Genomic DNA, 51,869 nt, shown 5'->3' with positions numbered 1-51,869 from the left:
CCCGCTCCCTGCCGTCCTCCCTTCTCTTTTCGCTCTCTCCGCTCCGTGCGCGCCGCTCCGCCTTCCTCTCGTCCTTTTTTTTCTTTGTTGCCGCCGCGCCCCCCGTGCTCTCCCCACGGGGTATCGTCGGCAGCGTCGGATGTGTCTAAGAGACAGGCTGGAGTGTGGCGAGGGGGAGCTCAGTCGAGCACAGGGTGCGAGCGCCGCAGGCATCGCTGAGTGATATCGCTGAGTGATGGGGATGCTGCGTCGGTGGATTGTCCTCGCTGATGGCGCAGCTGCGAGGGTCGTCACCTCTACGCAGGGTTCTGCCGTGAAAGCTGTCACGGATCCGCCAGCTACTGGCAAGTCAGCTGTCGTGGGTCCCGTACGCTCACAGGACAACGGCATAGGGCGAGCAGAGACGGAACTTCACGTGGCTGAACACAGGCAGGACGACGATCACCGAGCCCCGCGCGAGCGGGAGCATCGGGCTGCTCGCCGCCCCGCCGGGAAGTCCCCACGCACGGGCTCGCACTCCGGACGCCAGGATCACCGGGCAGGCCGTAACCCGTCGCGTCGCGAAGACAGTTCCTCGCGGTCTGATGGCGGCGGCGAACGTCGGGACGGTTTTGGCCCACGACGCGATGAAGGCAAGCCGCGTCGAGAGGGCTACCAGGACCGCACCACGCGCCGTGACGAGCAAGGTGGGCGGTGGGAGAACTCCGGCCGTCCCCGCGAGGACCGAAGTGGTCGCTGGGAAAAGCCCGGCCGCTCCCGTGACGACCGCGGCGGTCGCTGGGAAGGCGCACGACGCAGCCGCGACGACCGCGGGGGGCGGAGGGAGAATTCCGGCCGTCCCCGCGAGGACCGGGGCGGGCGCTGGGGCGATCGCGACCGCAACCGGGGTGAGCGGGGTACGCAGCTCGACAATCGCGGACCCCACCGTGAAGACCGTGCGCCTCACCGTGATGACCGTGGTCGCCGCCGCGAGGATCGCGCGCCGCGTCGCGATGACCGCGGATACCGCGGTGACGACCGGCGGGCCCACCGCTCGCGCGAACGCTACAACGACCGGAGCACCAGCCGGCCCGGACAGGACGCACGCGCGGATCGTCCCTTGGAACCGCGCACCCTCGATGGCGTGACCGGTCGGGAGCTTGCCGCCGAGACCTACGACGAACTGCGCGGACTCAGCAAGGAGACTGCGGAACGCGTCGCCCGGCATATGGTCTCCGCATACCTGCTCGAAGCCGAGGATCAGGAGACCGCTCAGGCTCACGCCCGCTTCGCCGCGCGCCTCGGCGGACGCGTCGGTGTCGTCCGAGAGTGCTTCGGCATCATCGCTTACAACGCCGGTGACTACCGCACAGCAGTGCGGGAGCTGCGCACCGCGATGCGGATCACGGGCCGCGTGGATCTGCTGCCCCTGCTCGCCGATGCCGAACGTGGACTGGGCCGACCAGAACGCGCCCTGGACATCGCCGCCTCCGACGACGCCGCGGCCCTGTCCGTCAGCGAATCGATCGAGCTGATGATCGTCGTGGCCGGCGCCTATGCCGACACCGGCGATATCGAGACTGCGCTGCGCACCCTCGAGACGCCCGCTCTGCGTCACAAGGTCGACGGGAAATGGCAGGTCCGTCTGTGGGTCGCCTACTCCGACCTGCTCGACCGGGCCGGACGCAGCGAAGAGGCACGCCGCTGGCTGACTCTCGCCGCCGACGCCGACACCGACGGCATCACGGACGCCGGCGAGCGCCTGGGGCGCCCCGCCTCGGTCGTCCCTGCGGATCCCACCTGGGAAGACGACGAGCAGGTCAGCGTCCTGGACACCTACGATCCGGATGCCGATGCGGCCGACGCCGAGGTGGCAGAGCCGGACGCAGGGGAGTCGGTGACAGCCGACACCGACTCGCCGGAAACTAACAGCGAGTCCACAGAAACTGACAGCGAGCCCACGGGAACTGACACCGAATCGACGGAAACCGGCGCCGAGACGACAGAGACGGACCCGCGGGCAGATGAGACATCCGGCGCCTCGCCGACCGTCTCCGAGCCGACTGCCGCTGAGCAGACTGCCCCCGATACAGCTGCCCCCGAGACCGCCGATGCCGAGACTCCGGCCGTCGAGCCTGGTGAGGAGCGCGTGTGATCCGCCGTCCCGACCCCTCGTTGCTGGACCTGTACGACACCCTGCTGCTGGACCTCGACGGCACCCTCATGCATGGCGGCAGTCCCATCCCGCACGCCGCCGAGGCCGTTCAGCGCGCCCGTGAGGCCGACCGCACCATCGTCTTCGCTACCAACAACGCGTCCCGCACCCCGCAGCAGGCCGCCGAGCACCTCGCGCACGTCGGCGTCACAGCGCATCCGGCAGAGTTCGCGACCTCCCCGCAGATCGCTGCCCGCCTCCTGGCCGAGCAGCTCGAGCAGGGACAGCACGTCCTCGTCGTCGGGGGGCCGGCCCTCGCCAGCGAGGTGCGCGCAGCCGGCCTCACCCCCGTGGAACGCGATGACGAGGACGTCGCCGCCGTGATCCAGGGCTGGTCCCCGGAGCTCGGCTGGTCGCATCTGGCGGAAGGGGCCTACGCGATCGCCCGCGGCGCCCTGTGGATGGCCACCAACATCGACGCCACCCTCCCCACCGAACGCGGCATGGCCCCCGGCAACGGCTCCCTCGTCGCTGCCCTGCGCCACGCCACCGGCCAGGAGCCGATGGTCGCCGGCAAGCCCGAGCCCGGGATGTTCCGCCTCGCAGCCGAAAGCCACAGTGCCCGGCGTCCCCTGGTGATCGGCGACCGGCTCGACACCGACATCGAAGGTGCCGTCCGCGCCGAGATGGACTCCCTGCTGGTCCTCACCGGCGTCGACACAATCGAGACTGCCCTGCGCGCCGACGCGATCCGTCGGCCCATCTATGTGCTGCCGGACCTCTCGGGCCTGCATGCCCCCTTCGCGCTGCCCGTCGTGGACGGCACCGCCGCCCGCTGCGGCGCCACCGGCGCGGACCTCGCGGGCGATGACCTGCACCTGCGCGGTGAGCTCAGCGATCCGCGGGTGGTCAATGCGGCCCTGGCGCTGCTGCGTCGGCACTATCCCGAAAGCGCCTTCACCGGCCGCATCCTGGGGCCCGACGGCACCGAGACGGTGCCGCTGCCGCGGTGAGCACCCAGCGGCTGGACGTCGCGCTGCTCGCAGCGGGCCTCGCCCGCTCCCGCACCCACGCCCGGCGCATCATCGAGGAGGGCCGCGCCCGCCTCAACGGCACCGCCCCCACCCGGGCTGCCACTCCCGTCCCGGACGGAGCCCGCCTCGAGGTCGTCGACGTCCCCGACGGTATCGAATACGCCTCCCGCGCCGCCCACAAGCTGCTCGGCGCTCTGGAGGCCCTCGGCCTGGACCCGGCCGGGTTGAGTTGCCTGGACGCCGGTGCCTCCACCGGCGGGTTCACCGATGTTCTGCTGCGCCGTGGCGCAGCGCATGTCCTCGCCGTCGACATCGGCCACGACCAGCTCGCCGAGCATGTGCGATCCGATGCGCGGGTCAGCGTCCACGACGGCACAAGCGTGCGCGACCTCACCCCCGACCTGCTGGGGCAGCGCGTCGACCTCATCGTCGCGGATCTGTCCTTCATCTCCCTGCGCACTGTGCTACCCGCCCTCGCCACCGTGCTGCGACCCCGCGGCGAGCTGCTGCTCATGGTCAAACCCCAGTTCGAGGTGGGCCGACAGGCCCTGCCGAAGTCCGGTGTGGTCACCGACCCGGCGGCGCGCCTCCGCGCCGTCGAGGGGGTCGTGGAAGCCGCCGCGCACGAAGGGCTCGAGCTGCTGGCCGTCGGCCCCAGCACCCTGCCCGGACAGGACGGGAACCACGAGTACTTTGTGCATCTGGCCCCTGGCGGCGCGCGGTCCGCTCCCGCGGCCCAGGCCTGTGACATGATCAGGACTGCCGTGCATGACCAGCGCCCGATTCGCCGCGCCGACCTGCCCGGCCAGCAGCGCATGCGCGACCGCGCGACCATGACCAGCACCGACCAGCAGCACAGCGATGAGGGGGACTGAGCGATGCGACGCTTCCTCCTGTACGTCCACACCGGACGCGCCGCCGCCCTGCAGGCCGCCCTCAGCGTCCTCGAGGAGCTGCGGCTGCGGGGCGTGCGCGGCGTGATCATGCAGCAGCAGTCCCAGGAGATCCTCGCCCTGGGCCCAGACCTCGCGCCCCCACGCCTGCAGAGCTTCCTCACCAGCGGCGCAGTGGACATCATCGATGCGGATGCGGCCCCGGGCGACATCGAGCTCGGCATCGTCCTGGGCGGCGACGGGACCATCCTGCGCGCCCTGGAGGCCGTCCGCGACGTCGACGTCCCCGTGCACGGGGTGAACCTCGGGCACGTCGGCTTCCTCGCCGAGAGCGAGGTCGAAGATCTCTCCATCACCGTGGCCCGGCTGCTGGATGGCGACTACGAGATCGAAGAGCGCAGCACGCTGGAGATCACCGTGCTGGATGCCGACGATGAGCCCGTCTCCCATCACTGGGCCCTCAACGAGGCCTCCCTCGAGAAGGCCGACCGCCAGCGCATGATCAACGTCGCTATCGAGATCGATGGCCGCCCCGTCTCCTCCTTCGGCTGTGACGGTGTGCTGATGTCCACCCCCACCGGCTCCACCGCTTACGCCTTCAGCGCCGGTGGGCCGGTGGTGTGGCCCGAGGTCGATGCGATCGTGCTCGTGCCCCTGGCAGCCCACGCCCTGTTCGCCCGCCCCCTCGTGCTGGGTCGCTCCTCTGTTGTCGCCGTGGAGATGACTCTGGACAATCGCGAGGAAGGCGAGCTGACCCTCGACGGTCGCCGCACAGAGTCCATTCGCGCCGGCATGCGGATCGAGGCGCGGCTGTCCCCCAACTCCGTCACGCTCGCCCGCCTGGCCCCGACCCCCTTCGCCGACCGCCTGGTGGAGAAGTTCCAGCTGCCCGTGGTGGGCTGGCGGGGCCGCGGTCCCCGCACCCGCTGAGGCCGGCCCAGCATGCTGTCCACGCTGCGCATCCGCAACATCGGCGTCATCGACGACGCCCTGCTCGAGTTCGGACCCGGCTTCACCGCCCTGACCGGCGAGACCGGCGCCGGCAAGACCATGATCGTCACGGGCCTGACCATGCTGCTGGGCGCCCGCCTGGACCGCGGCCGCACCCGCGAGGCCTCCACCGTGGATGGCACCCTGTCCCTGACCGGCCACACCGACCTCGCCGCGGCCCTCGACGAGCTGGGCGCCGAGGAGGAGGACGGGGAGGTGCTCGTGGTCCGACGGGTCACCCGTGACGGCCGCTCCCGCGCCCAGCTCGGCGGGGTGCCCATCCCCATCGGCACCCTCTCCCGCCTGGTGGGCACCGCCGTCACCGTCCACGGCCAGTCCGACCAGCAGCGCCTGCGCGACCCCGATGCGCAGCGCGAGGCCCTGGACCGCTTCGCCGGAAACGACGTCGCAGAACCGCTCGAGCGTCATCAGCGACTGTGGCGCGAACGCGGCAGCCTCGCCGCACGGGTCCAGGAGCTGCAGGAGCTGCTGGCTGAGCGGGACCGCCGCGGCACCGCCCTGCGCGAGGCCCTCGAACGCCTCGAACAGGCCGACCCCCAGGCGGGTGAGGACGCGGCCCTGCGCACCGAGATCGAACGGCTCGGCAATGCTGAGGAGCTGCGCGGTGCCGCCGCCCAGGCGGCCCTCGCCCTGGTGGGGGAGGACGACGGGCCCGCCGCCGGTGCACTGGTGGACATCGCCTCCCAGGCCGTGGGCCGCGCCGCCCGCACCGATCAGACCCTTGCCCCGCTCGGCGAGCGACTGGATGCCCTGCGCATCGAGATCAGCGATCTGGCCGCCGAGCTGTCACGCTACGCCGAGGACATCGACACCTCTCCGGGCCGTATCGCCGCAGCGAATGAGCGCCTCCACGAACTGACCGTCCTGGTGCGGGAGCTCGGGCCATTGCTGCCCGGTCCCGATGGGCCCGCCGAGAGCATCAGCGAGCTGCTGGAGACCTCCCGCGGCGCCGCCGCCGACCTCGAGAGCTACGACGGGGCTGAGACCGAGCTCGCGAGCGCCCGCGAGCGCCTCGAGGAGCTGAACACCGAGCTGGAGGAGACTGCCGCCGCGCTCACCGCCGCTCGCACTCGCGCCGCCGAGGCCCTCTCCCAGGCGGTGCAGGAGGAGCTGCGGCACCTGGAGATGCCCGATGCGCGTTTGCAGGTCGAGGTCGCTGAACACGCGCCCCGCTCCCACGGCCGCGATGCGGTGGCGATCCTGCTGGCTCCCCACCCCGGGGCGGAGCACCTGCCGGTCGCGCAGGCCGCCTCCGGCGGTGAGCTCTCCCGCGTCATGCTCGCCCTCGAGGTGGCGCTGGCCTCCTCCCGCCGCGACCGCAGTGCCGCCCCCGTGTTCGTGTTCGACGAGATCGACGCCGGGATCGGCGGGCGCGCCGCCCTCGCCGTCGGCCAGCGCCTGGCCCGTCTGGCCCGCCACGCGCAGGTCATCGTCGTCACCCATCTGCCGCAGGTCGCCGCGCACGCCGGCACTCACCTGCAGATCGTGAAGACGACCGACGGCACCGCGACCAGCTCCACCGTTGTCACCCTGGATCGAGCCGCACGGATCCGGGAGCTCGCCCGCATGCTCGCCGGCGATGACGCCTCCGATGTTGCCCTCGCCCACGCTGAGGAGCTGCTGGATGAGGCCGGGCCGCGGGGGCGCGCATGAACCGCACCGACCTCCCACAGAGCGTCACCGGCACCGCCCGGCTCGGCAAACGCACCAAGGACCTCACCAAACGCCTGCAGCCCGGCGACATCGCCGTCATCGACCATGAGGACATCGACCGCGTAGCCGCCGAAGCGCTCGTGGATCGTCGCCCCGCGGCGGTGCTGAACGTCGCCGCCTCCACCTCTGGGCGCTACCCCAACGCCGGCCCGCAGATCCTCGTGGACGCCGGGGTGCTGCTCGTCGATAACCTCGGCGCCGCCGTGTTCGAGGACCTCCACGACGGGGAGCACATCACCGTCGACGGCGCGAGCGTCCATCACGAGGACGGCGAGGTGGCCCGCGGCACCCGCCAGGACCCCGAGACGATCGCCGCCGCGCTCGAGGCCGCCCGCGAGGGTCTGTCCGAGCAGCTTGAGCTGTTCGCCCAGAACACCATGGAGTACATGCTGCGCGAGCGGGACCTGCTGCTGGACGGCATCGGAGCCCCGGATGTGCGCACCCGCCTGGAGGGGCGCCCCGTGCTGATCGTGGTGCGCGGCTACCACTACAAGGAGGACCTGGCGACCCTGCGCCCCTTCCTGCGGGAGAACCGCCCGGTGATCATCGGGGTGGACGGCGGGGCCGATGCGGTCATCGAGGCCGGATTCCATCCCGACATGATCATCGGCGATATGGACTCCGTCTCGGATCGAGCCCTGCGCAGCGGCAGCGAACTGGTGGTCCACGCCTATCGCGACGGGCGCGCCCCCGGCATGGAACGCCTCGAGGCCCTGGGTCTGGCGAAGAATGCGATCGCCTTCCCTGCTTCCGGCACCAGCGAGGACATCGCCATGCTGCTGGCTGATGAGAAGGGCGCGAGCGTCATCGTGGCCGTCGGCACCCACGGCACCCTCGAGGAGTTCCTGGACAAAGGCCGTGCCGGTATGAGCTCCACCTTCCTCACCCGGCTGCGGATCGGCTCGAAGCTCGTGGACGCCAAGGGCGTCTCCCGCCTGTACCGTCAGAGGATCTCCACCTTCCAGCTGGTGCTGCTGGCCCTGGCCGGGCTGGCGGCCCTCGCGGTCGCGCTGTGGGCCACCCCGGGCGGGCAGGCGCTCGTCCAGATCCTCGGGGCCCGCATCGATTCCGTGCTGTCCTGGTTCACCCTGCTGTTCTCACCCCGGCCCCCCGGGTCCTAGGAGGCCCCGATCCCGTGATCGACTTCCGCTATCACCTCGTCTCCCTGATCTCGGTGTTCCTCGCGCTCGCCGTGGGCATCGTGCTGGGCGCCGGCCCGCTGCGCGAGAACCTCGGCGACCAGCTCGCCGGGCAGGTCGAGCAGCTGCGCACCGAGGCCGAGCAGCTGCGCAACGACAAGGAGGACCTGGCCGCACGCAACGATCAGCTGACCACCTTCATCGCGGAGGCGGGGCCCCAGCTGGTGGACACCACCCTCGAGGGGCGGCACATCGTGGTTCTCACCGACGGGGACGCCACCCGCACCGCTGTGGAGCGGATGAACGGCCTGCTCGATGAGGCTGATGTCGCCTCCCGCGCCGAGGTGCGCCTGCGCAGCAGCCTGTGGGATCCCGCCGAGGCGCAGACGCGGGCCGAAGCACTCGAGCAGATCCGGGCGATCGCCCCCGCCGTGCTGCCCAGCTCCGATGCCGGAGCGCTGACCGACCCGGCGCTGCTGGCCGGGACCATCCCCACTCTGCTGGACCCGGAGCCGGCTGAGCCGCTTCCCTCCGAGCTGCGCTCCCAGGTGTGGCAGGTGCTGATCGACCTGCAGCTCGTCTCGATCGTCGGCGATCTGCCCGAGCGGGTGGACGGCATCGTCGTGGCCGCCGCTTCCCCCGAGGAGCTTGCCACCGGGCAGGACGAGCAGGCGGCCGCCGAGCAGTCCCAGAACCTCCTGGGCGCCCAGACCGCCCTGGTCGATGCCCTGGCCGGTGCGCAGCTGCCCACGGTGGTTTCCGCCGTCACCCCCGATAACGACGGCTCCACCGGCATTCTGCGCACCGTGCGCGGCAATGACGCCGGGCAGGTGCTGTCCACGACGGACCGACTGCAGGAGCCCGATGGGCCGCTGCTGAGCATCCTCGCGCTGGTGGAGCAGACCCGCGGCGGGAACGGCGCCTACGGCACCACGGTCGATGCCGACGCCCGGATGCCCGAGCTGCCCGAGACCGTAGCCGTGAGCGGGCAGGACGCCCAGAATGCGCAGGACGGTTCCGCACCCTCCGACGGCGGGGGAGAGGGCGGCGCCGATCGTGACGACACGGCCGACGGGGGCGAGGGATGATCCGCACCCTCGCGCGCGAGCTGCGCCGCACCAACTATGCCGGGCGTGAGGTGACCCTGCTCGAAGGGGCCCTGGTGATCGCCTCGACCAGCGCTCTGGCCTGCCGCGGACCCCAGCGCCGGGACGCCGTAGTGCTGCTCGGAATCGGCGCCCTGGGGCTCGCCGATGACCTTCTGGAGCCGCATCAGCGCCGCGCCGGACGGGCCACCGCCAAGGGGCTGCGGGGGCATCTGGGCCAGCTGCGCCGCGGACACCTCACCACCGGCGGGGCGAAAGCCCTGGGCATCCCGGTGCTGGCCCTGCTCGGGGCGGTTGGCGCTCCGGCCCCGCGCAGCGGCGGGATGATCCTCGCCGATGCCGCGCTCGCCGCAGGCTGCGCGAACCTCGTGAACCTCCTGGATCTGCGGCCTGGCCGCGCCCTGAAGGCGACGCTGCCCGCGGCGGCGCTGCTGGCAGCCCCCGCCAGCCGACCCGGCGCCGATACGGACCGCAGCGCCTCCGGCCGCATCCTCGCCACCGCCGCGCTGCTGCCGGGACTTGCCGCCCTGCCTGCTGATCTGGCTGAGCGCGGCATGCTCGGCGATGCGGGCGCGAACGTGCTCGGCGCTGCTGTCGGCACCGCTGCCGCGCGTCGGCTGCCCGTCCCCGCTCGTCTGCTCGCCCTCACGACCGTTCTTACCCTCACCCTGATCAGCGAACGCGTGTCCTTCAGCGCCGTGATCGACCGGACCCCGGCACTGCACGCCCTGGATCAGCTGGGCCGGCGCCGAGGGCCCGCCGCGACGGAGGAGACCTCGTGAGCGCCCCCGCGACCCCGGATCCGGCCGACCCGGCAGCGGTGGCATCCGGCCGCCGGATCGGCCGGGCGGTGCTGCGCGGCGCCGGGGTGATCCTCGTGGTCACCATCCTTGCGCGCATCGCCGGATTCGCCCGCTACCTCGTGTTCGGGGCGAGCGTCGGCGCGGGGGACGTCGGCACCGCCTATGCGACCGTGAACCTGCTGCCCAATGTGCTGTTCGAGATCGCCGCAGGTGGGGCGCTCGCCGCGGTGGTGGTGCCGCTCGTGGCAGGACTGATGCCCGAGCGGGACGGCACGGAGCAGGTCACCGGCGCAGCACCTGATGCTGCCGCTCCCCGCGATGGCCGCGCCCTGGCGGATCGCATCATCTCCGCGCTTCTGACCTGGACGTTGCTGGGAACGGGAGTGCTCACAGCCGCGCTCGTGCTGCTGGCCGATCAGCTTGCGACCCTCCTGCTGGCCTCCGATGGGACCGTGGGCGTCGCCCTCGGGGCGACGCTGCTGCGGATCTTCGCTCTCCAGCTGCCGCTGTACGGCATCTCCGTGGTCCTCGGCGCCTACCTCCAGGCCCGCAAACGCTTCCTGTGGCCGGCGATGATGCCGCTGCTGAGCTCCCTGACCGTCATGATCGCCTACCGCGCCTACGCCCACCTCGTGCCGCCCGTGGCGACCACCGCGACGATCGACCCTGCGGCGGTGGCCTGGCTCGGCTGGGGCACCACCGCCGGGGTCGCCGCAATGGCGCTGCCCGTCCTGATCGTCTCGCTGCGTGTCGGACTGCGCCTGCGCCCCACCCTGCGCATGCCCGGCGGGTATGGCCGACGCGCCCTGGCCCTGGGAGGTGCCGGCGTCGGAGCCGTCGGTGCCCAGCAGCTCGTGCTGGCCCTGGTGATGCTGCTGGCCATGCGCGCCGGCGGTGTCGGCACCCTCCCGGTGTTCCAGTACGCCCAGGCGCTGTACCTGCTGCCCTTCGCGGTGCTCGTGGTTCCGCTGGTCACCGCGGTCTTCTCGCACCTGTCGGAGATGCGTCTGGTCAGCGACCGCACCGGCTTCTCCCGTATCGCGGCGATCTCCGTGCGCACCGTCATCATGGTCAGCGTCATCGGGGCGGCGATGCTCATCGCCGGTGGCCCCGCCCTCGAGCAGTTCTTCCGCATCGTGGACCGCGCCGGCGCCGCCGGGGTGGGGGCCGCGACCGCCGGGATGGGGCTGGGCCTGATCGGCTATGCGACCACCCACCAGTGCACCCGCATCCTCTCCGCCGCGCTGCGGGCGAAGGATGCGCTGCTGGTCGGCTCGGTGGGATGGGCCGTCGCCGCCGGGCTGATCGTTGTGCTGGTGCTGGTCAGCCCTACCCGCTCCGCGGCGGAGGCCGCGACGGTCTTCGCGCTGTGCATCGGCGTGGGGATGGGCGTGGGCGGGCTCGTGGGGCTCATGCGCATCGCCGACATCCTCGAGCTCGGCGGGCACCTCGCCCAGGTGCGCCGCTGCGCCCTCGTGGTCCCCATCGCGCTGGCCGCCGGGGCGGTGCCCGGACTGCTGCTGGGCCGCGCCCTCATCACCACCGACACAGGGGAGATCGGTGCGGTCCTCAGCGGTATCGCCGCCGGACTGCTCGCCGCGCTCCTCAGCGCCGCGGTGATGGTCCTCGCGGACCCGTCGCTGATCCGTCAGGTCCGTGGCCGCCTGCGCCGCCGCCACGAGCAGGACCCCGCCACCGCCGAGGTGCCGGACCCAGGCGAGGCCGCATGAGCATCCTGGTGGTGCGACCGCGCGCGAGCGGGGGACTGGCCGCCCACGTGGACCAGGAGCTCGCCGTGCTGCGCCGCGCCGGCGTGGATGTGCGCGAAGCGGCCGTGACCATGCGCGAACGCCCCCACCTGCGCGAAGACGCCCGTACCATCCAGGCGCTGCGCCGCCAGGTCGCACAGACCCCCGGGCCCGTGACCGTCCACGCCCATGGATTGCGGGCCGGGGCTCTCGCGGCCCTGGCCCTGCCCAGACGGCGCCACCGCCTCGTCGTCACGCTGCATAACCTCCCTATCGGCTCCCGCGCCACCCGCCTGATCGGCACCGCCCTGCTGCGCATCCTCGCCCGCCGGGCCGATGCTGTGCTCGCCGTCTCCCCGGACCTCGCCGCGGCCGCGCGCGCAGCCGGTGCGCGGGAGGTCCACCACGCCGTGATCCCCGCCCCCGCGCGAGAGCACCGCAGCGACGCGCAGAGCGCTGCCCTACCGGTCTCTCCCACGGACGACGCCCCCTCGGTGGACAGGGGGCACGGGGAGCCCGGACACCCCGCTGGTCCGGCGCCGACGGAGGCGCTGCGCGCCCTGGTCATCGCCCGCCTGGCCCCCCAGAAAGGCCTGGACACCCTCCTGGACGCCGCCGCGCTGCTGCACCAGCCGCCGCACCGCCACGAGCCCGACGCCCCGCCGCGTGTGCACATCGACATCGCCGGGGACGGTCCGCTGCACGATCAGCTCGCCGCTCGCATCGCCCGCGAGGACCTCCCCGTGCGGCTCCTGGGCCGCCGCGAGGACATCCCCGCGCTGCTGGCCTCGAGCGACCTCGTGATCTCCGCCGCCCGCTGGGAAGGGCAGCCCGTCTCCCTGCAGGAAGCGCTGCAGGCCGGACGGGCCATTGTCGCCACCGACGCGGGCGGCACCCGCTGGGTCACGGGCGGCGCCGCCGCCCTGGTCCCGGTGGGGGATGCTCCCGCGCTCGCCGCTGCGATCCGCGCGCTTGCCGACCCCGACGTGCGCCGACACGCCGAAGCCGCCGCCCGCCGCCGCGCCCGCGACCTGCCCGATGCGGAGGATCTGCTCGGCCAGCTGCGGACGGTGCTCACGCCGTCCGGGGCTGAGCTGGTAGGTTGACAGTCCGTGGCAGATACCAGCGCGAACACCCCCACGCCCACCACCGGCCCTCTCCCGCGGATCAGCGCCGCCCCCACCAAGCCGTTCCGAAATCCCGGCGCGACCAAGCACATCTTCGTCACCGGCGGGGTGGTCTCGAGCCTCGGCAAGGGCCTGACCGCCTCGTCCCTTGGGATGCTGCTGAAGAACCGTGGACTGCGCGTGCGGATGCAGAAGCTGGACCCGTACCTCAACGTGGACCCCGGCACGATGAATCCGTTCCAGCACGGCGAGGTGTTCGTCACCGACGACGGCGCCGAGACGGACCTGGACATCGGGCATTACGAACGGTTCCTCGACGAGAACCTCACCGCCGATGCGAACGTCACCACCGGCCAGGTGTACTCCACCGTCATCGCCAAGGAGCGGCGCGGTGAATACCTCGGCGACACCGTCCAGGTCATCCCCCATATCACCGGGGCGATCAAGGACCGCATGCGCGCCCAGGCCGGGGAAGACGTCGACGTGATCATCACCGAGATCGGCGGGACCGTCGGCGACATCGAATCCCAGCCCTTCCTCGAAGCCGCCCGCCAGGTCCGCCAGGACGTCGGCCGGGATGACGTGTTCTTCATCCACGTCTCCCTGGTGCCGTTCATCGGCCCCTCCCAGGAGCTCAAGACCAAGCCCACCCAGCATTCCGTGGCGGCGCTGCGCTCGATCGGCATCCAGCCCGATGCGATCGTGCTGCGCAGCGACCGGGAGCTGCCCGCCTCCGTCAAAGCGAAGATCTCCTCGATGTGCGACGTGGACCTCGATGCCGTCGTCACCTGCCCGGACGCCCCCTCGATCTACGACATCCCGCGGGTGCTGCACGCCGAAGGGCTGGACGCCTACGCGATCCGCCGCCTGAACCTGCTCAGCCGCGATGTGGACTGGACCGCCTGGGAAGACCTGCTGCAGCGCGTCCATCACCCCGCCTACGAACTGACCGTTGCGCTGGTGGGCAAGTACATCGACCTGCCCGACGCCTACCTCTCCGTGACCGAAGCGCTGCGCGCCGGAGGGTTCCACCACGGCGCCCGCATCCACCTGCGCTGGGTGCAGGCCGATGACTGCACCACCCCCGAGGGCGCCCGCGAGCAGCTGAAGGACGTCGATGCGATCGTCGTGCCCGGCGGCTTCGGGATCCGCGGCGTCGACGGGAAGATCGGCGCCCTCCACCACGCCCGCACCCACCGCATCCCCACCCTCGGCCTGTGCCTGGGCATGCAGTCCATGGTGATCGAGCACGCCCGGCACCAGCTGGGCCTGCTCGGCGCGAACTCCACCGAGTTCGACCCGGAGACCACCGACCCGGTGATCGCCACCATGGCCGAGCAGCGGGACATCATCGCCGGGGATGGGGACTTGGGCGGCACCATGCGCCTGGGCACCTACGCGCATCACCTGGCCGAGGGATCGCTCGCCGCCGACACCTACGGCAGCACCGAGGTGTCCGAGCGCCACCGCCACCGCTACGAGGTCAACGATGCCTACCGCGCCCGGCTCGAGGAGACGGGCCTGAAGATCTCCGGCACCTCCACTCTCGAGGACGGTCACGAGCTGGTGGAGTTCGTCGAGCTCGACCGCAGCGAGCACCCCTACTACATCGGCACCCAGGCCCATCCGGAGCTGCGCAGCCGCCCCACCCGCGCGCATCCCCTGTTCGCCGGGCTGATCGGCGCGGCCCTGCAGGCGCAGATGGACACGCGACTGCTCGAAGTCGACCCCGAGCCCGCCGAGCCCCTGCGCTTCAAGGAGTGAGACGATGACCGACCAGACCAGTCCCGAGCCCGCCCTGGAGACGGGCGCTGCGCTGCGCGACGAGGTCGGGCGGCGTTCCGTCGCCGCCCGACGCACCCTCCACGAGGGCATGATCTTCGACCTCGTGCGCGACACCGTCGACTTCACCGCCGAGGTCCGTTTCGACCGCGAGTACCTGTGCCACACCGGGGCCGTCGCCGTCCTCGCCCTGGACGAACAGGACCGCGTGCTGCTGATCCGGCAGTACCGCCATGCCGTCGGCGCGACGCTGTGGGAGATCCCCGCCGGGCTGCTGGACCGGGACGGAGAGGCACCGCACCGCGCTGCCCTGCGCGAGCTCGCCGAGGAGGCGGGGGTCAGTGCCACCGCCCTGCGCACTCTGGTGGATCTGCGTCCCTCACCCGGCGGCAGCGACGAGGTGATCCGCGTCTACCTCGCCACCGGCCTCACTGCGGCCACGCTGGACTTCGAGCGCACCGACGAGGAGGCGGAGCTCATCACCGCCTGGGTGCCGCTGCAGGAGGCCATCACCGCGGCGCTCGATGGCCGGATCACGAACGCCACCACTGTCAGCGCCTTGCTGGCGCTGGCTGCGGTGCGTTCCGGGGAGGGCATCGCCGCCCTCCGCCCGGCCGATGCACCCTTCCTCGAGCGGCCCGGGCGCGACTGACCGCCCCGCTCAGGGGGCGTTCGTCGCGGGAGGAGTGACGTCCTCGAGCATCGCCCGATGGATGACGGGGGCGGACTGCTCCACCTGCCAGGGGCGCGCCCCCAGCTGCTGCAGCGCCGCGGCGACCTCCTCTTCCGCGCCGGCGCCCTCGTGCTCCCACACCCAGTGCCGCAGCAGTCCCGGCTGCAGCAGGTTCTCGCTGGGCAGCTCGAGGTCCTCGGCCCGCTGCGCGACGGCCGCGCGCACCGCCCGGTAGCGCTCGGCCACCTCCGGATACTTCTTCGACCACAGCTTGTGCGGCGGGGGATAGGACCGCTCGGACCGTGCGGGCAGATGCGCCTCCGGCAGCTCCACCCCGCTGCGGGCCGTCTTCCACCACTGGTCCTTGGCCCGCATCGCCTTCGGCAGCGCCCGCTCAAAAGCCTCCCGCCCCCGCGGAGCCTCCTTCGCCGCAGCCACCAGATCCCGGTCCCGGATCACCCGATGCGGGGACAGATCCTCGCGCGCAGCGATCTCATCGCGCCGCGTCCACATCGCGCGCGCTGCCGCGAGCTGCCTCGGTGACTTCAGCGCCCCCAGACCGTGCAGCCCCCGCCAGCTCGCCGAGCGCGTGGGCCCCGGCTCATGGGTGCGCTCATGCTCGAACTCCTGCTGCGCCCACGCGGTCTTGCCCGCCTGTGCGAGACGCTGGGCGAGCACATCCTTGACCTCGATCAGCACCTCCACATCCAGCGCCGCGTACACCAGCCAGCTCTCCGGCAGCGGACGCTGCGACCAGTCCGCGGCAGAATGCTCCTTCGCCAGGCGCAGCCCCAGGGTGTCGGCGACCACGGCGCCCAGCCCCACCTTCTCCATCCCCAGCAGGCGCGCCGCCAGCTCGGTGTCGAACAGCGATGCGGGCACAAGCCCCAGCTCCGCCAGGCTCGGCAGATCCGCCCCGGCCGCATGCAGCACCCATTCACGCTGCCCGAGCAGAGTCTTCAGGCCCTGGGGGATCGTGAAGGCCAGCGGGTCGATCAGCGCGGTGCCCGCGCTGGCGGTGCGCAGCTGGATGAGGTAGGCGCGGGCGCTGTAGCGGTAGCTCGAGGCACGCTCAGCATCCACCGCCACCGGTTCCTGCGGCGCACGCGCGGCGGCCTCGCACCACGCGCGCAGCGGCTGGATCCGGTCGATCACCGGCACGAGTCCATCGCGCGGCGCCGTGAGGTCCCGCAGCATCGGGGAGTCCGGGGAGCCCGGGGAGTCAGGGGAGTTCTTGGGGATGCTCTGCTCTGCGCTCACGCGAGCCCCTCATCGGCAGCGGCATGCGGGGCGCGCGCCCGGTGCGTCGGCGCGATCGGCGCGATCCGCGGGGGCGCTGGCGGCAGACCACCGGCGGCCGCGAGCATCGCCGTCCAGGCCGCGAAGTGCGGGCCCAGCTCCACGGTCCCGGCCGCATCCGGCTCCGGGGTCCAGGAGATCCGCATCTCCACATCTACCGTGGAGGGGCGCCCTGCAAGCGCCCCATAGGACTGGGAGACAACCCGCGTGGCGGTGCAGCCCAGCTCCCGGGCGTCAGCATCATGCAGCTCGAGCGACTCGGTCACCCACGACCACGCCACATCCCCCAGCATCGATTCGATCGCGAACTCGGGCTCCAGCTGTGCCTGCACCAGCGCCACCATCCGGAACGTCCCGTCCCAGGACTCCTGCCCGGCCGGGTCGTGGAGGATCACGAGGCGTCCCGAGGAGAGCTCCTCGTCATGGACCGTGATCTCGCCTGTGCACGCCCACGTCGAGGGCGCCATCCGGGACGGCGCAGGAATGGTGCGCCAGACCATCTCGGGGCGCAGCGGCGCCGCGATCATCGCATCGATCGCGGCGGTGAAGGCGTCATCACCGGAGCGGATTCTATGGACGGACACCCTGCGAGGCTATCCGCGCACCCTCGCGCTCCCGCTCAGGCGCGCCGTCGTGCCCGCCGGGTGCAGGGACCACAGCGCGCTGACAGCCCTCGCTAGGCTCCGCGCCTCGGGGTGAGCGGCTCAGGCGTCGTCGCTGTGCCGCAGGGAGATCGAATTGATGCAGTACCGCTGATCGGTGGGAGTGGGAAAGCCCTCTCCCTCGAACACATGCCCCAGGTGGGAGCCGCAGCGCGCGCACCGAACCTCGATCCGGCGCATCCCCAGCGAGGTGTCCTCCAGCAGCTCCACCGCCGCAGAGTCCGTCGGCGCCCAGAATGCGGGCCAGCCGCAGTGGGCATCGAACTGGGTGTCCGCGGTGAACAGCTCTGCCCCGCAGGCCCGGCAGGCATAGGTGCCCGCCTCACGCACCTCCTCGTACTCCCCGGTGCCCGGACGCTCCGTGCCGCCCTCGCGCAGCACGTGGAACTCGGCGGGGGAGAGGCGTTCGCGCCACTGCTCGGCGCTGAGCGCCACCGGGTAGGAGGAGGAACCGATCTGCTCGCTGCTCATGGGGCCGATGATATCTGGCTTGCCGTGCTCACGACTTTGCCGTCCTCACTGCATTGCCGCCCTCACTACACTGCCCGCTATGAGCAGCGAACCCACGCCCCAGCGCCCTCCCGGGCTGCTCCAGCGCGCACTCACCAGCCCGCCGATCCGGCCCGACCTCGCCCGCTGGCATGAGGTAGCGGTGATGGGTGCTATCGGCGCTGCGGCGGCGTTCACACTCAGCGGCGGCCTGCTGACTCTGGGCGCGCGCGTCATGGCGCGCCTGCCCCTGGTGCCCCGCGAGGGTCTGCGCGGCCGCCCCGACCTCACCGTCCGCGCTGTCCACGAGGACCGGGTGCACCTGGATGCGAACCCCACCTCGTTGCGCGGAGGCGTCATGGCGCTGCGGCAGAACACGGGCACCGCGCATGTGCGGCTCGGCGAGGTCATCGGCCACCCCACACCCCGCACGGTGGCGCGACAGATGCTCGCCGCGGACACCGATGTGCCGCTGGCCGTGGACCGGGCGACCTCGAACGGTTTCTTCTGGGCCGGGGACCCGCGCACCGCGCACGGACTGCCCACGACCGAAGTGCATATCGAATCCCCGGTGGGGCACATGCCCGCCTGGCTGGTCCGTCCTGATGCGGTGCGCGGCGCGGCCGATGGTCACGCGGACACCTGGGCGATCCTCGTGCACGGGCACGGATCCGCCCGCGGGGAGGCGCTGCGCGTGATCCCCCTGCTGCACCGCCTGGGGCTCACCAGCCTGGTCATCACCTACCGCAATGACGCCGGGGCCCCGGCCTCCGCGGACCGCATGCATCACCTGGGGTCGGCGGAATGGGAGGACACTGAGGCGGCGATCGAGTTCGCCCTGGCCCACGGCGCCCGTCGAATCCTGCTGATGGGCTGGTCGATGGGTGGCGGGATCGTGCTGCGCACCTCCGTGCGCTCAGCGCACCGCGAGCAGATCGCCGCGCTCGTGCTCGACTCCCCAGCCGTGGACTGGCAGGACATCCTCATCTACCACGCGACCGCGCTGAAGGCCCCGGCACCGATGCGGCGCCTGGCCCTGTGGATGATGACCTCCCAGATGGGCGCGAGGATGGTGCGCCTGCACGAACCGCTCGCCCTGCATGAGATGACCCCCAGCTACTACGCCGAGCATCTGCGCCACCGCACCCTGCTGTTCCATGCCATGGACGATGCCACCGTCCCGCCCGAGCCCAGCCGACTGCTGGCCGCCCGCCGCAAGGACCTCATCGAGTACGTGCCGGTCGACGGCGCCTCCCACACCCGCGAGTGGAACCGGGACCCCGCCCGGTACGAGCGGCGCCTGGCGGACTTCCTCATCGACGCCCTGGACCTCGAGGACGTCGGCGAGATCAGCGTCCCGGTCCGCGACCCCGCCGCGCCGGCCCTCGAAGGATCCATCGGCCTGCGCCTGTGACGCGGTGTCGCAGGGGAGCTGCTCACGCCGGGCGCGTGTAACGGCTGCTGCTCGCGTGCTCGCCCACCAGCAGGGAACGCAGCTGCCAGGGCTGATCAAGCACCGGCGCCCGCAGCACCGGCGGCGAGTCCCCACCCACGGTCCGATGGGTGGTGGACAGGCACAGCTCATCGAGCACACCGGCGTGCAGCAGCCATCCCAGGGTCGACGGGCCGCCCTCGGCCTGGATCCCGCGCAGCCCCCGCGCCGCGAGCAGCGCGATGACCTGCTGCGGGGTATCTGCCCCCAGCACCCGCTCCCGCGGCAGCCCTGAGCGCTCCGCCGCGTCCTTGGCCCCCGCGGCGGGGGTGATGAGCAGCGTGGTGCCGTCTGGATCCACCCCGCGGGGCAGCTCACCGCTGCGGGAGAGGATCGCCAGCACCGGGCGGTCCCCGCCGCCGGGCCGACGGGAGGGCGTGAGCAGCCCCGCATGCCCCTGCACCTGGGTGTAGTCCTCCGCTCGCGCCGTCTGCGCCCCCACCAGCACCACATCTGCGAGGGCCCGCAGTACCGAGAACACGAGGGAGTCATCCGGATTGCGCAGCGGGCCGCTCGTCCCATCGGCCCCCACCACCGCCCCGTCGATCGTCGTGTTCATCATGGCGCGCACCCGCACGGCATCGCGCGGCAGCGCATACAGCTCGGCGAGCAGCTGCACCCCCGCGGCGTCATCGCGCACCGGCAGCGAGGCAGGCAGCACCGCACCATGGCGCAGCAGCAGATGCATCGAACCTCCCCGGGGACAGCAGGCGGCGCCGCGGGGCATGTCCCCGTCGGCCCACCGGACCATGTGGCACCGATCATTCCGCAGGCTCGCGGCTCACCGCCAGCTCACGGCCTGCGCCTAGACTCGGCCGGGTGATCGAAGCCCTCAGCGACCGCCGGCCCGAACCGTCTCTCGAGCGCATGCTCGCAGACCTCGTGCCCCCGCCGCGGTTCGCGAGCGCCCGCCTGGACACCTACGTGCCCGACCCCGCGCACCCCTCCCAGCAGGAGGCCAAGGAGCGCATCGCCGCCTTCGCCGCCGCGCTGGACCGGCCCCGCGGGGGGATCCTCTCCAAGCTGCGGCGCCGCAGCGAACCAGCCCGCGGCATCTACCTCGACGGCGGCTTCGGGGTCGGCAAGACCCACCTGCTGACCTCCCTATTCCATGAGGCGGGCGGCCAGCGGGTGTACGGCACCTTCGTGGAGTACACGGACCTGGTGGGGGCGCTCGGCTTCCAGAAGGCCGTGGATCTGCTGGCTGAATCCCGGCTCGTGTGCATCGACGAGTTCGAGCTCGACGACCCCGGCGACACCCTGCTCATGACCCGGCTGATCCGCGAGCTGTCCGACCGGCAGGTCGCGATCGTCGCCACCTCCAACACCCTCCCGGACGCCCTGGGGGAGGGGCGGTTCGCCGCCCAGGACTTCCTGCGAGAGATCCAGGCGATGGCGGAGCGTTTCGAGGTGCTGCGGATCGACGGTGAGGACTACCGGCGCCGCGACTCCACCGCCGAGATCACCGCCGTGGCCGAGGAGGCGCTGCGCGAGCACGCTGCTGCGGCCGATGGTGCCACGCTCGATGCCTTCGAGGACCTGCTGGCCCACCTCACGCAGGTGCACCCCTCCCGCTACGAGGCGCTGATCGACGATGTGCGCAGTGTCCACCTCACCGGGGTGCGCGGGCTCACCCACCACCACGACGCCCTGCGCTTCGTGGTGCTCGTCGACCGTCTCTACGATCAGCAGATCCCGGTGCTGCTGTCCCTCGCCGGGACCTCTGAGCCCGGGGTGCTCGAGGATCTCTTCACCCCCGAGATGCTCACCTCCGGGTACCGCAAGAAGTATCTCCGGGCCCTGTCACGCTTGGCCTCCCTCACCCGCGACGGCGCCGCCCTGCTGGGCTGAGCAGCCTGCCAGAGCGGCACGGCCCCGTGGCGGGCAGTGCCGGTCAGGCGAGCTGCAGCACGATCACGCCCGGGCCTGGGAGGTACCCCGGATCTGCGGCATCGGCGCCGAAGCTCGCGAGCACCCCATCGGCCGCAGAGATCCCGGCCTGATCGAGCACCTGCGCCGCCTCGAGCGGCTGCTCTCCCTGGTGGGCGAGCACGCCGATGCTCCCGCGGCGCAGCAGCACGGTCTGCTCGCCCAGCACGGTCACCTCCGCGGAGCGCAGATCCGGGTCGCGCAGGTCCTCGTGCTCGCGCCGCAGCCGCAGCAGCGTGCGATACCACTCCAGCATCGCCGCATGCGGGGCCTGCTCCCGCTCTTCCCAGCGCAGCAGCGCGGAGGTGAAGGTCTGCTCCTGCTGCGGGTCCGGGACCGGATCGGACCAGCCCATCGCCGCGAACTCCTCGGCCCGGCCAGCGCTGACCAGGGGGCCAAGCTCTTCGTCATGGTCGGTGAAGAAGGGGAACGGCGTCGAGGCCGCCCATTCTTCCCCCTGGAACAGCATCGGCGTGCCCGGCCCCAGCAAGATCAGCGCGGCCGCAGCCGCATGCAGCGCTGGCGGCAGGCCATGGTGAATGCGGTCACCGGCCGCCCGGTTCCCCACCTGGTCGTGGTCCTGCAGGAAGGTGACGAAGGAATGCGCGTCATAGTCGGTGCTCGCGGGATCCACCGGGGCACCCCACGTCTGCCCGCGGAAGGAGGAGTAGCTGCCGTCATGCAGGAACATGCCCGTCAGGACCTTCGCCAGTGCCTCGGCGGACCCGAAATCGCCGTAGTAGCCCTGGCGCTCGCCGGTGATCCACGCATGCACCCCGTGGTGCACATCATCGGCCCACTGCATATCCATCCCGAGCCCGCCAACAGCAGTAGGCGAGACGGTCGTGGGCTGATTGCGATCCGATTCCGCGATGAGGGTGAGGGGCCGGCCGGTCTCCTCCTCCCAGGCGGCGACGGCATCGGCGAGCTCGGCGAGGAAAGGCTGCGATGCTTCCTCATCGCGCAGCTCATGCACGGCATCCAGCCGCAGGCCATCCACCCCCACGTCCACGAGCCACTGCCGGGCGCTGCCCAGCAGGAAGGCACGCACCTGCGCGGAGCCCTCCTGGTCGAGGTTGACCGCATCGCCCCACGGAGTCTGGTAGTGATCCGTGAAATACGGGCCGAACATGCCCAGGTAGTTCCCGGAAGGCCCCAGATGGTTGTGCACCACATCGAGCAGCACCGCGAGGCCGCGCCGATGCGCCGCCGCGACGAAACGGGCCAGCGCCGCCGGGCCCCCGTAGGCGGCTTGCGTCGCATACAGGCCCACCCCGTCGTACCCCCAGCCGCGGGAACCGGGGAAGGTCGCCACCGGCATGAGCTCCACCGCGTCCACTCCCAGGTCCACCAGCTCATCAAGACGCTCGATCGCGCTGTCCAGGGTGCCGCCGCGGCCGTCCGGGCCGGGCGTGAACGTGCCCACGTGCAGCTCGTACAGCACCGCCCCGCGCAGGTCAGCGCCCCGCCAGCCGACGTTTTCCCGCAGGGCCCGCGGATCGACCACCTCGGACGGCGCATGGACCCCGTCGGGCTGGGACAGCGAGCGCGGATCCGGCAGCCACAGCGGCCCGCCATCGAGCCGGAAGGCGTAGCGTTCCCCGGGCCGGGCCGGCCGATCAGGCAACTCGAACCACCCCTGGCCACACGGGCGCAGCGGATGGATGACCCCCTCCACCTGCACGTCCACAGCGGACGCGGCGGGGGCCCACACCTCGTAGCGGTCGTAGGCGCGCTCCGGCACGGGGCGGCTCATCGGGTGGTCTCCGGCGCGGCCGACGGGGCAGTCGCCGGCACGAGCAGCGCCACCGGCCAGCCGCTGAGCAGCTCGGCGAGGGGCAGGCGTCCGCCGTCATGCTCGGCCCCGGTGAGCAGGTCGCGCCACCGCCCCTCAGGCAGGGCGATCCAGTTCTCGCCCCAGCCGCCGCGCCGCTCAAGGCCGCTCGCCAGGCGCGTGACCACGGTGACCGCTTCCACCGGCCCGTCGGCGACGGCGCGACCGAAAGCCACGGCGTGCGCGGTGGTCGTGGGCAGCGGACGGTAGGAGGCCTCCCGGCCGCGGAACAGCTCGGGCCGCTCCCTGCGCAGCACGAGCGCCCGATGCGTCAGCCACTGCTTCTCATCGCCGAGCCCCTCCGGCCCGGCACCGTCGATCATGCGGACCAGGCGCTCGGCATGCGCGGCATGATCCACCGGGCGGCGGTTATCGGGATCCACGAGGGAGAAGTCCACCCGCTCATTGCCCTGATACACATCCGGCACGCCCGGCATTGTCAGCTGCACGAGCTTCTGCCCGAGGATCGCGGCGCGCTGCGCGCTCGCGGTGCGGCGGTTCCACTGCGCGAGGATCTCGGCGACCTCCGCACTGGTGATCGCGGCGCGGCCCAAATCCTGGACCTGCTGCTCATAGTCGGCGTCCTGCTCAGTCCAGGTGGTGTGCACTTTCGCTTCGCGCATCGCCTTGGCGAGGTAGCTCTCGAGCCGCTCGGCATCCAGCGGCGGCGCGTCACAGCCGTGCAGCGGGGAGCAGCCAGCCAGCACCTGCCACAGCAGCAGCTCGATCGCGCCATCCACGCGGTCGCCACGGTGCGCACTCGTCGTGCGATCCAGCTCCTGAACCACCAGGGACCACTCGAGCGGCAGCTCCGTCAGCACCGCCAGGCGTGCGCGCACGTCCTCGCTGCGCTTGGTGTCATGCGTGGACAGCGTCGTCATCGCATCGGGGTAGGTGCGCAGCATGTGCTGGGCGTGATCGTGCAGCTCATCGGGCTCCACGCCGATCCGCTCCGGATCCGCGCCCACCTCCGTCACCGGCGCGAAGCGGGTGTAGCGGTAGAAGGCGGTGTCCTCCAGGCCCTTGGCGTGCACTGGCCCGCAGGTCTGGGCGAAGCGCACCACCACTTCGTCGCGCTCGGCGCGCCGGGTGCGGCCCGCGCTGCCCACCTCATCGCCGCACACGAGCGCCAGCACGATCTCGAGCGTCGCCGTGAGATCCTCATCGTCCCCCAGCTCGGTGCGGGCCCGGGCCGCCGCCTGCTCGAGCACCGCCCTTTCGGATCCGGGCGCCGGCTCCCCGGGCACGATGTAGGCGCGGTAGCGATCCATCGACCCCAGCAGCGCCACGATCACGGTCTGGATGTTCCGCCGCGTGGTGTCCCGCAGCCGGATGTCCTCTTGGCAGATGCGGTGGATCAGCGTGGTCAGCCGCTCGATCTCCGCCCACAGGCTGGTGGACATGATCAGCGCCGCAGACTCCCGGGCGATCTCCGCGAAGGGGCGCAGATCCCCGGTGCGACGCTGCCACAGATGCGTCAGCCCCAGCGCGCCATGCGGATCTTGGAACAGCCCGCCCACGCGCCACAGCGCGTCATAGCCCGTGGTGCCCGCACAGGGGAAATCGGAGGGCAGATGCTCCTCGCCCTCCAGGATCTTCTCCACCACCGTCCAGGCGCCCCCGGAGGCTGCGTGCAGATCCCGCAGGTAGCCGCGCGGATCGGCGAGCCCATCGGGATGGTCGATGCGGTAGCCGTCGATCACGCCCTCAGCCTGCAGGCCCAGCAGCAGTTCATGGGTGGCCGCGAACACCTCGGGGTCCTCCACTCGCACCGCGGCGAGGGTGTTCACATCGAAGAAGCGCCGGTAGTTCAGCTCCTCATCGGAGACCTTCCAGTACGCCAGGCGGTACCACTGGCGATCCAGCAGATCCGCGAGCCCCAGATGCTCGGTGCCCTCCGCGACCGGCAGCACGTGCTCGAAGTACCGCACCACCGTCTCGGTGCGCACCGACCCGTCGGCCTGCGGCACATCGACCTCCTCCAGGGTGATCTCACCATCGGCGAGGACCGCGCCGATCGGGCGGCCCAGCACCGGCACCAGCAGGGACCGTTCGGCCGAGAGCTCCACGTCGAACCACGCCGCGTACGGGGAGGCGGGGCCCTCGCGCAGCACCGACCACAGGGCGCGATTGTGCCAGATCGGGGTGGGGATCGCCATGTGGTTGGGGACCACATCGACAATCAGGCCCAGGCCGTGGTCATGCGCCTTCGCGGCGAGGCGCCGCAAGGCCGCCTCACCGCCGATCTCCGCGCTGATGCGCGTGTGATCCACGACGTCATAGCCATGCATCGACCCGGGCGCGGCCTGCAGGACGGGGGAGCAGAACAGGTGCCCGACGCCGAGCCGCGCCAGATACGGCACCACCCGCACCGCGTCATCGGCGGTGAACTCCGCGCTCAGCTGCAGCCGGTAGGTCGACGTGGGGGCGGCAGGCGCAGCGGGCGGAGTGGAGGTCAGGGAGGTGGGGGCGGCGGGTGCGGTGCTCACGATGGGGCTCCTCGGCTCGACGGCTGGTCGGCCGGGCGCGCTGGCGCAGCCCGGCCGACGGGGCAGGTTGGTCTCAGGCGCGGGCCGGACGGTCCGTGTCCGCGCTCTCGGTCTCCTCGGCGTCCAGGTCCATTGGCGGACGCAGGAGAATCAGCAGGGAGTGGCCCGGTCGGGTCAGCGTCGCACCGGCCTCGAGCGTGGTGCCCACGTCGATCGTGTCGCCGGTGCCCAGGACCACCTCCCACTGCTCCCCGTGATGCGCGGGCGGCAGGGTGAAGTTCACGTCATTGCCGGAGGCGTTGAACATCACCAGGGCGGAGTCGTCCACGATCTGCTCGCCGCGCTGATTGGGCTCGGGGATCGCGGAGCCGTTGAGGAACATGGTCAGGCACTTGTTCTGCGCCTCGTCCCAGTCCTCCTGGGTCATCGGCTCCCCGTCGGTGGCGAACCACTCCACATCCGGCAGCTCGCTCTCGGCGCCGTCGCGCACCGTGCCCTGCAGGAAGCGGCGCCGCCGGAAGATCGGATGCTCCTGCCGCAGGGCGATCATCTCCCGGGTGAAGGCCAGCATGTCCTGCTGGTGTGCATCCAGGTCCCAGTCCATCCAGGACAGCTCATTGTCCTGGCAGTAGGTGTTGTTGTTGCCGTCCTGGGTGCGGCCCATCTCGTCGCCGTGCAGGATCATCGGCACGCCCTGGCTGAGGAGCAGCGTGGCCATGAGGTTCTTCGCCCGACGGGTGCGCAGCGCCAGCACGTCCGCATCCTCCGTCGGCCCTTCGGCGCCGGAGTTCCACGAACGGTTGTGGCTCTCGCCGTCGTTGCCGCCCTCGCCGTTGGCCTCATTGTGGCGGTCGTTGTAGGAGACCAGGTCCCGCAGGGTGAAACCGTCGTGCGCGGTGACGAAATTGATCGAGGCGATCGGGGTGCGGCCGGTGTGCTGGTACAGATCCGACGAGCCGGCCAGACGCGAGGTGAAGTCGGCGAGCTTGCCCGGCTCAGAGCGGTGGAAGTCCCGCACCGTGTCGCGGTACTTGCCGTTCCACTCCGACCACAGCGGCGGAAAGCCGCCCACCTGGTAGCCGCCCTCGCCCAGATCCCACGGCTCGGCGATCAGCTTGACCTGGGAGATGATCGGATCCTGCTGGATGATGTCGAAGAACGCCGAGAGGCGATCCACCTCGTGCAGCTCCCGGGCGAGCGTGGAGGCCAGATCGAAGCGGAAGCCGTCCACGTGCATCTCGGTCACCCAGTACCGCAGCGAGTCCATGATCAGCTGCAGCACATGCGGCGTGCGCATGAGCAGCGAGTTCCCGGTGCCGGTGGTGTCGTAGTAGTGGGAGCGGTCCTCCTCCACCAGGCGGTAGTAGGCGGCGTTGTCGATGCCGCGGAAGCACAGGGTGGGGCCCATGTGGTTGCCTTCGGCGGTGTGGTTGTAGACCACGTCGAGGATCACCTCGATGTCCGCTTCGTGCAGGTTCTTCACCATCTGCTTGAACTCTTGGACCTGCTGACCCGCGTCCCCGGCGTAGGCGTACTCGTTGTGCGGGGCGAAGAAGCCGATGGTGTTGTAGCCCCAATAGTTGCGCAGGCCCTTCTCCACCAGGTGGCCGTCCTGGACGAACTGGTGCACGGGCATCAGCTCGACAGCCGTGACACCCAGCTCCTTGAGGTGCTCGATGATCGCCGGGTGGCCCATCGCCACATAGGTGCCCCGGATCGACTCATCGATGTCCGGGTGCTGCATGGTCAGGCCCTTGACGTGGGCCTCGTAGATGACGGTGTCGTGGTACTCATGGGCCGGGGGGTGATCGTTGCCCCAGTCGAAGTAGGGCGAGACCACGACGGAGTGCATGGTGTGCGCACCGGAGTCCTCGGTGTTGCGCTGGGCGTGGTCATCGAAGTCGTAGCTGTACAGCGAAGGATGGTTGGAGGCCATGCCGGCGATCGCCTTCGCGTACGGGTCCAGCAGCAGTTTGCTGGGGTCGCAGCGGTGCCCGGAGGCCGGGTCGTAAGGGCCGTGCACGCGGTAGCCGTATCGCTGACCGGGCTGCACCGCGGGGAGGTAGACGTGCCACACGTAGGCGTCGACCTCGGTGACCTCGATGCGACGCTCGCTGCCGTCATCGTCGATGAGGCACAGTTCGACGCGCTCGGCGACCTCCGAGAAGAGTGCGAAGTTCGTGCCCGAGCCGTCGAAGGTGGCACCCAGGGGGTAGGACTGTCCGGTCCAGATCTGCATGGGCTCAGAGTACGTCCCCTCCGCGGTCCATCCGGTGCTCGGGGCCTGACCGTGCGGGGTCGGTCACCTGGTGGACACCTCCCCGTGACCTGGATGACCATCGCGGGGTGATCCACGTGACCGCGCGGGTGGAGAGGATAGGAGTGACACGGGCATGACGGTCGCGGGAACGACGACGGCCCCGGCAGCTGCCGGGGCCGTGTCAGAGGGTGGGCGATACTGGGATCGAACCAGTGACCTCTTCCGTGTCAGGGAAGCGCGCTACCGCTGCGCCAATCGCCCGCTGCGTCCGAGGACGCGGGGGAGGGATGGAGCGGACGACCGGATTCGAACCGGCGACCCTCACCTTGGCAAGGTGATGCTCTACCAACTGAGCTACGTCCGCAGGTGCCAGGTGCCGCGCTGAGCGATGCGCTCGGCGGCATGACCGACGAGGAAGAACAGTAGTCCGCATCGATGGCTCGAGGCAAATGCGCGGGGCCGGCCGTGGCCGAGGTCACCGGGGGTGAGTCCTGGGGACTCACCGGCAGTGGATCGGATGTAGGTCACACTGGATCTGGCGTGAACCGCACCGAAAAGCGTGTAGGCTTCTTCGAGTCCGCTTCCGAGCGGGCGCACCGAGGGCGATTGGCGCAGCGGTAGCGCGCTTCCTTCACACGGAAGAGGTCACTGGTTCGATCCCAGTATCGCCCACGCGGGATCCACGGATCCCCCGTGCGGACATAGCTCAGCTGGTAGAGCATCACCTTGCCAAGGTGAGGGTCGCCGGTTCGAATCCGGTTGTCCGCTCCGAGGAACGGCGCCTCGACGATCCCGTCGGGAGCGCCGTTTCGCATGGAGGGGCGGCGCACGCCATCTCCCTGGTGGGTTGGCCGAGTGGTTAGGCAACGGCCTGCAAAGCCGTGTACACGGGTTCGAATCCCGTACCCACCTCTCCGCGACGCGCAGGCGTCGTCGGCGCGATTGGCGCAGCGGTAGCGCGCTTCCCTGACACGGAAGAGGTCACTGGTTCGATCCCAGTATCGCGCACGGGAAGCAGGGCCCCGATCTTCGGATCGGGGCCCTGTCGCATGCCGGATAACCTCGTGTCGCAGGACTGCGACAGACGCGCCGCACCTGGTACACCGATGCGACGTTTCTCCGCCGGACGATACGTAGTCTCCTACTCGTCAGCGCGGAGACGCCGCGCATCACGATGGGGGAGGACCACCATGACCACGGCCGCACGCACATCCGTCATGTCGCGCCGCGGAGCTGTTGCGCTCGCGCTGCTCGGCGCGGCGAGCCTCACCGGCTGCTCCTTGAGCCTCGGCGAGGAGAAGAAGGACTCCGGTGCCTCTGGGGGAGAGGGCGAGAACGCCCCGCAGGAGGACGGGCAGGAGCCGTCCGACGGCAGCGGACCGCAGGACGGCACCGAGCCGGCCGCCTCTGACGGCGGCGGCGATGAAGACACCGTCATCGATGAGGAGACGCAGGCCGCGGGCGTGAACCCGGCCGACCTCGGAGAGCCCGTCTTCACCGCCGAGATCCCTGCCGTCGTGGACGGCGACCCCGAGGCGACGATGACCGTCTCGCTGTACGGCCTGCGCCGCAGCGGCGAGACCCTCATCGCCACCTTCAGCTTCCTCGTCAATTCCTCAGCGAAGGACGTCGAGTCCTCCTGGCTCTGGGACTACCTGGGGGGCCAGGGCTGGAACCCGTTCGCGGTGGACACCGTGAATCTCAACCGCCACGGTGTCATGAAGTCCGACCAGAACCAGTACACGCAGACCGAGTACCAGGGAACGGAATTCCTGCCCGGGCAGACGTTCTACGCCTTCGCCATGTTCGCCGCCCCGCCGAAGGACGTCACCACGATGGATGTCAACCTGGTCGACGGCGCTCCGATGGCGACCGACGTGGAGATCGAAGGATGAGCGCCGCACCCGCCCCGCAGGCCACCTGGAGCCGACGCGGAGCCGTCATGCTGCTCGGCCTTGCCGCCGTGGGACTGGCCGGCCGTGCCCTCGCCGATGGCGAGGAGAACATCTCGCCCCTGGACCCGATGATCGCCCCGCTGGACAAGCAGATCACGCCGCTGGAGACCGTCGACCGCGACGGTGAGGACACGGTCATCACCCTCGCCTCCGACATCCTGTTCGAGACCGGCAAGAGCGACCTCAGTGACGCGGCGACCGCCAAGATCGGGAAGCTCGTGAAGGATGTCCCGAAGGGGGTGGAGATCCTCGTCGACGGGTACACCGACAATGTGCCCTACCAGCGCGGTAACGACGTGCTGTCGAAGGAGCGTGCGCAGGCGGTGGCCGATGCGATCACCGCATCGCGATCGGATCTGAAGCCGAAGGTCACCGGACACGGCGAAGCCGACCCGGTGGCCAGCAATGACGAGCCCGATGGCCGCGCCCAGAACCGTCGGGTGGAGATCCGCTATGACGGCTGACATTGAACCGGGCGGGGCTGCCGGCCCCGCAACCGGATCCTGACCGGAAGGACACCGATGCTCCCTCCCGCTACTCGGCCGAGGATCCTTCTCGTCGACGACGATGCGACGATCCGCGAGCATCTCGGCCCGGTGCTCGAGCGCAACGGCCTCGAGGTCACTACGGCCATCGACGGTGCCGATGCCCTGCGCCGCATCAGCTCGCGGCGCCCGGACCTCGTGATCCTCGATGTGCTCATGCCCGTGCTGGACGGCCGCGAGACCCTGCGGCGCATCCGCGCCGAAGGAGATTGGCTGCCCGTCATCCTGCTCACCGAGGTGGGGGAGACCTTCGAGCGGGCCGCCGCGCTGGATGAGGGGGCCGATGACTACCTCACCAAGCCCTTTGACCCCCTCGAGCTGCTGGCCCGCATTCGCGCGGTGCTGCGCCGCAGCATCGCCGGGGTAGCGCCCCTGAGCGCGGCCGAGGCCCTGGTGGCTGGGAACGTGCGGCTCGAGCGCCCCGCTCGGCGCGTGCTGCTGGACGGACGGGAAAGGGCGCTCACGCCGCGTGCATTCGCGCTGCTGGAGTTCCTCATGAGCCATCCCGACGAGGTGTTCAGCAGGGAGCGCCTCATGGAACGCGTGTGGGGCTTCGAGTCGATCGTCACCACGCGCGCGGTAGACCACCGCATCGCTGAGATCCGCCGCGTGCTCGAGGACGATCCCTCCACCCCGATCTACCTCGAGACCGTTCCCGGCACGGGGTATCGCTTCCTGGCTGCGGTGGAGCGCGCATGAGGCGCTTCCTCCTGTCCGCTCTGCTCGCCCTGCCCGCACTGGGCCTGGTGACGAGCCTGGTGTGGTGGCTGCTCGGCGGCGGCCCTGACTACCGCATCACCGGCTCCCTCACCTGGGTTCCGGTGCTGGTGGGGCTCCTCGCCGCCCTCGCCCTGTTGCCCACCCTCGCCGTCGGGGCGCTTGTGCGCCGGCGCGAGGAGCATGTCCGCGCCGAAGCTCAGCAGGAGCATGCGGAACGGCGCCGACGACTGCTGGCCCGGCTGGATCACGAGATGAAGAACCCCATCCAGGGGATCCGGGCGGCGCTCGCCGATGAACCCTCCGACCGGCAGCGTGCCAGCATCGACCTGCAGGCTCGCCGCCTCAGCGGGCTGCTGGGGGATCTGCGCAAGATCAGCGAGGTGGAGCACGCCACGCTGGAGCGCTCCACCGTCAACCTCGCCGAACTGGTCGATGAGGTGGTGCTCTGCGCCGGGGAACTGCCCGGCGCATCCCAGCGCCGGCTCGGCATCTCCCTGCCGCGAGCACCCCGTCCGCTGCCACCGGTGAGCGCGGACTCCGACCTGCTGTTCCTGGCACTCAGCAATGTGCTCACCAACGCTGTGAAGTACTCCGCGCCCGGGGACGCGATCGAGATCCGGGGCCGCGAGGAGGACGGCCAGGTGGTGCTCGAGATCGCCGATACCGGGCGCGGCATCCCGGCCGATGAGCTGGCCCTGGTGTGGGAGGAGCTCGAACGCTCCCGCGAGGTGCGGGGGACGGAAGGTTCCGGACTCGGACTGCCCATGGTGCGCGCGATCATGGAGCGTCACGGCGGTACGGCAAACCTCGCCTCCTGGCACGGCCAGGGATCTACAGTCACGCTGCGCCTGCCGGCCGCACCCGCAGGAGGCTGAGTGGGAACGGGTGCACACGTGAGGCTCCTCACGTAGGGTGATTGCGAGCCGCACATCCAGCTCGGCGCACGCCGGGTACGACGTCGAAGGAGACATCATGCGAGTCCTCGTCATCCGCGCCCACCCCCTGGGCTCCGACAAGTCCCGTTCCATGGCCATGACCGATGCTTTTCTCGAGGGGCTGCGCAGTGCACATCCCAATGCCGCGGTGGATGAGGTCCGGCTGTACGACACCGCCGTCCCGGAGATCGACCTCGACCTCATGAGCGCATGGGAGGCCCAGGCCGCGGGGGAGCACTTCTCGCATCTCTCGGCGCAGCAGCAGAACAAGCTCGCGCTGTTCGACCAGTACACGAAGCAGTTCCTCGCTGCGGACCTCGTGGTGATCGCCAACCCCCTGTGGAACCTCTCGATCCCCACCCGTCTGAAGGCCTGGATCGACACCGTCTGCCGCTCCGGCATCTCTTTCCGCTACAACGAGTCCGGGGAGCCCGAGGGCCTGATCACCGGGAAGAAGGTCGTTCACCTGCAGGCCAGCGGCGGTCACTTCAACCAGCAGGATCCTGCCACGCAGTACGTCGCAGGAATGTTCCGTTTCCTGGGCTGCGAGGTGGAGTCCTACGCCGCCGAGGGCATGGACCACGAACCGGACCGGGCCGAGGAGATCATGCAGCAGGCCCTTGCTGCGGTGCGAGAGCTCGCGGCGAGCCTGTGACCGCAGAAGAGTGTTTCTAGCCGCACAGAGCTTCTGGCCGCACAGAGCTTCTGGCCGATCGGCGCGCCGGGCTGGGCTGGTCTCAGCCCGGCCCGGCGCGCTGATCATTGCGCGCGGCGCTGCAGGTGCAGTCCCGCGATCATGCAGCGTACGGATCCGCCGGCCGCCTCGATCGTCGGCACCGGCTGCGCGAGCACGCGCACATGCGCCTCCAGCATCGCCAGCTGATCCGGCTGCAGCGAGGCATGGGCGGTGGTGGACATCGCCAGCACCGGGCCGCCGCGGCCAGTCAGCTCCTTGCAGTTCCCCGCGAAGGAGCGCACCTGCGCCTCGGTCAGCTCGACCACGGTGCGGCCGCTCTCGCGCAGCGCGTGCAGCACCCGCTCGCGCTGGATCTGGTCCCGGATCATCTCCGCGCCGATCACGGCGATCTCTTCGCCGATGCTCATGAGCACGTTCGTGTGGTATACGGGCACGCCCGTCGCATCGCTCGCATCGAACACGAGCGGCACGTAGCCGCGGTCACGGCAGAACTCCGCCAGCAGCTCTTCGTCCATCCGCCGGGACCGGCAGGCGTAGGCCACCCGGTGCACATGGTCGAGCACCATCGCGCCGGTGCCCTCGAGGAACCGGCCGTCCTCCTCGCCGGGGGAGTAGTCCACCACGCGGCGCACCACGAAGCCCTGGCGCAGGCGTCGCAGCACATCACCACGTCGTTCGGGACGACGGTTCGGGGCGTACAGCGGGAACAGGCACACCGTCCCGTCGGCGTGGGTGGTGATCCAGTTGTTCGGGAACACGCTGTCCGGGCGGCGGGCGGAGGCGTCGTCGAACACCGTCACCGCGACACCGGCCCGCCGCAGCGCCGCCGCGAGGGCCGTCACCTCCGCGCGAGCTCGCGCGGCGACGTCTGCGGGGCTGCCGTCGGCCAGGCGCTGGAAGGCGTTGTCCGCCCGCGTGACCGGGTTCGGGGTGAAGTGGTGGGGGCGCACCAGGAACACGGCCGATGGCGACTGCGCCGTGCGCAGCCCGGAGGCATCCGCCGCGCGGGCCGCGCGCGCATCCGCGTCGGTGAGCGGAACCTGGGCACCTCGGACGGGGGAGAGCACGTCCGTGAGGCTCATCCTCAGCCCACCGGGCTGAGGGCAGCGACCAGGGAGAACAGGTCCTTGGGATCCTCGGGATCCGCCACCAGGTCCACCTGTCCCATCAGCTCGGTGCCGAGGTTCGCCTCGCGCGCGTAGCGCAGCCCCGCGAAGTCGGAGACCGCGAAGCCCACGGAGTCGAAGATCGTCACCTGCTCGGCGCTCTCACGGCCCGGGTGCGCGCCGGAGAGCACCTCGAACAGCTCCACCACGGGGAAGTCGGGATCCTTCTGCTGAATCTCGCCCTCGATCCGGGTCTGCGGCGTGAACTCCACGAACACCGGTCCGCGGTCGAGGACCGCGGCCTCCAGCTCGGTCTTGCCAGGGCAGTCCCCGCCGATCGCGTTCAGGTGCATGCCGGGGGCGACCATGTCGTCGGTGAGGATCGTGGCGAGAGCCTTGTCCGCGGTGCACGTCGTGACGATGTCCGCGCCCTGGACGGCCTCCTGCGGCGAGTCGGCGCGGTGGATCCGGAAGCCCAGCGGCTCGAGGTTGCGGCACATCTTGTCTATCGCCGCGGGATCGATGTCGTAAATCCGCAAATCCTCGATGCCCAGCACCGCCCGCATCGCCAGGGCCTGGAACTCAGACTGCGAGCCGGAGCCGATCATCGCGCTGATGCGGGAGTCCGGCCGGGCCAGGTGCTTCGCGGCCATCGCGGAGGTCGCCGCGGTGCGCAGCGCCGTCAGCAGTGTCATCTCCGCCAGGAAGATCGGGTACCCGTTGTCCACATCCGCCAGGGCGCCGAAGGCTGTCACGGTCTGGAACCCGCGCGCCGGGTTCAGCGGATGACCGTTGACGAACTTGAAGGAGTACAGCTCACCATCGGAGGTGGGCATCAGCTCGATCACGCCGAACGGGGTGTGGGAGGCCACGCGCGGCGTCTTGTCGAAGCGGTCGAAGCGCCGGTAGTCATCCTCCACGTACTGCGCCATGCCGCGCAGGATCGCCTCCGCACCATCGCGCTGAATCCAGCGCGCCATCGCGGCCACATCGAGCAGATCGGTCATCTCGCATCCTTCCCGGCACCTCGTCGTGCCCTGGTCCAGTCATCGTGCAGTTCCAGTCAGCGTGCGGTGCCTCGCGCAGCACCTGGGCACGCTTGGCCCGACGCTACGGAGAACGAAGTGCGTGCTCAAGAGGCGACGTGCGCGAAATTTTCGCCATAGCTTCGCAATGTGTCGGGGTCTGATTAGCATGCTGTTCATGTCAGCCCTCAGCGACCTCGATCAGCGGCTCCTGGCAGCGCTGCGCACCGACGGACGCGCTCCCATCACGCACCTGGCCGAGCGCCTGGGCGTCTCCCGCGCGACCGTCACCGCGCGCATGGATGCCCTCGCCGCGCGGGGCGTGATCACCGGGTACACGGTGCGGGTGCGTGAGCCTGCAGCGCTCGGCCAGGTCCGGGCCGTGAGCTTCATCGAGGTCGAGGGGCGCACCACCGACCGGGTGATCCGCCACCTGCGCGGCTTCGAGGAGATCCAGGCACTGCACACCACCAACGGCGGCTGGGATCTGGTGGCGGAGATCGTCTGCCGAGACCTGCCGGCCTTCGATGCGGTGCTGCGGCGCCTGCGCGGCATCGAGGGCGTGGTCAACTCTGAGACGTCACTGCTGCTGAGCTCCGTGCTGCGCTGAGCACGCCGCAGTGCGGCGCGCCCGCTGAGGCGGCTACGATCACGGGTGGATCCGGCATCGTCGGTCGGATCGACCCGATCCAAGGAGAACAGCACCGTGAATCAGCCCCCGTCCGCCATGGACATCCGCATCACCCTCGATGGCACTCCGCACGCCACGACCGCCGGGACCACGGGCACCGAGCTGTTCACGGGCCGCTCCGAGATCATCGCCCTGCGGATCGACGGTCAGCTGCGCGACCTCGCGACCGCCGTCGAGGACGGACAGGACGTCCAGGGCGTGGAGATCACCAGCGAAGACGGGCTGAACATTCTGCGGCACTCGACCGCGCACGTCCTCGCCCAGGCCGTCCAGAAGGTGAATCCCGCAGCGAAGCTCGGCATCGGCCCCTTCATCACCGACGGCTTCTACTACGACTTCGACGTCGCCGAGCCCTTCACCCCCGAGGACCTCAAGGCCCTCGAGAAGCAGATGATGCGCATCATCAAGGAGGGCCAGCGCTTCGTGCGCCGCGAGATCTCCGACGATGACGCCCGCGCCGAGGAAGCCGATGAGCCCTACAAGATGGAGCTCATCGGCCTGAAGTCGAGCGCTGCCGATGCTGCCGAGGGCGCCTCCGTTGAGGTCGGCGAGGGCGGGCTGACCATGTACGACAACGTCAACCGCCGCGATGAGGTGGTATGGACGGACCTGTGCCGTGGCCCGCACCTGCCCACCACCAAGCACATCGGCAACGGCTTCGCCCTCACCCGCTCCGCCGCCGCCTACTGGCGCGGCAGCGAGAAGAACCCGATGCTGCAGCGCATCTACGGCACCGCCTGGGCCACCAAGGAGGACCTGCGCGCCCACCAGGAGCGCATCGCCGAGGCCGAGCGGCGCGACCACCGCAAGCTGGGCAGCGAGCTGGATCTGTTCTCCTTCCCCGACGAGATCGGCTCGGGCCTGGCGGTCTTCCACCCCAAGGGCGCGATGATCCGCATGGAGATGGAGGAATACTCCCGCCGCCAGCACGTGAAGGCCGGCTACTCCTTCGTGAACACCCCGCACATCACCAAGGGGCAGCTGTTCCAGACCTCCGGCCACCTGGACTGGTACCAGGAGGGCATGTACCCCGCCATGCACCTCGATGAGGAGCGTGACGAGACCGGGCAGATCACCAAGCAGGGCCAGGACTACTACCTCAAGCCCATGAACTGCCCGATGCACAACCTCGTCTTCCGCTCCCGCGGCCGCTCCTACCGCGAGCTGCCGCTGCGGCTGTTCGAGTTCGGCACCGTGTACCGCAATGAGAAGTCCGGCGTCGTGCACGGTCTCACTCGCGCCCGCGGCTTCACGCAGGACGATGCGCACATCTACTGCACCCGCGAGCAGATGCGCGAGGAGCTCACCACGCTGCTGACCTTCGTGCTGGACCTGCTCAAGGACTACGGGCTGGAAGACTTCTACCTCGAGCTGTCCACCAAGAACCCCGAGAAGTTCGTGGGCGATGACGCGACCTGGGAGGAGGCCACCCGCACGCTCGAGGAGGTCGCCACCGCCTCGGGTCTGGATCTCGTGCCCGATCCCGGCGGCGCCGCCTTCTACGGCCCCAAGATCTCCGTCCAGGCCAAGGACGCGATCGGCCGCACCTGGCAGATGTCCACCATCCAGCTGGACTTCAACCTCCCGGAGCGCTTCGACCTGGAGTACACCGCGCCCGACGGCTCCCGCCAGCGCCCGGTGATGATCCACCGTGCTCTGTTCGGCTCCATCGAGCGGTTCTTCGGGGTGCTCACCGAGCATTACGCGGGCGCGTTCCCGGTGTGGCTGGCCCCCGTGCAGGTGGTCGGCATCCCCGTGGCCGCTGAGTACGTGCCCTACCTCGAGCAGGTCGCCGCGAAGCTGCGCGAGCACGGGGTGCGCGTCCAGGTGGACGCCTCCGATGACCGCATGCAGAAGAAGATCCGCACCCACACCAAGGAGAAGGTGCCCTACCTACTGATCGCCGGTGGCGAGGACCAGGACAAGGGCGCGGTCTCCTTCCGCCTGCGCGACGGCTCCCAAGACAACGGCATCCCCGTCGACGAAGCTGTAGAGCGCATCGTCACGGCGATCCGGGACAAGGTGCAGGTGTGATCCCAGCGGGGGGAGCGCAGGGGACGGGCGGCCACGAGGACCCGACGATCGAGGATGCCCGCGACTTCGCGGGCATCCCCGATGACACCGAGCGGCTGTGGACACCGCACCGCATGGCGTACATCGGCGGGCAGGACAAGCCCGAGGACCCCGATGACGGCCAGCAGTGCCCCTTCTGCCGGGGACCGCAGCGCAGCGACGAGGACGCCCTGATCGTCCACCGCGGCGAGGTGGCCTACGTGATCCTGAACCTGTACCCCTACAACTCCGGGCACCTGCTGGTGTGCCCGTACCGGCACGTCTCGGACTACACCGACCTCACCGATGCGGAGGTGACGGAGGTTGCGGAGCTCACGCGCACCGCCATGCGCGTGATCCGTGAGGTCTCCGCCCCAGCCGGGTTCAACCTGGGTATGAACCAGGGCGAGGTGGCCGGTGCGGGGATCGCCGCCCACCTGCACCAGCACGTGGTGCCGCGCTGGCGGGGAGATGCGAACTTCCTGCCGATCGTGGCGCGCACCAAGGCGGTGCCGATCCTGTTGGCGGACACCCGTCGGCTCTACGCCGCGGCCTGGCCGGGCACCGATGATCGACCGGGCACCAAGGACCGGCCCGGCGCCGAAGATCGAACGGGGGAGCGATGAGCAGCACGGAGGCACCGCCGCGCGCGGGAGCACCCACGACCGGTTACGGCTATGACATCGACCGGGTGGACCCCCGAGCCCCCGGCCGTCTGGGAGCGGACCCCGCGCCGCTGCGACGGCCCGCCCGCTGGGTGCGCTGGCTCGTGCTGGCCTCCGCTATCGCCAGCGCCCTGATCCTGCTGGGCATGCTGATCTATCTGCTGATCAAGGTGTTCATCCCGATGGGGATCGGCACCTCCCTGGTCGCGCTCACCGCTGCGCTCGTGCCCGTCGGCATCGTTGTCGCCGCCGTGTGGTGGATCGACCGGTACACCCCGCAGCCCCTGGGCAGCCTCGGCTATGCCTTCGCCTGGGGAGCGATCGGCTCGATTGTCACCACGCTGCTGTTCGGCCCGTACTTCACCTCCGCGATCACCCCCGAGGACGCCCATCCCGTGGTCCAGCAGTTCCTCGGCGCGGTCATCCAGGCTCCCGTGGTCGAGGAGAGCTTCAAATCGCTGGGCCTTGTGCTGCTGCTGGTCTTCGGCCGCCGCTACATCGCCGGGCCGATCGACGGCGTGGTGTACGCCGCGTTGATCGCCGGCGGTTTCGCCTTCACCGAGAACATCCTGTACTTCGCGAACTCTTTCCACGAGGCTCAGGCCTCCGGGCAGCTGGCCGGTTTCTGGGAGATCTTCTTCATGCGCGGTCTGCTCTCCCCCTTCGCGCATGTGTCCTTCACCGCGCTCGCCGGGCTCGGGCTCGGCATCGCCGCCGAACGGCGTTCGCTCATGCTCTACTTCGGCCTCGGCATCGGCGGGCTCGCCCTGGGAATGGTGCTGCACGCCCTGTGGAACGGCTCCACCTTCTTCATCCCCATGGATCCCGAAAACCCGATGGCCGGGTTCCTGCGCTACTACCTCATCGTGCAGGTGCCGATCTTCCTGCTGCTCAGCGCCCTGGTGATCGTGCTGCGACTGCGGGAGAAACGGATCCTGCGCCGACAGCTGTCCGCCTACGGACGGGCCGGCTGGTTCTCCCCCGAGGAGGTGGAGATGCTCGTCTCGATGCGCCGCCGCGGCAAGGCCGAACGCTGGGCCCGCCGCCACGGCGCGGTGGCGCGCCTGGGCATGCGCCACCTCATCCGCACCGCGATCGCCCTGGGGCTCGAGCGGCACAGCGTCCTGTTTGCCCGGGCCACGCCTCGCACTCGCGCCCGCGAACGCCACCTGCTCGAGGCCATCACGGCCGACCGGCGCCTGATCGGCTCCCTCAGCGCGCCGGTCGTGCGCTCCTGATCTGCGGCACCACCGGCGCGCCGAGGCTGCGATGCCCTGCGAACCCCGCGCGCAGGTGACATCGCTGCCTGTCGGCCCGCGCCCGTCGGCCCCTGCCTGCCCGGTCGCCTAGACTGGGGCGGCATTCTGCCATGTGGTGGCGGACGAGATGGGAGGAGAGAGATGGCCGGGCATTCCAAGTGGGCGACGACCAAGCACAAGAAGGCCGTCATCGACGCCAAGCGCGGCAAGCTGTTCGCCAAGCTGGTGAAGAACATCGAGGTGGCCGCGCGCATGGGCGGCCCCGATCCCGCGGGCAACCCGACGCTCTACGACGCCATCCAGAAAGCGAAGAAGTCCTCCGTCCCCAATGACAACATCGACCGCGCCGTCAAGCGCGGCGGCGGTCTCGACGGCGGGGGAGTGAACTACGAGACCCTCATGTACGAGGGATACGCGCCCGGTGGCGTGGCCGTGCTCGTCGAATGCCTCACCGACAACAAGAACCGTGCGGTCTCCGAGGTGCGGCTGGCCTTCAGCCGCAACGGTGGCAACATGGCCGAATCCGGCTCGGTGGCCTATCTCTTCGAGCGCCGCGGCGTGGTGACGCTCGCCAAGGGTGAGCACACGGAGGATGAGCTGCTCGAGGTCGTGCTCGATGCCGGCGCCGAGGAGATCAACGACGAGGGCGAGACCTTCGAGATCATCTCCGAGGCCACGGATGTCGTGGCGGTGCGCTCCGCGCTGCAGGAAGCGGACATCGACTACGACAGCGCCGAGGCGCAGTTCGTGCCCACGATGCGCACCCCCGTGGACCTTGATGGCGCGAAGAAGGCACTGCGTCTTATCGAGGCGCTCGAGGATAGCGACGACGTGCAGAACGTCTACTCCAACCTCGACATCCCCGACGATATCGCCGCCAAGCTCGAGGACGAGGACTGACCTGTGCGACGGTCCGCCGCTCCGCCGCGCGGACCGTCGCCCCGGATCCCGGGCCCACCCCGGATGAGGAGCACCGTGACGACGCTGCGCGTGATGGGGATCGACCCCGGCCTGACCCGCTGCGGCGTAGGGATCGTGGACGCCCTGGGCGGGCGGCGCGCGCGCCTCGTGCAGGCCCACGTGATCCGCTCCGCCGCCGAGGACCCGCTGGATCAGCGCCTGCTCACGATCGCGCGCGGACTGCGTGCGGCGCTCGAGGAGTTCGGCCCCGATGCCGTGGCCGTCGAGCGCGTGTTCAGCCAATCGAACATCTCCACCGTGATGGGCACGGCCCAGGTCTCCGGCATCGCCCTGCTCGAGGCGGCCGAGCGGGGCATCCCCACCGCCCAGCACACCCCCTCCGAGGTGAAAGCCGCGGTGACCGGCAGCGGCCGCGCCGACAAGAAGCAGATCCAGACCGTGCTGATGAAGGTGCTGCGGCTGGACGCCGCCCCGCAGCCCGCCGATGCCTCCGATGCGGTGGCGATCGCGCTCACCCAGCTGTGGCGCGGTGGGGGACCGGTGGCCCTGGATGCCACCGGCGGCGCCCGCACCAGCGCCCAGGCCATCTGGGCGCGCGCCGAGCGGGAGGCCCGACGCGCCCGGGAACGCTCCACCTCCCGGCAGTGATCGAACACGTGTTCTAGGGTGTCCCCGTGATCGCAACCCTCACCGGCACCGTCACCCGCATCGGCCTGGACTTCCTCATCCTCGAGGTGGCCGGGGTGGGCTACCTGGTGCGCACCACTCCGCAGGCCCTGTCCGCGACCCGGCACGGGGCCGAGCTCATGTTGCACACCGAGATGATCGTGCGCGAGGACGCCCTGACTCTCTACGGCTTCCCGCAGGCGGAGGAGGCCGAGACCTTCCGGATCATCCAGTCCGTCAGCGGCATCGGCCCGCGCACCGCCCTGGCCGTGCTGACGGTGATGGATCCCGAGGAGCTGCGGCGTGCCGTGGCCGAGCAGGACCAGAAGGCGCTCACCCGCATCCCCGGCATCGGCCCCAAGGGCGCCTCCCGCATGCTCCTGGAGCTCGGCGGGAAGCTCCCGGCCCCGACGGAGAGCGCCTCCGCCCCAGCCCGGGCGGACGCCCCCGCCCCGGTCACCGGTGCGGATGCCGATGTGGTCGAGGCCCTCGTGGGGCTCGGCTGGGCAGAGAAGGCCGCGCACGGTGCGGTCACCGCCGCACGCGAAGAGATCACCGGGACCGACGGTGGGGCTGGCGCTGACGTGGATGCGGCGTCGCTGCTGCGCCAGGCCCTGCGGCGCCTCGGGAGCCACCGATGAGCGAAGCCGCGCAGAGCCCGGACGCGATGAGCGCCGAGGCCACGAACACCACTGAATCGCCGCTGACCAGCCCCGATGCCGTCGCCCCCGAGCGCGCCGCCGAGGCCGCGCTGCGTCCGCGCCGCCTCGACGAGTTTGTCGGCCAGCAGGTGGTGCGCGACCAGCTCTCCCTCGTGCTCGACGCTGCCGTCGGGCGGGGACGCGCCCCTGAGCATGTGCTGCTGTCCGGGCCGCCGGGCCTGGGCAAGACCACCCTGGCGATGATCATCGCCGCGGAGCTGTCCGCGCCGCTGCGCATCACCTCCGGGCCCGCGATTCAGCATGCCGGGGACCTCGCGGCGATCCTCTCCTCCCTCGACGAGGGGGAGGTGCTGTTCATCGACGAGATCCACCGCCTGGCCCGCCCCGCCGAAGAGATGCTCTACATCGCCATGGAGGACTTCCGGGTCGATGTCGTGGTCGGCAAGGGCGTCGGCGCGACGTCGATCCCGCTGGACCTGCCGCCCTTCACGGTCGTGGGCGCCACCACCCGGGCCGGGCTCCTGCCCGCTCCGCTGCGCGACCGCTTCGGCTTCGTCGGACACCTGGACTTCTACACCGCCGCCGAGCTGCACGAGGTGGTGCGCCGCAGTGCAGACCGCCTCGAGGTGCAGCTCGAGGATGCCGCGGCCCGGGAGATCGCCTCCCGGTCCCGCGGCACTCCGCGCATCGCCAATCGCCTGCTGCGCCGCGTGCGGGACTGGGCGCAGGTGCGCGGCAGCGGCCGCCTGGATCTCGATGCCGCACGCGAGGCTCTGCGCGTCTATGAAGTGGACGAGCGGGGCCTGGACCGCCTGGATCGCGCGGTGCTCTCGGCCCTGTGCCGACGCTTCACCGGCGGCCCCGTGGGCCTGTCCACCCTCGCTGTCGCCGTGGGGGAGGAGACTGAGACCGTCGAGACGATGGTCGAGCCCTACCTCGTGCGGGAAGGTTTCCTGCTGCGCACCCCGCGGGGCCGGGCCGCCGCCCCCGCCGCGTGGGAGCACCTGGGGCTCGAGCCGCCCACCCCCGAGGAGGGCACCGCGCCGATGCTCGGCCGGTTCTGAGCCGCATTCCCCGCATATCGAGCATCGACGACGGCTGCGTCACCCTGGCATGGCAGGACCTGCTGCGGCAGGTACAGTGGACCGTCGGACACCATCGAGGACCGGGCCCGGTGCCCGGCGCCATGCGCCAGCCCACCCCCTGAAAGGACACCTGTGGAAGCCTTCCTGCCGCTCCTTCTCATCATGGGCGTGATGCTGCTGCCCATGCTGTTCCTCTCCAGCCGCCAGCGGAAGATGCAGCAGCGGCACCTGGAGATGGTGAACAAGCTGGGCGTCGGCGATGAAGTGCGCACCCACTCCGGGTTCTTCGGTCTGATCGTCGAGACCTACGACGACGTCGTCATCCTCGAATCCGAGGACGGCTCCCAGTCCAAGTGGGCGCGCCAGGCCATCGCCGCCGCGGTCGACCCGCAGGAGGGCACCGACCAGGAGGCCCTCGGCGCTGAGGACAGCGACGCCGTCGAGACCGCCGATGCCGACCAGTCCGCCGAGACCACCCTCACCGAGCCGGATGCTGAGGGCAGCACCGGGACCGCCCGGGAGGGCGAGGTCCCCGGTGTGACCACCTCCCCGGCCAGCCACGAGGCCGAGCGCCGCCAGAACTGATCCAGCGTGCCGGGGGCGCGAGCTCCCGACCCCGAGCCCGTCGTCCTGAGGAACCACGCACCATGCCCGCACGTCGCATCGCCCTCGTGGCTCTCGCGGTGATCATCCTGCTGCTGGGCGGCGGGATCGGCGCCGGCGTCAGCCAGGGAGGCTGGCAGGCCGCCCCCAAACTCGCCCTTGACCTCGAGGGAGGCACTCAGGTCATCCTTCAGGCCCAGTCCCGTGACGGCTCAGCGATCGACGCCGCCGCCATGGAGCAGGCCCGCCAGATCATGAGCCAGCGCGTGAACGCGATGGGCGTGGCGGAGACCGAGATCACCGTCCAGGGCGGTACCAACATCGTCGTGGACGTCCCGGGGCAGCTCGACCAGGCGACCTCCGAAGCGATCCGCCAGACCGCCGCGATGTCTTTCCGCCCGGTGCTGGGGGTCGTCGCCCCCGAAGGCAGTGGAGATCCGATGCCCTCTGACGGCGGTGGCTCCGACGCCGGTGGTGGTTCCGACGCCGGTGGCGCCGAGGACACGGGCGAAGAATCCAGTGCCCCGCCCGTGGATCCCTCCGAGCAGAAGTTCGAGGGGCTGATCGGCTCTGATCCCGCACTCGGCCCGCCGCCGGCCGTCGCCGAGGGCGAGCTGCCCTACCCGGCGTGGTCCTCCGAATGGATCACCCCCGAGATGCAGGCCGAGGTGATGACCGCCGACTGCGTGGACCCCGCGGCGCAGCAGGAGCGCACCGCCCAGGCCGCCGCCGATGAGCCGACGGTGGCCTGCGCCCCCGACGGCTCGGCGAAGTATCTGCTGGGTCCCGAAGTGGTCGCCGGTGCCGCCATCCAGGACGCCAGCGTCGCCTCCGATGTGACCCCCACCGGGCAGCCCACCGGCTTCTACGTGGTGAATCTGCGTTTCGATGACTCTGCCGCGCAGCCCTTCGCCTCCATGACCCAGGCGCTGTACAACGGGGAGGGTGCCAGCCCCGCCTTCGGCATCGTCCTGGACGGGCTGGTGATCTCCGCCCCGCAGGTGCAGGAGCCCTCCCCGGGCGGTGAAGCCTCGATCTCCGGTAACTTCACCCAGGAGCAGGCCTCTCAGCTCGCCGACCAGCTGCGCTTCGGTGCGCTGCCGCTCGAGTTCGAGGTGGCCTCCGAACAGCAGATCTCCGCCACCCTCGGGGCGGACCAGCTGCAGATGGGCCTGATCGCCGGCTTGATCGGCCTGGTGCTCGTGGTGCTGTATGCCTTCGCGCAGTACCGCCTGCTGGCGATCGTGACCACCGCGAGCCTGGCCCTGATGGGGCTGCTGACCTACGGCACCCTCACTGTGCTGTCCAACCTCCCGGAGATCGGCTACCGCCTCTCGCTGGCCGGCGTGGTGGGTCTGATCGTCGCGATCGCTTTCACCGCCGACTCCTTCATCGTCTACTTCGAGCGCGTGCGCGACGAGATCCGCGACGGCCGCGGGATCCTCGCCGCCGTGGATCACGGCTGGGACCGCGCCAAGCGCACCATCCTTGCCTCGGACGCGGTGAACCTCCTGGCTGCGGTGGTGCTGTACGTGCTCTCCACGGGCGGCGTGCGCGGTTTCGCTTTCGTGCTGGGGCTGACCACGATCCTGGATCTGCTGGTTGTGTTCCTGTTCACCCACCCCATCCTGCAGACGCTCGTACGCACCCGCTTCTTCGGCAAGGGCCACCCTCTGAGCGGTCTGGACCCCGCGACCATGGGGCGGAACGTTCCCGCCTACGCGGGCCGCGGGCGGGTGCGCAGCGTCGCCGAGCGCGGCGGGGGCGAGGAGCGCCGCCGAGGCCGTCGCCGCGGGGCCGCATCGGCCGAGCCGGCCCGCGAGCCGCTCGCGGTGCGGCGCGCCCGCGAAGCCCGGGAGGCTCGGGAGGCCGAGGAACGGCAGGATGGAGCTGGCAGCGCAGACATCACCGACAGCCCAGACAGCACTGACAGTACTGAGGGCGCAGACACCGCTGGTGGTACCGACACTCCGTCGAGCCCCGATGAGACGAAGGAGCAGGACCGATGACCGCCGCGTTCGCCCGCTTCGGCAATGACCTGCATGCCGGTCGTCGGATCCTGCCGATCGTCTCCCGCCGCCGCACCTGGTACCTGATCTCCCTGATCATCCTGGCGCTGCTGGTCGGCGGCTCTGCCCTGCGCGGCCCCAACCTGGGCATCGAGTTCACCGGTGGCTCCGAGTTCCAGATCGCCGGGGTGGCCGATACCGAGCAGACCTCTGCCCGCGATGTGGTGCGCGAGCGCCTGCCGGAGAACGAACCGAAGATCACGGTGCTGGGCCAGGACACCCTGCGGGTCCAGACCGAGCAGCTGGACTCGGGGGAGACCGCGCAGCTGGCGCAGGAGCTCGCCTCCGCGTACGACGTCTCCCCGGACGCGGTCTCCACCTCCTACATCGGCCCGGTGTGGAGCGGGGATGTCACCCAGAAAATGATCCGCGGTGTGGTCGTGTTCCTCGCGCTCGTCGCGGCGATGATGGCCCTGTACTTCCGGAACCTGAAGTCCTCCCTCGCGGCGATGGGAGCCCTGATCCACGACATGCTCGTGACCATCGGGGTCTACCTCGTGGTGGGCTTCGAGATCACCCCGGGCACCGTGATCGGCTTCCTTACCGTGATGGGCTACTCGCTGTACGACACGATCGTCGTGTTCGACAAGGTCCGCGAAAACACCGCGGACCTCACCGAGCAGAGGCGCCGCAGCTTCGCAGACCTCGTGGAGCTGGCCGCGAACCAGACCCTGGTGCGGTCGATCAACACCTCCGTGGTGGCGCTGTTGCCGGTGGGGTCGATCCTCGCCATCGGCGCGTTCCTGCTGGGCGCCGGGACGCTCAAGGACATATCCCTGGCCCTGTTCATCGGCATCATCGCCGGCACCTACTCGTCGATCTTCCTGGCCCCTGGATTCCTCGTGGATCTGCGTCGGCGGGAGCCTCAGATCGCCGCCCACACCCGCTCCGTGCAGGACGCGCGGAAGGCCCCGACCGATCGGCCCGCGACGGACCGACCCACCGCCACTGCCTGAGGACAGCGATGACCCCGACCTACCAGCCCACCACCGCCCAGATCGAGGCGCTGCGCGCCTCGCACATCGCCGAATACCCGAACTTCCCGACCGAGGGCGTGCTGTTCCGCGACATCACCCCGCTGCTGCGGGATGCGCGCGCCCTGCGCACGGTGCTCCACCACTGGATCTCCCTGTTGCCGCCGGACGTCGAGTACATCGTGGGCACCGAAGCGCGTGGCTTCGTGCTCGGGGCACCGCTCGCCTACGAGCTGGGCGCCGGCTTCATCCCGGTGCGCAAGGCCGGAAAGCTCCCCGGCAACCCCGCAAGCCTCACCTACGACCTCGAGTACGGCAGCGCCGAGATCCAGATCCCGGAGAACTCCCTGCCCGCGGGGGCGCGCACCCTCGTGGTCGATGATCTGCTCGCCACCGGCGGCACCGCCGCCGCGACGATCGAGCTGACCCGCTCCTTCGGCGTCGACCTGCTGGGCGCCTCCTTCCTCATCGAGCTCGAAGGCCTCGGCGGCCGCGAGAAGCTGCCCGATGTGGACATCACCACCGTCTGGTCCTTCCCCAACTGACAGGGCCGTCGCCAACTGACCGGTCCGTCCTCAACTGACAGGGGCCTGACGCCCCGGCGGAGGGCGCGATCGCGCTGCCGCGGCACGGGCCGGACGGTGTCCAGCACGGCGATGACCGGCGCGTAGACTGGAGCTCTCGCGTCCAGGAGGTGTGCGCCATGCAGCAGTCGGCATCCGAGCCCGGCCGGACCGAGACCGCCCCGGCCCCGGAGGACCGCAGCCCGGAGCGGGTCCCCCGTCCCACCGCGAAGCCCGCCCCGCCCCGTCGTACCCGGTCGCGGCTGTCCTTCTTCAGCCCCTGGTCCACGACGGCCGCCGTGGACCCGCTGCTCGCGCCGCTGTTGGAGACCATGACGGCGGTCAGCCCCAAGGAGGACCAGGCGATCGTCCGCCGCGCCTTCGGTGTGGCCGAGCGTGCCCACCGCGGACAGATGCGCAAGAGCGGTGACCCCTACATCACCCATCCCGTCTCTGTCGCCACGATCCTCGCGGAGCTGGGCTCCCCGGCCGATGTGATCGCCGCCGGGCTGCTGCATGACACCGTCGAAGACACCGACTACTCCCTGGAGCGGCTCAAGGAGGAGTTCGGGGAGGTCATCGCGGTGATGGTCGATGGCGTGACGAAGCTGGACAAGGTCACCTACGGTGAGGCCGCCCAGGCCGAGACGGTCCGCAAGATGATCGTGGCGATGAGCCGCGATGTGCGGGTGCTGTTGATCAAGCTGGCCGATCGGCTGCACAACGCCCGCACCTGGAAGTACGTTCCCTCCTCCTCCGCTGAGCGCAAGGCCAAGGAGACGCTGGAGATCTACGCGCCGCTGGCCCACCGTCTGGGGCTGAACACGATGAAATGGGAGCTCGAGGACCGCTCCTTCCAGGTGCTCTACCCCAAGGTGTATGAGGAGATCGTGGCGCTCGTGGCCCAGCACGCCCCGGCCCGCGAGCAGTACCTGTCCACCGTGACCACGCAGATCAATGAGGACCTGCGCAAGGCCAAAATCAAGGCCGAGGTCACCGGACGGCCCAAGCACTACTACTCGATCTACCAGAAGATGATCGTGCGCGGCCGCGACTTCCAGGACATCTACGACCTGGTGGGCATCCGTGTGCTGGTGGACACCGTGCGGGACTGCTACGCGGTGCTAGGCACACTGCACTCCCGCTGGTCTCCGGTCCAAGGCCGGTTCAAGGACTACATCGCGCTGCCCAAGTTCAATCTCTACCAGTCGCTGCACACCACCGTGATCGGCCCCACCGGCAAGCCGGTGGAGATCCAGATCCGCACCTGGGAGATGCACCGCCGCGCCGAATACGGGGTGGCCGCGCACTGGAAGTACAAGGCGATGGGTGCGCACCAGAACGCGGGGGAGGCCGCCCGGATCGGGAACGACGCCGCGTGGCTGCGGCAGCTCATGGACTGGCAGAAGGAGACCACCGACTCCGGGGAGTTCCTGGACTCCCTGCGTTTCGAGATCACCACGCAGGAGGTCTACGTCTTCACTCCCAAGGGGGACGTGCTGGCCCTCACCCAGGGCGCGACCCCCGTGGACTTCTCCTATGCCGTGCACACCGAGGTCGGGCACCGCACCATCGGCGCGCGGGTCAACGGTCGCCTCGTGTCCTTGGAGACGCCGCTGAACACCGGGGACACGGTCGAGGTCTTCACCTCGAAATCCGCGGACGCCGGCCCCAGCCGCGACTGGCTGGGCTTCGTGAAGACCCCGCGGGCACGCAACAAGATCCGCCACTGGTTCTCCAAGGAACGCCGCGAGGAAGCGCTCGAGAAGGGCAAGGACGAGCTCGCCAAGGCGCTGCGTCGCCAGGATCTGCCGATGCGCCGCCTGCTCACCCACGAGACCCTCGCGACCGTCGCCTCGGATCTGAACCTCGCCTCAGTCGATGCGCTGTACACCGCGATCGGTGAGGGGCACACGAGCGCCCAGCACGTGGTGGAGCGTCTGCGCGCCTCCTTCGGCGGCACCGATGGTGCCGAAGAGGACGTCGCAGAGGTGACGCTGCCCTCCAAGGTCCGCTCGCGCGCCGGGCGCACCGAACGGCATGCCGCGGAGACCGATCAGGGCGTGATCGTCGACGGGCACTCCGATCTGTGGGTCAAGCTCGCCAAATGCTGCGCCCCCGTGCCGGGCGATCCGATCGTCGGCTTCATCACTCGCGGCTCCGGCATCTCGGTGCACCACAGTTCCTGCTCCAATGCGATCCAGCTGCAGGAGCAGCAGGCGGACCGGATCGTGGACGTCTCCTGGTCGGGCCGCCACTCCACCGCGTACCTGGTGCATATCAAGATCGAGGCGCTGGACCGCCCACGGCTGCTGACGGACCTTGCGCAGGTCATCTCCGAGCAGCAGGTGAATCTGCAGTCCGCGTCGGCGCAGTCCAACACCGATCGCCTGGCCACCTCCTTCTTCTCCTTCGAGCTGGCCGACCCTTCGCATCTGCAGTCTGTGCTGTCGCAGGTGCGCCGCGTGGAGGGCGTCTACGACGTCTACCGCGTCACCGCCGATGGCAAACCGGTCGAAGACCGAGCCCCGCTCACCGCGAGCTAAGGGCGGGGACCTGCTGCGGATAGAGGGCGGCCAGACGCGTACGTGCCGCGGAGATCCCCGGGTAGCGCCAGGCAGTCCGCAGCAGATGCGCGATCTGCGTCGGCCGCGTATGGCCGCTGTCCACCAGCTCGTGCACGAGCGCCGCGGCCTCTTCGGGCGGGCTGAAGCGCAGCAGATCCGCGGCGGTGCGCGCGGGGACCGTGACCGGCGCGCCGCCGATGGTCTCCACGTCCCAGGGCCGCAGCAGTCCGTATCGCTGCACCACCCCGGCGAGGTCGCCGCGATGGGTTGGGGACAGCAGCTCGATCGGCGTGGGCGGCACCCCGCCCAGCAGCACCCAGGCCGCGGTGGGCCCGGCGATCACATGATGGGCCTGCAGCTGTCCGCCCAGAGCGCAGCCCACCACGAGGGCGCGGCTGATCGCCGTGCCCAGCACATCGGGCGGGACGAACAGGCCGGGCCGCAGGCGCACCACGTAGCCATCGGCCACCAGGCGCGCGGTCGCGGGCGTCTCCGCGAAGCGCAGCAGCTCCTGCCCGAGGGGGACGGCGAGCTCCGCGGCGTGATGCGACCACGCCGCACACAGGCCGACAGACCGGGGCGGCGGGTGCGGGGGCCGTGAGGCGGCAGGGGCGGTGAGCAGCGCAGCAGTCATGGGCCGACCCTGCCAGAAACCGGCGAGGGACGGATTCGGCATTGTGGATGACTGCATTCCGACCGCCCTCCGAAGGCCTTGTGGAGGACGTTGAGATGCCGCCGCCGACTGGTCGAGCGAGGAGAGGGTCAGCCCAGATCGCGCGCCGAGCGCTCGATCACCGCGAGCCATTCGCGGCGGGCATCCAGCGCGGCCTGCGCCTCCTGGATCTTCTTCGGATCGCCTCCGGCCTGCGCCTTCTCCAGCGCCTCCTCATAGGAGGCGATCGCGGAGTGCAGCTGCGAGCTGGCTCCCTCCACGCGGGCGCGCGTGCGCGGATCGGTGCGGCGCCACTCGGCCTGCTCCGCGTCCTTCACCGCCCGTTCCACGGCGCGCAGACGAGCGTCGATCCGGCGCATATCCGCCCGCGGCACCTTCCCGGCGTCCTCCCAGCGGTCCTGCACCGAGCGCAGCGCCTTCTTCGCGGCCTCCAGATCGGCGCTGGGATCGATCGCCTCCGCCTCGGTGAGCAGCTCCTCCTTGACGGCCAGATTCTGCTTCTGCTCCGCCTCGGTCTCGTGTAGATCCGCGTTGCGGGCGGCGAAGAACGTGTCCTGCGCAGCCTTGAAGCGCTTCCACTGCGCATCGTCCTTCCTGCGGTTGCCGCGCGGCGCCTCCCGCCAGCGGGACATGAGGTCTTTGTAGGCGCGGACCGTCGGCCCCCAATCGGTGGAGTCCTGCATCGACTCCGCCTGAGCAATCAGACGCTCCTTGATCTGTGCGGCCTCCGCATGGCGCTCATCGAGCTGGGAGAAGAACTGCTTGCGCATGCGATCGAAGGTCGAGCGCGCCGCAGACAGGCGCTTCCACAGCGCCTCCTCGGTCGGACGATCCAGAGACACGCCCTCGGACTGCATCTGCTTCCACGTCGGCACCATCTGCCGCATGGTCTCCCCGGCTTTCTTCCAGGAGATCTGCTGCGGATCGGTCGCCACCAGCTGCTCGATGGACTCCACGAACTCGGTGCGCGCACGGGTGGCCTCTGCACGTGCCGCCGCCCGCTCGGCCTCGAGGGCGTGAATCTTCTCCTTCGCGCGCTCACGCAGCTCGTTCGCCCGCACCCGCAGCGCAGGAATGTCGCCCACCACGGCGGGCTCCTTCATGTTCTTGCGGAGGTTCTCCAGCAGCCGGTTCAGCTCATTCTGCGTGTGCTCGGGAGCGTTCAGCGTGGTCTCGGTCAGATCAAGGAACGCCACCAGGTCCAGGTAGCCGCGGGCATAGGGCTCCAGCACCGCATCGTGATCGGCGTTGGCCTCGGTGCTCTGCCCGATCACACGCACCTGGGTGCCGTCTTGCACCGTGACCGTCCCGTCCTCCGCAACGGCGCCGTGGGTCTTCGCCTCGGCGATCGCTGCCGGGTCGTACTCGGTGACCGGCGGGGCCACCGGCAGCAGCGTCGCCCGCGGCTTCTTCGCAGCCATCGCCGCGGGGGAGGGACCGGCCGGACGTGCAGGGCCCGGGCGGGGAGCCGCAGGCTTCGGCGCCGGAGACGCGGGGGCAGCCGTGGTGGGCGCGGCCTCCGTGGCATCCTCGGGCGCCGCCTCGGCAGTGGGCTCTGCGGGGGCCTGGGCTGCGTCGTCCGCCGCGGCGTCGGCAGTGGGCTCCGCGGCAGCCTCAGGGGCGGCCTCGACGGTGGGCTCCTCGGGGGTCTCCGGGCCAGTTCCCGCGAGCGGTCGAGTCCGGACGGATCGGCGCGACGCCGGATTCCGCCCGCGCCGTGGCCGGGCAGGTGCCGCGGCACGCGGGATCGCCCGCGCCCGGGCTCGCTCCCGTCGCCGCCGAGGCCCCGGGCCGCGCGGCGGCCCACCGGTCCGGGGCC

At 70.6% G+C, this 51,869-nt stretch carries 43 protein-coding genes and 6 tRNA genes; 36 read left to right on the top strand and 13 right to left on the bottom strand.

Annotated features, from left to right (window positions below):
* Positions 1–1,099 precede the first annotated feature (1,099 nt).
* From MU407_RS06530 to MU407_RS06475, 12 genes are read left to right on the top strand one after another with little or no spacing between them, the layout of a single operon-like run.
* Positions 1,100–2,134 (top strand): hypothetical protein, encoded by a 1,035-nt coding sequence (locus MU407_RS06530; protein ID WP_246956276.1) that lies wholly within the window; start codon positions 1,100–1,102, stop codon positions 2,132–2,134.
* Positions 2,131–3,147: an HAD-IIA family hydrolase gene (locus tag MU407_RS06525; RefSeq protein ID WP_246956274.1), complete on the top strand. Its 1,017-nt coding sequence runs from the start codon at positions 2,131–2,133 to the stop codon at positions 3,145–3,147. The genes MU407_RS06530 and MU407_RS06525 overlap by 4 nt, the downstream gene beginning before the upstream one ends.
* Entirely contained in the window at positions 3,144–4,043 is a 900-nt protein-coding gene (locus MU407_RS06520) for a TlyA family RNA methyltransferase (protein WP_246956272.1), read from the top strand. Before MU407_RS06525 ends, MU407_RS06520 begins: the two co-directional genes overlap by 4 nt.
* A gap of 3 nt (positions 4,044–4,046) precedes the next feature.
* The gene (locus MU407_RS06515; RefSeq protein WP_246956270.1) at positions 4,047–4,991 is read left to right on the top strand and encodes an NAD kinase; all 945 of its coding nucleotides are present in this window, start codon (positions 4,047–4,049) and stop codon (positions 4,989–4,991) included.
* Between the two features lie 12 nt (positions 4,992–5,003).
* Complete coding sequence (gene recN / locus MU407_RS06510; RefSeq protein ID WP_246956268.1) at positions 5,004–6,725, top strand: DNA repair protein RecN; 1,722 nt, start codon at positions 5,004–5,006, stop codon at positions 6,723–6,725.
* Positions 6,722–7,906 carry a putative cytokinetic ring protein SteA gene (steA, locus tag MU407_RS06505; protein WP_246956266.1) on the top strand — a complete coding sequence of 395 codons (1,185 nt, stop codon included), beginning with the start codon at positions 6,722–6,724 and terminating at the stop codon, positions 7,904–7,906. The genes recN and steA overlap by 4 nt, the downstream gene beginning before the upstream one ends.
* A 14-nt stretch (positions 7,907–7,920) precedes the next feature.
* Entirely contained in the window at positions 7,921–9,012 is a 1,092-nt protein-coding gene (locus tag MU407_RS06500) for a copper transporter (protein WP_102235793.1), read from the top strand.
* Positions 9,009–9,812 carry a hypothetical protein gene (locus MU407_RS06495; protein WP_102235794.1) on the top strand — a complete coding sequence of 268 codons (804 nt, stop codon included), beginning with the start codon at positions 9,009–9,011 and terminating at the stop codon, positions 9,810–9,812. The genes MU407_RS06500 and MU407_RS06495 overlap by 4 nt, the downstream gene beginning before the upstream one ends.
* On the top strand, positions 9,809–11,563 hold the full coding sequence (locus tag MU407_RS06490) for a lipid II flippase MurJ (RefSeq protein ID WP_246956264.1): 1,755 nt from the start codon (positions 9,809–9,811) through the stop codon (positions 11,561–11,563). Before MU407_RS06495 ends, MU407_RS06490 begins: the two co-directional genes overlap by 4 nt.
* Positions 11,560–12,687 (top strand): glycosyltransferase family 4 protein, encoded by a 1,128-nt coding sequence (locus tag MU407_RS06485; RefSeq protein WP_246956262.1) that lies wholly within the window; start codon positions 11,560–11,562, stop codon positions 12,685–12,687. The genes MU407_RS06490 and MU407_RS06485 overlap by 4 nt, the downstream gene beginning before the upstream one ends.
* 6 nt (positions 12,688–12,693) lie before the next feature.
* Positions 12,694–14,472, top strand: coding sequence for a CTP synthase (locus MU407_RS06480; RefSeq protein ID WP_348648016.1), 1,779 nt, complete (start codon positions 12,694–12,696; stop codon positions 14,470–14,472).
* 4 nt (positions 14,473–14,476) lie between these two features.
* The gene (locus MU407_RS06475) at positions 14,477–15,142 is read left to right on the top strand and encodes an NUDIX hydrolase (protein ID WP_246956260.1); all 666 of its coding nucleotides are present in this window, start codon (positions 14,477–14,479) and stop codon (positions 15,140–15,142) included.
* A gap of 9 nt (positions 15,143–15,151) precedes the next feature.
* On the opposite strand, the gene MU407_RS06470 is transcribed toward MU407_RS06475, so the two are convergent.
* The 3 genes from MU407_RS06470 to msrB form a co-directional block, all read right to left on the bottom strand.
* The gene (locus MU407_RS06470) at positions 15,152–16,423 is read right to left on the bottom strand and encodes an HRDC domain-containing protein (RefSeq protein WP_246956258.1); all 1,272 of its coding nucleotides are present in this window, start codon (positions 16,421–16,423) and stop codon (positions 15,152–15,154) included.
* A complete protein-coding gene (locus MU407_RS06465) occupies positions 16,420–17,046 on the bottom strand; it encodes a DUF3000 domain-containing protein (protein WP_102235798.1) in 627 nt (208 codons plus the stop codon). Before MU407_RS06465 ends, MU407_RS06470 begins: the two co-directional genes overlap by 4 nt.
* Positions 17,047–17,166: 120 nt before the next feature.
* A complete protein-coding gene (msrB, locus tag MU407_RS06460) occupies positions 17,167–17,595 on the bottom strand; it encodes a peptide-methionine (R)-S-oxide reductase MsrB (RefSeq protein WP_102235799.1) in 429 nt (142 codons plus the stop codon).
* Between the two features lie 79 nt (positions 17,596–17,674).
* On the opposite strand from msrB, the gene MU407_RS06455 reads away from it, so the two are divergent.
* Positions 17,675–19,027, top strand: a complete 1,353-nt coding sequence (locus MU407_RS06455) for an alpha/beta hydrolase (RefSeq protein ID WP_246956257.1) — start codon at positions 17,675–17,677, stop codon at positions 19,025–19,027.
* 22 nt (positions 19,028–19,049) lie between these two features.
* Here MU407_RS06455 and MU407_RS06450 read toward each other — a convergent pair whose 3' ends face one another.
* Positions 19,050–19,793 carry a dihydrofolate reductase family protein gene (locus MU407_RS06450; RefSeq protein ID WP_246956255.1) on the bottom strand — a complete coding sequence of 248 codons (744 nt, stop codon included), beginning with the start codon at positions 19,791–19,793 and terminating at the stop codon, positions 19,050–19,052.
* Positions 19,794–19,924: 131 nt separating this feature from the next.
* Between MU407_RS06450 and zapE the strand changes: the two genes are divergently transcribed.
* Complete coding sequence (gene zapE / locus MU407_RS06445; protein WP_246956253.1) at positions 19,925–20,956, top strand: cell division protein ZapE; 1,032 nt, start codon at positions 19,925–19,927, stop codon at positions 20,954–20,956.
* Between the two features lie 43 nt (positions 20,957–20,999).
* Here zapE and treZ read toward each other — a convergent pair whose 3' ends face one another.
* The 5 genes from treZ to MU407_RS06420 form a co-directional block, all read right to left on the bottom strand.
* The gene (gene treZ, locus MU407_RS06440; RefSeq protein WP_246956251.1) at positions 21,000–22,790 is read right to left on the bottom strand and encodes a malto-oligosyltrehalose trehalohydrolase; all 1,791 of its coding nucleotides are present in this window, start codon (positions 22,788–22,790) and stop codon (positions 21,000–21,002) included.
* Complete coding sequence (gene treY, locus MU407_RS06435; protein WP_246956249.1) at positions 22,787–25,357, bottom strand: malto-oligosyltrehalose synthase; 2,571 nt, start codon at positions 25,355–25,357, stop codon at positions 22,787–22,789. The genes treZ and treY overlap by 4 nt, the downstream gene beginning before the upstream one ends.
* A gap of 73 nt (positions 25,358–25,430) precedes the next feature.
* Positions 25,431–27,596, bottom strand: a complete 2,166-nt coding sequence (glgX, locus tag MU407_RS06430) for a glycogen debranching protein GlgX (RefSeq protein WP_246956247.1) — start codon at positions 27,594–27,596, stop codon at positions 25,431–25,433.
* A 210-nt stretch (positions 27,597–27,806) separates the two neighbouring features.
* A tRNA-Val gene (locus MU407_RS06425) sits at positions 27,807–27,878 on the bottom strand.
* Positions 27,879–27,905: 27 nt separating this feature from the next.
* Positions 27,906–27,981, bottom strand: a tRNA-Gly gene (locus MU407_RS06420).
* Positions 27,982–28,217: 236 nt separating this feature from the next.
* Here MU407_RS06420 and MU407_RS06415 point away from each other — a divergent pair.
* The 9 genes from MU407_RS06415 (at position 28,218) to MU407_RS06375 (ending at position 32,427) form a co-directional block, all read left to right on the top strand.
* Positions 28,218–28,289: transfer RNA gene (locus MU407_RS06415), tRNA-Val, on the top strand.
* A 23-nt stretch (positions 28,290–28,312) separates the two neighbouring features.
* Positions 28,313–28,385 (top strand) — tRNA-Gly (locus tag MU407_RS06410).
* A 73-nt stretch (positions 28,386–28,458) separates the two neighbouring features.
* Positions 28,459–28,529: transfer RNA gene (locus tag MU407_RS06405), tRNA-Cys, on the top strand.
* Positions 28,530–28,553: 24 nt separating this feature from the next.
* Positions 28,554–28,625, top strand: a tRNA-Val gene (locus MU407_RS06400).
* 182 nt (positions 28,626–28,807) lie between these two features.
* Positions 28,808–29,512: a hypothetical protein gene (locus tag MU407_RS06395; RefSeq protein WP_246956245.1), complete on the top strand. Its 705-nt coding sequence runs from the start codon at positions 28,808–28,810 to the stop codon at positions 29,510–29,512.
* Positions 29,509–30,036, top strand: a complete 528-nt coding sequence (locus MU407_RS06390) for an OmpA family protein (protein WP_233190667.1) — start codon at positions 29,509–29,511, stop codon at positions 30,034–30,036. Before MU407_RS06395 ends, MU407_RS06390 begins: the two co-directional genes overlap by 4 nt.
* A 57-nt stretch (positions 30,037–30,093) precedes the next feature.
* Positions 30,094–30,816, top strand: coding sequence for a response regulator transcription factor (locus MU407_RS06385; RefSeq protein ID WP_102235807.1), 723 nt, complete (start codon positions 30,094–30,096; stop codon positions 30,814–30,816).
* The gene (locus tag MU407_RS06380; RefSeq protein WP_102235808.1) at positions 30,813–31,712 is read left to right on the top strand and encodes a HAMP domain-containing sensor histidine kinase; all 900 of its coding nucleotides are present in this window, start codon (positions 30,813–30,815) and stop codon (positions 31,710–31,712) included. The genes MU407_RS06385 and MU407_RS06380 overlap by 4 nt, the downstream gene beginning before the upstream one ends.
* 97 nt (positions 31,713–31,809) lie before the next feature.
* Positions 31,810–32,427: an NAD(P)H-dependent oxidoreductase gene (locus MU407_RS06375; protein WP_102235809.1), complete on the top strand. Its 618-nt coding sequence runs from the start codon at positions 31,810–31,812 to the stop codon at positions 32,425–32,427.
* Positions 32,428–32,531: 104 nt separating this feature from the next.
* On the opposite strand, the gene MU407_RS06370 is transcribed toward MU407_RS06375, so the two are convergent.
* Both MU407_RS06370 and MU407_RS06365 read right to left on the bottom strand, forming a co-directional pair.
* Entirely contained in the window at positions 32,532–33,551 is a 1,020-nt protein-coding gene (locus MU407_RS06370; RefSeq protein ID WP_102235810.1) for an arginine deiminase-related protein, read from the bottom strand.
* A gap of 2 nt (positions 33,552–33,553) precedes the next feature.
* Positions 33,554–34,582 carry an ornithine cyclodeaminase gene (locus MU407_RS06365; protein WP_246956242.1) on the bottom strand — a complete coding sequence of 343 codons (1,029 nt, stop codon included), beginning with the start codon at positions 34,580–34,582 and terminating at the stop codon, positions 33,554–33,556.
* A gap of 196 nt (positions 34,583–34,778) precedes the next feature.
* Here MU407_RS06365 and MU407_RS06360 point away from each other — a divergent pair, with 196 nt between their 5' ends.
* From MU407_RS06360 to MU407_RS06300, 13 genes are all read left to right on the top strand, one after another.
* Positions 34,779–35,210 (top strand): Lrp/AsnC family transcriptional regulator, encoded by a 432-nt coding sequence (locus MU407_RS06360; protein WP_246956240.1) that lies wholly within the window; start codon positions 34,779–34,781, stop codon positions 35,208–35,210.
* 117 nt (positions 35,211–35,327) lie between these two features.
* Positions 35,328–37,325 (top strand): threonine--tRNA ligase, encoded by a 1,998-nt coding sequence (thrS, locus tag MU407_RS06355; RefSeq protein ID WP_246956280.1) that lies wholly within the window; start codon positions 35,328–35,330, stop codon positions 37,323–37,325.
* Between the two features lie 47 nt (positions 37,326–37,372).
* Entirely contained in the window at positions 37,373–37,969 is a 597-nt protein-coding gene (locus MU407_RS06350; protein WP_246956278.1) for an HIT domain-containing protein, read from the top strand.
* Positions 37,966–39,246, top strand: a complete 1,281-nt coding sequence (locus MU407_RS06345; protein ID WP_246956238.1) for a PrsW family intramembrane metalloprotease — start codon at positions 37,966–37,968, stop codon at positions 39,244–39,246. Before MU407_RS06350 ends, MU407_RS06345 begins: the two co-directional genes overlap by 4 nt.
* 162 nt (positions 39,247–39,408) lie before the next feature.
* Positions 39,409–40,167 (top strand): YebC/PmpR family DNA-binding transcriptional regulator, encoded by a 759-nt coding sequence (locus MU407_RS06340; RefSeq protein ID WP_246956236.1) that lies wholly within the window; start codon positions 39,409–39,411, stop codon positions 40,165–40,167.
* Between the two features lie 75 nt (positions 40,168–40,242).
* Positions 40,243–40,836, top strand: coding sequence for a crossover junction endodeoxyribonuclease RuvC (ruvC, locus tag MU407_RS06335; protein WP_246956234.1), 594 nt, complete (start codon positions 40,243–40,245; stop codon positions 40,834–40,836).
* Between the two features lie 26 nt (positions 40,837–40,862).
* Positions 40,863–41,495: a Holliday junction branch migration protein RuvA gene (gene ruvA / locus MU407_RS06330; protein ID WP_246956232.1), complete on the top strand. Its 633-nt coding sequence runs from the start codon at positions 40,863–40,865 to the stop codon at positions 41,493–41,495.
* Positions 41,496–41,521: 26 nt separating this feature from the next.
* The gene (ruvB, locus tag MU407_RS06325) at positions 41,522–42,580 is read left to right on the top strand and encodes a Holliday junction branch migration DNA helicase RuvB (RefSeq protein ID WP_102236002.1); all 1,059 of its coding nucleotides are present in this window, start codon (positions 41,522–41,524) and stop codon (positions 42,578–42,580) included.
* Between the two features lie 153 nt (positions 42,581–42,733).
* On the top strand, positions 42,734–43,186 hold the full coding sequence (yajC, locus tag MU407_RS06320; protein ID WP_246956230.1) for a preprotein translocase subunit YajC: 453 nt from the start codon (positions 42,734–42,736) through the stop codon (positions 43,184–43,186).
* 62 nt (positions 43,187–43,248) lie between these two features.
* Positions 43,249–45,213, top strand: a complete 1,965-nt coding sequence (gene secD / locus MU407_RS06315) for a protein translocase subunit SecD (protein ID WP_246956229.1) — start codon at positions 43,249–43,251, stop codon at positions 45,211–45,213.
* On the top strand, positions 45,210–46,229 hold the full coding sequence (gene secF, locus MU407_RS06310) for a protein translocase subunit SecF (RefSeq protein WP_102235819.1): 1,020 nt from the start codon (positions 45,210–45,212) through the stop codon (positions 46,227–46,229). Before secD ends, secF begins: the two co-directional genes overlap by 4 nt.
* Positions 46,230–46,237: 8 nt before the next feature.
* A complete protein-coding gene (locus MU407_RS06305; RefSeq protein ID WP_102235820.1) occupies positions 46,238–46,792 on the top strand; it encodes an adenine phosphoribosyltransferase in 555 nt (184 codons plus the stop codon).
* A 158-nt stretch (positions 46,793–46,950) separates the two neighbouring features.
* Positions 46,951–49,356, top strand: coding sequence for a bifunctional (p)ppGpp synthetase/guanosine-3',5'-bis(diphosphate) 3'-pyrophosphohydrolase (locus MU407_RS06300; RefSeq protein WP_246956227.1), 2,406 nt, complete (start codon positions 46,951–46,953; stop codon positions 49,354–49,356).
* Here the strand turns inward: MU407_RS06300 and MU407_RS06295 are convergent.
* Positions 49,343–50,011, bottom strand: a complete 669-nt coding sequence (locus MU407_RS06295) for a hypothetical protein (RefSeq protein WP_246956225.1) — start codon at positions 50,009–50,011, stop codon at positions 49,343–49,345. The genes MU407_RS06300 and MU407_RS06295 overlap by 14 nt on opposite strands.
* A 128-nt stretch (positions 50,012–50,139) precedes the next feature.
* Positions 50,140–51,471 carry a DUF349 domain-containing protein gene (locus MU407_RS06290; protein ID WP_246956223.1) on the bottom strand — a complete coding sequence of 444 codons (1,332 nt, stop codon included), beginning with the start codon at positions 51,469–51,471 and terminating at the stop codon, positions 50,140–50,142.
* Positions 51,472–51,869: the final 398 nt, after the last annotated feature.

The sequence above is a fragment of the Brachybacterium sp. Marseille-Q7125 genome (assembly GCF_023062615.1).
In the GTDB taxonomy this organism is placed as follows: domain Bacteria; phylum Actinomycetota; class Actinomycetes; order Actinomycetales; family Dermabacteraceae; genus Brachybacterium.
This window is presented reverse-complemented; position numbering and strand designations above follow the sequence as displayed.

Coding starts and splice junctions, on each gene's coding strand:
- secD (WP_246956229.1), top strand. CDS start 43,249: ATGCCCGCACGTCGCATCGCCCTCGTGGCTCTCGCGGTGATCATCCTG.
- MU407_RS06305 (WP_102235820.1), top strand. CDS start 46,238: ATGACCCCGACCTACCAGCCCACCACCGCCCAGATCGAGGCGCTGCGC.
- MU407_RS06450 (WP_246956255.1), bottom strand. CDS start 19,793: ATGCATCTGCTGCTGCGCCATGGTGCGGTGCTGCCTGCCTCGCTGCCG.
- MU407_RS06395 (WP_246956245.1), top strand. CDS start 28,808: ATGACCACGGCCGCACGCACATCCGTCATGTCGCGCCGCGGAGCTGTT.
- recN (WP_246956268.1), top strand. CDS start 5,004: ATGCTGTCCACGCTGCGCATCCGCAACATCGGCGTCATCGACGACGCC.
- MU407_RS06455 (WP_246956257.1), top strand. CDS start 17,675: ATGAGCAGCGAACCCACGCCCCAGCGCCCTCCCGGGCTGCTCCAGCGC.
- MU407_RS06345 (WP_246956238.1), top strand. CDS start 37,966: ATGAGCAGCACGGAGGCACCGCCGCGCGCGGGAGCACCCACGACCGGT.
- ruvB (WP_102236002.1), top strand. CDS start 41,522: ATGAGCGCCGAGGCCACGAACACCACTGAATCGCCGCTGACCAGCCCC.
- MU407_RS06515 (WP_246956270.1), top strand. CDS start 4,047: ATGCGACGCTTCCTCCTGTACGTCCACACCGGACGCGCCGCCGCCCTG.
- MU407_RS06385 (WP_102235807.1), top strand. CDS start 30,094: ATGCTCCCTCCCGCTACTCGGCCGAGGATCCTTCTCGTCGACGACGAT.
- MU407_RS06375 (WP_102235809.1), top strand. CDS start 31,810: ATGCGAGTCCTCGTCATCCGCGCCCACCCCCTGGGCTCCGACAAGTCC.
- MU407_RS06485 (WP_246956262.1), top strand. CDS start 11,560: ATGAGCATCCTGGTGGTGCGACCGCGCGCGAGCGGGGGACTGGCCGCC.
- MU407_RS06300 (WP_246956227.1), top strand. CDS start 46,951: ATGCAGCAGTCGGCATCCGAGCCCGGCCGGACCGAGACCGCCCCGGCC.
- MU407_RS06475 (WP_246956260.1), top strand. CDS start 14,477: ATGACCGACCAGACCAGTCCCGAGCCCGCCCTGGAGACGGGCGCTGCG.
- steA (WP_246956266.1), top strand. CDS start 6,722: ATGAACCGCACCGACCTCCCACAGAGCGTCACCGGCACCGCCCGGCTC.
- treZ (WP_246956251.1), bottom strand. CDS start 22,790: ATGAGCCGCCCCGTGCCGGAGCGCGCCTACGACCGCTACGAGGTGTGG.
- MU407_RS06295 (WP_246956225.1), bottom strand. CDS start 50,011: ATGACTGCTGCGCTGCTCACCGCCCCTGCCGCCTCACGGCCCCCGCAC.
- glgX (WP_246956247.1), bottom strand. CDS start 27,596: ATGCAGATCTGGACCGGACAGTCCTACCCCCTGGGTGCCACCTTCGAC.
- MU407_RS06390 (WP_233190667.1), top strand. CDS start 29,509: ATGAGCGCCGCACCCGCCCCGCAGGCCACCTGGAGCCGACGCGGAGCC.
- MU407_RS06365 (WP_246956242.1), bottom strand. CDS start 34,582: ATGACCGATCTGCTCGATGTGGCCGCGATGGCGCGCTGGATTCAGCGC.
- MU407_RS06495 (WP_102235794.1), top strand. CDS start 9,009: ATGATCCGCACCCTCGCGCGCGAGCTGCGCCGCACCAACTATGCCGGG.
- MU407_RS06290 (WP_246956223.1), bottom strand. CDS start 51,471: ATGGCTGCGAAGAAGCCGCGGGCGACGCTGCTGCCGGTGGCCCCGCCG.
- MU407_RS06380 (WP_102235808.1), top strand. CDS start 30,813: ATGAGGCGCTTCCTCCTGTCCGCTCTGCTCGCCCTGCCCGCACTGGGC.
- msrB (WP_102235799.1), bottom strand. CDS start 17,595: ATGAGCAGCGAGCAGATCGGTTCCTCCTCCTACCCGGTGGCGCTCAGC.
- thrS (WP_246956280.1), top strand. CDS start 35,328: ATGGACATCCGCATCACCCTCGATGGCACTCCGCACGCCACGACCGCC.
- secF (WP_102235819.1), top strand. CDS start 45,210: ATGACCGCCGCGTTCGCCCGCTTCGGCAATGACCTGCATGCCGGTCGT.
- MU407_RS06340 (WP_246956236.1), top strand. CDS start 39,409: ATGGCCGGGCATTCCAAGTGGGCGACGACCAAGCACAAGAAGGCCGTC.
- MU407_RS06360 (WP_246956240.1), top strand. CDS start 34,779: ATGTCAGCCCTCAGCGACCTCGATCAGCGGCTCCTGGCAGCGCTGCGC.
- MU407_RS06370 (WP_102235810.1), bottom strand. CDS start 33,551: ATGAGCCTCACGGACGTGCTCTCCCCCGTCCGAGGTGCCCAGGTTCCG.